60 protein-coding genes (2 of these 60 running past the window's edge) are annotated in these 56,526 nt (G+C 45.6%); 44 read left to right on the top strand and 16 right to left on the bottom strand.

Going from position 1 to position 56,526, the window contains the following annotated elements; translation table 11 throughout:
- Positions 1-114, top strand: the end of a protein-coding gene (metF, locus tag D1Z90_RS11680) for a methylenetetrahydrofolate reductase (RefSeq protein WP_119910944.1). It extends 771 nt beyond the left edge of the window; the window shows 114 of its 885 coding nt (coding positions 772-885); its start codon lies beyond the left edge, outside the window; it ends in the stop codon at positions 112-114.
- A gap of 69 nt (positions 115-183) precedes the next feature.
- Here the strand turns inward: metF and D1Z90_RS11685 are convergent, their stop codons facing one another.
- Complete coding sequence (locus D1Z90_RS11685; protein WP_119910945.1) at positions 184-723, bottom strand: PEP-CTERM sorting domain-containing protein; 540 nt, start codon at positions 721-723, stop codon at positions 184-186.
- A 206-nt stretch (positions 724-929) separates the two neighbouring features.
- On the opposite strand from D1Z90_RS11685, the gene D1Z90_RS11690 reads away from it, so the two are divergent.
- Positions 930-1,397: a CYTH domain-containing protein gene (locus tag D1Z90_RS11690; protein WP_119910946.1), complete on the top strand. Its 468-nt coding sequence runs from the start codon at positions 930-932 to the stop codon at positions 1,395-1,397.
- Between the two features lie 77 nt (positions 1,398-1,474).
- Here D1Z90_RS11690 and ppc read toward each other — a convergent pair whose 3' ends face one another.
- Together ppc and argE are read right to left on the bottom strand one after the other, a co-directional pair.
- Entirely contained in the window at positions 1,475-4,108 is a 2,634-nt protein-coding gene (gene ppc, locus D1Z90_RS11695) for a phosphoenolpyruvate carboxylase (protein ID WP_119910947.1), read from the bottom strand.
- 263 nt (positions 4,109-4,371) lie between these two features.
- On the bottom strand, positions 4,372-5,532 hold the full coding sequence (argE, locus tag D1Z90_RS11700; RefSeq protein WP_119910948.1) for an acetylornithine deacetylase: 1,161 nt from the start codon (positions 5,530-5,532) through the stop codon (positions 4,372-4,374).
- Between the two features lie 272 nt (positions 5,533-5,804).
- On the opposite strand from argE, the gene argC reads away from it, so the two are divergent.
- The 7 genes from argC (at position 5,805) to D1Z90_RS11735 (ending at position 14,709) form a co-directional block, all read left to right on the top strand.
- Positions 5,805-6,815: an N-acetyl-gamma-glutamyl-phosphate reductase gene (gene argC, locus D1Z90_RS11705; protein ID WP_119910949.1), complete on the top strand. Its 1,011-nt coding sequence runs from the start codon at positions 5,805-5,807 to the stop codon at positions 6,813-6,815.
- A gap of 48 nt (positions 6,816-6,863) precedes the next feature.
- Complete coding sequence (argB, locus tag D1Z90_RS11710; RefSeq protein WP_119910950.1) at positions 6,864-7,637, top strand: acetylglutamate kinase; 774 nt, start codon at positions 6,864-6,866, stop codon at positions 7,635-7,637.
- A gap of 99 nt (positions 7,638-7,736) precedes the next feature.
- Entirely contained in the window at positions 7,737-8,654 is a 918-nt protein-coding gene (locus D1Z90_RS11715) for an ornithine carbamoyltransferase (protein ID WP_119910951.1), read from the top strand.
- Positions 8,654-9,862 carry an argininosuccinate synthase gene (locus D1Z90_RS11720; RefSeq protein WP_119910952.1) on the top strand — a complete coding sequence of 403 codons (1,209 nt, stop codon included), beginning with the start codon at positions 8,654-8,656 and terminating at the stop codon, positions 9,860-9,862. The genes D1Z90_RS11715 and D1Z90_RS11720 overlap by 1 nt, the downstream gene beginning before the upstream one ends.
- A gap of 121 nt (positions 9,863-9,983) precedes the next feature.
- On the top strand, positions 9,984-11,843 hold the full coding sequence (gene argH / locus D1Z90_RS11725) for an argininosuccinate lyase (RefSeq protein WP_119910953.1): 1,860 nt from the start codon (positions 9,984-9,986) through the stop codon (positions 11,841-11,843).
- Positions 11,844-11,951: 108 nt separating this feature from the next.
- Positions 11,952-12,413: a GNAT family N-acetyltransferase gene (locus D1Z90_RS11730; protein WP_119910954.1), complete on the top strand. Its 462-nt coding sequence runs from the start codon at positions 11,952-11,954 to the stop codon at positions 12,411-12,413.
- A 337-nt stretch (positions 12,414-12,750) separates the two neighbouring features.
- Positions 12,751-14,709 (top strand): BCCT family transporter, encoded by a 1,959-nt coding sequence (locus D1Z90_RS11735; RefSeq protein ID WP_119911008.1) that lies wholly within the window; start codon positions 12,751-12,753, stop codon positions 14,707-14,709.
- A gap of 71 nt (positions 14,710-14,780) precedes the next feature.
- Here D1Z90_RS11735 and D1Z90_RS11740 read toward each other — a convergent pair whose 3' ends face one another.
- Positions 14,781-15,074, bottom strand: a complete 294-nt coding sequence (locus D1Z90_RS11740; protein WP_119910955.1) for a DUF1330 domain-containing protein — start codon at positions 15,072-15,074, stop codon at positions 14,781-14,783.
- A gap of 87 nt (positions 15,075-15,161) precedes the next feature.
- On the opposite strand from D1Z90_RS11740, the gene D1Z90_RS11745 reads away from it, so the two are divergent.
- Positions 15,162-16,109, top strand: coding sequence for a LysR family transcriptional regulator (locus D1Z90_RS11745; RefSeq protein ID WP_119910956.1), 948 nt, complete (start codon positions 15,162-15,164; stop codon positions 16,107-16,109).
- Between the two features lie 106 nt (positions 16,110-16,215).
- Positions 16,216-16,998, top strand: a complete 783-nt coding sequence (locus tag D1Z90_RS11750) for a heme ABC transporter ATP-binding protein (RefSeq protein WP_119910957.1) — start codon at positions 16,216-16,218, stop codon at positions 16,996-16,998.
- Positions 16,999-17,011: 13 nt separating this feature from the next.
- On the opposite strand, the gene D1Z90_RS11755 is transcribed toward D1Z90_RS11750, so the two are convergent.
- The 10 genes from D1Z90_RS11755 to D1Z90_RS11800 are packed head-to-tail and all read right to left on the bottom strand — an operon-like array spanning position 17,012 to position 23,852.
- Positions 17,012-17,632 carry an HrpE/YscL family type III secretion apparatus protein gene (locus D1Z90_RS11755; protein WP_119910958.1) on the bottom strand — a complete coding sequence of 207 codons (621 nt, stop codon included), beginning with the start codon at positions 17,630-17,632 and terminating at the stop codon, positions 17,012-17,014.
- On the bottom strand, positions 17,611-18,234 hold the full coding sequence (locus D1Z90_RS11760; RefSeq protein WP_147378759.1) for a SctK family type III secretion system sorting platform protein: 624 nt from the start codon (positions 18,232-18,234) through the stop codon (positions 17,611-17,613). The genes D1Z90_RS11755 and D1Z90_RS11760 overlap by 22 nt, the downstream gene beginning before the upstream one ends.
- Before the next feature lie 46 nt (positions 18,235-18,280).
- Positions 18,281-19,048, bottom strand: a complete 768-nt coding sequence (gene sctJ, locus D1Z90_RS11765; protein WP_232525250.1) for a type III secretion system inner membrane ring lipoprotein SctJ — start codon at positions 19,046-19,048, stop codon at positions 18,281-18,283.
- Between the two features lie 2 nt (positions 19,049-19,050).
- On the bottom strand, positions 19,051-19,374 hold the full coding sequence (locus tag D1Z90_RS11770; protein ID WP_119910960.1) for an EscF/YscF/HrpA family type III secretion system needle major subunit: 324 nt from the start codon (positions 19,372-19,374) through the stop codon (positions 19,051-19,053).
- Entirely contained in the window at positions 19,374-19,745 is a 372-nt protein-coding gene (locus D1Z90_RS11775; RefSeq protein WP_158587114.1) for a YscG family type III secretion protein, read from the bottom strand. The genes D1Z90_RS11770 and D1Z90_RS11775 overlap by 1 nt, the downstream gene beginning before the upstream one ends.
- Positions 19,746-19,747: 2 nt before the next feature.
- Positions 19,748-20,014 carry a type III secretion system needle filament subunit SctF gene (gene sctF / locus D1Z90_RS11780; RefSeq protein ID WP_119910962.1) on the bottom strand — a complete coding sequence of 89 codons (267 nt, stop codon included), beginning with the start codon at positions 20,012-20,014 and terminating at the stop codon, positions 19,748-19,750.
- 56 nt (positions 20,015-20,070) lie between these two features.
- Positions 20,071-20,289: an EscE/YscE/SsaE family type III secretion system needle protein co-chaperone gene (locus tag D1Z90_RS11785; RefSeq protein ID WP_119910963.1), complete on the bottom strand. Its 219-nt coding sequence runs from the start codon at positions 20,287-20,289 to the stop codon at positions 20,071-20,073.
- A gap of 8 nt (positions 20,290-20,297) precedes the next feature.
- Positions 20,298-21,596 (bottom strand): type III secretion system inner membrane ring subunit SctD, encoded by a 1,299-nt coding sequence (gene sctD, locus D1Z90_RS11790; protein ID WP_119910964.1) that lies wholly within the window; start codon positions 21,594-21,596, stop codon positions 20,298-20,300.
- Positions 21,593-23,458 (bottom strand): type III secretion system outer membrane ring subunit SctC, encoded by a 1,866-nt coding sequence (sctC, locus tag D1Z90_RS11795; RefSeq protein WP_158587115.1) that lies wholly within the window; start codon positions 23,456-23,458, stop codon positions 21,593-21,595. Before sctC ends, sctD begins: the two co-directional genes overlap by 4 nt.
- Positions 23,439-23,852, bottom strand: a complete 414-nt coding sequence (locus D1Z90_RS11800; RefSeq protein WP_119910966.1) for a CesT family type III secretion system chaperone — start codon at positions 23,850-23,852, stop codon at positions 23,439-23,441. Before D1Z90_RS11800 ends, sctC begins: the two co-directional genes overlap by 20 nt.
- A 416-nt stretch (positions 23,853-24,268) precedes the next feature.
- Between D1Z90_RS11800 and D1Z90_RS11805 the strand changes: the two genes are divergently transcribed.
- The 30 genes from D1Z90_RS11805 to sctU all read left to right on the top strand — a co-directional run bounded on the left by D1Z90_RS11805 (position 24,269) and on the right by sctU (position 50,466).
- A complete protein-coding gene (locus tag D1Z90_RS11805; protein WP_119910967.1) occupies positions 24,269-24,538 on the top strand; it encodes a hypothetical protein in 270 nt (89 codons plus the stop codon).
- Between the two features lie 16 nt (positions 24,539-24,554).
- Complete coding sequence (locus tag D1Z90_RS11810) at positions 24,555-25,493, top strand: hypothetical protein (RefSeq protein WP_119910968.1); 939 nt, start codon at positions 24,555-24,557, stop codon at positions 25,491-25,493.
- A gap of 12 nt (positions 25,494-25,505) precedes the next feature.
- Positions 25,506-26,012, top strand: a complete 507-nt coding sequence (locus tag D1Z90_RS11815; RefSeq protein WP_119910969.1) for a SycD/LcrH family type III secretion system chaperone — start codon at positions 25,506-25,508, stop codon at positions 26,010-26,012.
- Entirely contained in the window at positions 25,999-27,132 is a 1,134-nt protein-coding gene (sctE, locus tag D1Z90_RS11820) for a type III secretion system translocon subunit SseC family protein (protein WP_119910970.1), read from the top strand. Before D1Z90_RS11815 ends, sctE begins: the two co-directional genes overlap by 14 nt.
- Positions 27,133-27,142: 10 nt before the next feature.
- A complete protein-coding gene (locus tag D1Z90_RS11825; RefSeq protein WP_119910971.1) occupies positions 27,143-27,901 on the top strand; it encodes a hypothetical protein in 759 nt (252 codons plus the stop codon).
- Between the two features lie 106 nt (positions 27,902-28,007).
- Positions 28,008-28,886, top strand: a complete 879-nt coding sequence (locus tag D1Z90_RS11830; RefSeq protein ID WP_119910972.1) for a helix-turn-helix transcriptional regulator — start codon at positions 28,008-28,010, stop codon at positions 28,884-28,886.
- Positions 28,883-29,572: a transporter substrate-binding domain-containing protein gene (locus tag D1Z90_RS11835; protein WP_119910973.1), complete on the top strand. Its 690-nt coding sequence runs from the start codon at positions 28,883-28,885 to the stop codon at positions 29,570-29,572. The genes D1Z90_RS11830 and D1Z90_RS11835 overlap by 4 nt, the downstream gene beginning before the upstream one ends.
- Before the next feature lie 31 nt (positions 29,573-29,603).
- Entirely contained in the window at positions 29,604-30,125 is a 522-nt protein-coding gene (locus tag D1Z90_RS11840; protein ID WP_119910974.1) for a hypothetical protein, read from the top strand.
- A gap of 37 nt (positions 30,126-30,162) precedes the next feature.
- Positions 30,163-30,981 carry a hypothetical protein gene (locus tag D1Z90_RS11845; protein WP_119910975.1) on the top strand — a complete coding sequence of 273 codons (819 nt, stop codon included), beginning with the start codon at positions 30,163-30,165 and terminating at the stop codon, positions 30,979-30,981.
- Between the two features lie 82 nt (positions 30,982-31,063).
- The gene (locus D1Z90_RS11850) at positions 31,064-31,528 is read left to right on the top strand and encodes a type III secretion system chaperone (protein WP_119910976.1); all 465 of its coding nucleotides are present in this window, start codon (positions 31,064-31,066) and stop codon (positions 31,526-31,528) included.
- 12 nt (positions 31,529-31,540) lie between these two features.
- Complete coding sequence (locus tag D1Z90_RS11855) at positions 31,541-32,443, top strand: regulator of G-protein signaling domain-containing protein (RefSeq protein WP_119910977.1); 903 nt, start codon at positions 31,541-31,543, stop codon at positions 32,441-32,443.
- A gap of 255 nt (positions 32,444-32,698) precedes the next feature.
- Positions 32,699-34,888, top strand: a complete 2,190-nt coding sequence (locus tag D1Z90_RS11860) for an ATP-binding protein (RefSeq protein ID WP_158587116.1) — start codon at positions 32,699-32,701, stop codon at positions 34,886-34,888.
- On the top strand, positions 34,889-36,223 hold the full coding sequence (locus D1Z90_RS11865; RefSeq protein WP_119910979.1) for a sensor histidine kinase: 1,335 nt from the start codon (positions 34,889-34,891) through the stop codon (positions 36,221-36,223).
- Entirely contained in the window at positions 36,216-36,911 is a 696-nt protein-coding gene (locus D1Z90_RS11870) for a response regulator (RefSeq protein ID WP_119910980.1), read from the top strand. Before D1Z90_RS11865 ends, D1Z90_RS11870 begins: the two co-directional genes overlap by 8 nt.
- Positions 36,904-37,623: a response regulator transcription factor gene (locus D1Z90_RS11875; RefSeq protein ID WP_119910981.1), complete on the top strand. Its 720-nt coding sequence runs from the start codon at positions 36,904-36,906 to the stop codon at positions 37,621-37,623. Before D1Z90_RS11870 ends, D1Z90_RS11875 begins: the two co-directional genes overlap by 8 nt.
- A gap of 172 nt (positions 37,624-37,795) precedes the next feature.
- Positions 37,796-38,107: a carboxymuconolactone decarboxylase family protein gene (locus D1Z90_RS11880; RefSeq protein ID WP_119910982.1), complete on the top strand. Its 312-nt coding sequence runs from the start codon at positions 37,796-37,798 to the stop codon at positions 38,105-38,107.
- A gap of 141 nt (positions 38,108-38,248) precedes the next feature.
- On the top strand, positions 38,249-39,376 hold the full coding sequence (sctW, locus tag D1Z90_RS11885; RefSeq protein WP_158587117.1) for a type III secretion system gatekeeper subunit SctW: 1,128 nt from the start codon (positions 38,249-38,251) through the stop codon (positions 39,374-39,376).
- Positions 39,366-39,749, top strand: a complete 384-nt coding sequence (locus D1Z90_RS11890; protein WP_119910984.1) for a type III secretion system chaperone family protein — start codon at positions 39,366-39,368, stop codon at positions 39,747-39,749. Before sctW ends, D1Z90_RS11890 begins: the two co-directional genes overlap by 11 nt.
- Positions 39,749-40,135 (top strand): type III secretion apparatus assembly protein SctX, encoded by a 387-nt coding sequence (gene sctX, locus D1Z90_RS11895; RefSeq protein ID WP_119910985.1) that lies wholly within the window; start codon positions 39,749-39,751, stop codon positions 40,133-40,135. Before D1Z90_RS11890 ends, sctX begins: the two co-directional genes overlap by 1 nt.
- Positions 40,132-40,536 (top strand): hypothetical protein, encoded by a 405-nt coding sequence (locus D1Z90_RS11900; RefSeq protein WP_119910986.1) that lies wholly within the window; start codon positions 40,132-40,134, stop codon positions 40,534-40,536. The genes sctX and D1Z90_RS11900 overlap by 4 nt, the downstream gene beginning before the upstream one ends.
- Complete coding sequence (gene sctV / locus D1Z90_RS11905; RefSeq protein WP_119910987.1) at positions 40,517-42,631, top strand: type III secretion system export apparatus subunit SctV; 2,115 nt, start codon at positions 40,517-40,519, stop codon at positions 42,629-42,631. The genes D1Z90_RS11900 and sctV overlap by 20 nt, the downstream gene beginning before the upstream one ends.
- A gap of 8 nt (positions 42,632-42,639) precedes the next feature.
- A complete protein-coding gene (locus tag D1Z90_RS11910; protein WP_119910988.1) occupies positions 42,640-43,092 on the top strand; it encodes a hypothetical protein in 453 nt (150 codons plus the stop codon).
- A gap of 79 nt (positions 43,093-43,171) precedes the next feature.
- Positions 43,172-44,557: a type III secretion system ATPase SctN gene (gene sctN, locus D1Z90_RS11915; RefSeq protein ID WP_119910989.1), complete on the top strand. Its 1,386-nt coding sequence runs from the start codon at positions 43,172-43,174 to the stop codon at positions 44,555-44,557.
- The gene (sctO, locus tag D1Z90_RS11920) at positions 44,554-45,030 is read left to right on the top strand and encodes a type III secretion system stalk subunit SctO (RefSeq protein ID WP_119910990.1); all 477 of its coding nucleotides are present in this window, start codon (positions 44,554-44,556) and stop codon (positions 45,028-45,030) included. The genes sctN and sctO overlap by 4 nt, the downstream gene beginning before the upstream one ends.
- The gene (locus D1Z90_RS11925; protein WP_119910991.1) at positions 45,027-46,667 is read left to right on the top strand and encodes a hypothetical protein; all 1,641 of its coding nucleotides are present in this window, start codon (positions 45,027-45,029) and stop codon (positions 46,665-46,667) included. The genes sctO and D1Z90_RS11925 overlap by 4 nt, the downstream gene beginning before the upstream one ends.
- Positions 46,664-47,668 carry a type III secretion system cytoplasmic ring protein SctQ gene (sctQ, locus tag D1Z90_RS11930; protein WP_119910992.1) on the top strand — a complete coding sequence of 335 codons (1,005 nt, stop codon included), beginning with the start codon at positions 46,664-46,666 and terminating at the stop codon, positions 47,666-47,668. The genes D1Z90_RS11925 and sctQ overlap by 4 nt, the downstream gene beginning before the upstream one ends.
- A 4-nt stretch (positions 47,669-47,672) precedes the next feature.
- Positions 47,673-48,323 (top strand): type III secretion system export apparatus subunit SctR, encoded by a 651-nt coding sequence (gene sctR / locus D1Z90_RS11935; protein ID WP_119910993.1) that lies wholly within the window; start codon positions 47,673-47,675, stop codon positions 48,321-48,323.
- An 11-nt stretch (positions 48,324-48,334) separates the two neighbouring features.
- Positions 48,335-48,598 (top strand): type III secretion system export apparatus subunit SctS, encoded by a 264-nt coding sequence (gene sctS, locus D1Z90_RS11940; RefSeq protein ID WP_119910994.1) that lies wholly within the window; start codon positions 48,335-48,337, stop codon positions 48,596-48,598.
- Positions 48,595-49,395 carry a type III secretion system export apparatus subunit SctT gene (gene sctT, locus D1Z90_RS11945; RefSeq protein ID WP_119910995.1) on the top strand — a complete coding sequence of 267 codons (801 nt, stop codon included), beginning with the start codon at positions 48,595-48,597 and terminating at the stop codon, positions 49,393-49,395. The genes sctS and sctT overlap by 4 nt, the downstream gene beginning before the upstream one ends.
- Positions 49,396-49,404: 9 nt before the next feature.
- Positions 49,405-50,466 carry a type III secretion system export apparatus subunit SctU gene (gene sctU, locus D1Z90_RS11950; protein ID WP_119910996.1) on the top strand — a complete coding sequence of 354 codons (1,062 nt, stop codon included), beginning with the start codon at positions 49,405-49,407 and terminating at the stop codon, positions 50,464-50,466.
- A 76-nt stretch (positions 50,467-50,542) separates the two neighbouring features.
- Here the strand turns inward: sctU and D1Z90_RS11955 are convergent, their stop codons facing one another.
- Positions 50,543-52,381, bottom strand: coding sequence for a hypothetical protein (locus tag D1Z90_RS11955; RefSeq protein ID WP_119910997.1), 1,839 nt, complete (start codon positions 52,379-52,381; stop codon positions 50,543-50,545).
- 198 nt (positions 52,382-52,579) lie between these two features.
- A complete protein-coding gene (locus tag D1Z90_RS21300; RefSeq protein ID WP_158587118.1) occupies positions 52,580-52,747 on the bottom strand; it encodes a hypothetical protein in 168 nt (55 codons plus the stop codon).
- Positions 52,748-52,960: 213 nt separating this feature from the next.
- On the opposite strand from D1Z90_RS21300, the gene D1Z90_RS11965 reads away from it, so the two are divergent.
- The 3 genes from D1Z90_RS11965 to D1Z90_RS11975 form a co-directional block, all read left to right on the top strand.
- Positions 52,961-54,661, top strand: a complete 1,701-nt coding sequence (locus D1Z90_RS11965; protein ID WP_119910999.1) for an Hsp70 family protein — start codon at positions 52,961-52,963, stop codon at positions 54,659-54,661.
- 132 nt (positions 54,662-54,793) lie between these two features.
- Complete coding sequence (locus tag D1Z90_RS11970) at positions 54,794-56,113, top strand: RDD family protein (RefSeq protein WP_119911000.1); 1,320 nt, start codon at positions 54,794-54,796, stop codon at positions 56,111-56,113.
- Positions 56,114-56,192: 79 nt separating this feature from the next.
- On the top strand, positions 56,193-56,526 hold the 5' portion of the coding sequence (locus tag D1Z90_RS11975; RefSeq protein WP_119911010.1) for an AraC family transcriptional regulator. The gene runs 578 nt beyond the window's last position; only the first 334 of its 912 coding nucleotides appear in the window; the start codon lies at positions 56,193-56,195; its stop codon lies beyond the right edge, outside the window.

A 56,526-nucleotide genomic window follows, 5' to 3' on the forward strand; every position in this document is an offset into this window, starting at 1 on the left:
ATGGACATGGTGAAAGTACTGGGTGAAGAGGGGGTGAAAGATTTTCATTTTTACACTTTGAATCGCTCTGAACTGTCTTACGCTATCTGTCATACGTTGGGCATTCGCCCTTAGTCGCAAACTGCCATTATGTTGCAAAAGGCAATGCATGATGCATTGCCTTTTGCATTTTCAGGGAGGGGTTTAGACCGAACGGGGGCGGCGAAACCATAGCAAAGCGCTTACGCCAAGCAAAATTAACAGCATGCTATTGGGTTCAGGTATTTGTGCAAGCACTTGATATGAATCTAATTGTGAGCCTTCTAGGCGAATAAACGCAAAGTCATTGAAAGGGGCGTAGTCATCGGTAATAAAACGCCAATTAAAGCCAAAGCTATCGCCAATCATAGCGTTGAGATCCAGCTGTAACCAGTCGCCCGTTGAACCCAGTTGGCCAAACTCATTGCTGTAAAGGTTACTACTTTGAGTAGCGCTAACCAAAGCTATATCTCCCTGGCTATCCAGCAACCCATTGAAGCTACTAAGGCTTAGCTCAGGCGTCATCATGCTGTCAGCGACATTGCTCATGCCGATGGTTAACTTGCCATCAAAAGCTTGTTCGAAAATATATTGGTAGTTTTGTAGGCCGCTATCATCGCCGTTGCTGTTTAGAAAGAGTGCAGCATGGGCGTACCCGCTTAAAAATATGCCGATGAGGCCGCACAATGGTAATAAATTTTTCATGATTTACGCTCCTTATAAAATCGAATCTATTGCTTAATAGAAAGAGCATAAATAGTGCCAACATATATACTTGATGATTTACAGTTGCTTGGGCTGACAATATTATTTTTAATTGCCGTGGCTGTAAAAAAAATATGACAGATAATCAATAAGATAGAATGTGTTATGGTTAAAGTATGGCCATAATCAAGGATGAGAAGTAGCCCATGCAACAAGAAATCGAACGCAAATTTTTAGTGGCAGGAGAGTTTAAGTCGCACGCGACGAGCCAAGTCAGGATCACTCAAGGGTATTTGAATTCAAACCCTGATCGCTGTGTGCGCGTAAGGATCAAAGGCCACCAAGGCTTTTTAACTGTTAAAGGTCGCAGCAACGCATTAGGTACGTCGCGCTTAGAGTGGGAACAAGAAATACCATTGGCAGAAGCGCAGCAACTGCTTAATCTTTGTGAATCAGGCATTATCGATAAAACCCGATATTTAGTGCCCGTAGCGCAGCACTTATTTGAGGTGGATGAATTTTACGGCGATAACCAAGGGTTGATTGTGGCTGAGTTAGAGCTTAGCTCAGAGCAAGAGCCTTATTTGACTCCTGAGTGGTTAGGAGAGGAGGTCACCGGTGACATCCGGTATTACAACTCACAATTGATGAAAATCCCTTATTTGCAATGGTAAACCCAGACGGGCTGCATAAATAAAAAAAGCCGCCTAAGCACAAGCGTAGGCGGCTTTTTCAATCACTCCAACAAGTGTTAACCTGTGTTGCGTAAGCCTGCCGCAATACCTGCGATTGTTACCATGAGAGCTTGGTCAATCACGGGGCACACTTCATCACCGTTGGCGCGTGAGCGGCCCAGTAACTCTGCTTGTAGCATGTTAAGTGGGTCAATATACGGGTTACGTAAGTTAATCGACTCTTTAATCCAAGGCTGGTCTTCCATCAGCTTGTGCTCTGGAATGGTTTCAAGCACTTGCTCACGAGTTTTACTTAACTTAGCCCGTAGCTGTTTACCTAATGGCTTGTACTCGTCAGGTACTAGGCGACTTTCGTATAGCTTGGTCAGCTCTTCATCTGCTTTCATAAAGACCATTTCAAACATTTCCAAGCGGGTGTGGAAAAATGGCCAGTTTTGGTACATTTCTGTTAGCAGCTCTTGTTTTCCTTGGGCCAACACATTGCCAATGGCATCACCTGCGCCTAACCATGCAGGTAGCATAAAGCGGTTTTGCGACCATGAGAAGATCCAAGGGATGGCGCGTAAGCTTTCAACCCCGCCATTTGGTTTACGTTTTGCTGGGCGACTGCCCAGTGGCAGTTTGCCGAGCTCAAGCTCTGGCGTTACGCTGCGAAAGTACGGGACAAAATCAGGCTCTTGTTGTACCACTTGGCGATATTCTTCGCATGAATCAGCCGACAACTGGTCCATTAAGTCACGCCATTCTTGTTTCGGCGCTGGTGGCGGCAACAAGTTCGCTTCTAAAATGGCCGCGGTGTATAGGTTTAACGATTGCTGGGCAACGTTAGATAAACCAAACTTAAAGCGGATCATTTCGCCTTGCTCAGTCACGCGCAGGCCACCTTTCAATGAACCCGGCGGTTGTGACAACAGCGCTGCGTGTGCTGGTGCACCGCCGCGACCAATCGTGCCACCACGACCGTGGAACAAAGTGAGACAAATATTGTTTTTCTCACACAAGTTCACTAAACCTTCTTGTGCACGATACTGGGCCCAGCTTGCGGCGATAACACCGGCGTCTTTGGCTGAGTCTGAGTAGCCTATCATCACGTGTTGTTGGCCGTTGATGTAACCACGGTACCAATCAACCGCAAACAAGCGTTCGATCACTTCTTCTGCGTTGTTCAGGTCATCAAGGGTTTCAAATAGTGGCGCCACAGGAATACGGAACTGACAACCAGACTCTTTCAGTAATAGTTGTACCGCTAGGACGTCAGAGGCTTGGCGCGCCATAGAAATAATATAAATGCCTAAGGCTTGTGGGTCTGTTTTCGCCACAACACGACAGGTGTCTAATACTTCTTGGTTGTCTGAGCTCGGTTGCCAGTCTTGTGGGATCAATGGGCGCTTGCTGTTTAACTCTTGCAGTAAGAAGGTTTGTTTTTCTTCTTCGTTCCAGCTAGCGTAATCGCCAATGCCTAAGTAACGTGTAAGCTCGGCAATCACATCACCATGACGCTCGCCATCTTGACGAATGTCCAGTTTGACCAAGTTAATGCCAAAACACGCGGCGCGGCGCAATACGTCAAGTAATAGGCCGTCGGCAATGTTACCCATGCCACGTTCGTGCAGCGACTCATAACAAAGTTTTAAGGGGGTTGACAGCTGCTCGGTGCGGCGAATAATGTCGTTTGATTTTGTTGCTTGGCCCTGTAATGTGGCGGTCAGGTACTCTAACGTCTCAGTGAGGTCTGCGCGCAATTGCTTCATGACTTTTCGATAAGGTTCATGTACGTCACCCGCTAACTCGCGCAGGGCATTGTTGCAATCCATCATCGACAGTTCACTGCTCAGTTGAGTGATGTCTTGCAAAAACAAGCTCACACCTACCCAACGGCTAGAAAGTAATACTTCTTCGGTGACTTTTGACGTCACAAAGGGGTTGCCGTCACGGTCGCCGCCCATCCAAGAGGTAAAGGTCACTGGCGCCGCATCAATTGGCAGGGCAAAACCAAAGCTGTTTTGAATGCGTTCATCCAGGTTACGAATGTACTCGGGAACCGCCTGCCACAGGCTGTTTTCTACTACCGCAAAACCCCACTTGGCTTCGTCGACGGGGGTTGGTCGCTGCTTACGGATCTCATCGGTGTGCCAAGCTTGCGTAATTAGCTCTTCAATGCGTTTAATCAGTTTGTTCTTTTCACGTTCATTGAGGTCTGACAGTTCCAGCGCTGACAGGCATTCATTAATCGCGACGTGTTTATGAATAAGGGTGCGGCGGGTGATTTCTGTTGGGTGAGCGGTCAGTACCAGCTCCATGTGTAATGCTTCAACCGCTTGCTTAATGGTCTCTGGACCCAATTCAGATTGCCCGAGTTTGGCAAACAGAGCATCCATTGGATCTGGTGCGCACACTTGCTCTTCACAATGGCGAGACGTGGTATGGAATTGCTCTGCAATATTGGCCAAATTCAAAAAGTGGGTAAATGAACGAGCGACGGGTAATAACTCATCGTCAGATAGGTTGCTAAGGATGGTGGCAAGTTTTTCACCGTCCTCGCTGCTGCCACTGCGTGCAGACTTAGACAGTTGTCTGATGTTTTCTATTTTTTCAAGAAACTCTTCACCCAGGTGGTTAGAAATAGACTGACCTAAAAGCTGTCCCAGCATGCTTACGTTACTGCGTAAAGCTGCGTACTTATCGTTCATAGCTTGTCCTTAATTTATGTAGTGTTATTACAACTTATTGGCTGATTGTGCACGAAATGAACACGCAATTTGGTTGCAATAATGACACTTACCTTATCATTATTGTCCCATAATCTATCCGCAAACTGGTCTCTAGGTCAACTAGCAAAGGGCATCGCTCTGTTTGGAACGATATAAAAAAAGAGTTTGCTTGATTGTAATTTTATTACAGAGTTGAGCGTGTCACGGCTGCCACACTGAGCTGCGGCAGCGATATAGCAAGTTTAGTTTGCTTGGGCAGAATTACAAAAGCGTTGAATGAGATTTTTCAGCAGCTCAGTTGTCGGTGTAACAAAAGAAAGGTCAAGGTATTCATCAGGTTGATGCGCTTGCGCAATATGACCCGGGCCCATCACTATGGTGTCACACCCTAGTTGTTGGATAAAGGGAGCCTCGGTGCAGTAGTTTACCGCTTCTGCTTGGTGGCCGCTTAATGCCTCTGCCACTTTTACCAGCTCTGAAGTCGCGCAACACTCGTAGGCAGGGATGGGTTCGTGGAGGTGGAAAATATCAATGGCGCCCGGGTAAGCTTTATCAATTTCAGCCAGCGCGGTTTTTAAAGTAATAAAGAGTTCGTCGGTGCTTACCCCTGGAATGGGCCGCATATCGATATGTAACTCACAGCAACCGCAAATACGGTTAGGGCTGTCGCCACCGTGAATATGACCAAAGTTAAGGGTAGGGGCGGGCACTTCAAAGTGAGGGCTGTTGTATTTATCTTTAAAGATTTGTTGCACCTTTAACAGCTCTGCCAGCACCTTATGCATTATTTCAATGGCATTGAGCCCATTCTTTGGGTCTGAGCTATGGCCACTGCGGCCGGTAATACGAATCCCTTCTGACATATGCCCTTTGTGCATAAATACGGGCACTAAACCGGTCGGTTCACCAATCACCGCATATTCAGGTTTAATGCTCTGACGCGCGGCGATGTCTCTGGCTCCTGCCATGGTGGTTTCTTCGTCGGCTGTGGCTAAAATCCGCAATGGCTTATCCAGCTTACTGATATCCATTTGTTTCAGTGCTTCTAATATGAAAGCAAAGAAACCTTTCATATCTATACTACCCAACCCGTATAGCTTGTTACCTTCTTCAGTCAGCTTGAAAGGGTCTTTACTCCATTGCCCCTCATCGTATGGTACGGTGTCGGTGTGGCCTGCTAGCAGTAAGCCGCCTTCGCCTTGGCCTAAAGTGGCCACCAAATTATATTTACCCGGCACATCGGGCACTTCAGTCACTGCCACCTTAAAGCCCAGGCTTTCAAACCAGGTTGCCAAATTATTGATAACGTCTTGGTTGCTTTGATCCCATGAAGTATCGGTCGAGCTAATGGAGGGCGTCGCGATCAGTGTTTTATAAGTGTCGATAAAACCAGGTAAAGACATAATAATCTCAAAATAAATTAAATATTAATGCATAAATATTGCATAAAAAATTAGTTTGGGCTAGCATTCTAAGCTGCTAATTGATAATAAATGATACCAATAAATGCAGACTAACTTTTCCCACAATTCGCGACGACGATCCCACTGAACAGGTACGGCTTTATTACCCCTGTAGAGTTAGTTAAAATGCACGCTTTGTCGCCAATGTACGGTTTGAATTATTGCTCAGTAGCGACCCTTTGTAACGTTACCATCACATGGAATATAAAAAGATGTTAAAAACCATTATTGTGGGAGCCAGTGGTTATACTGGCGCTGAATTAGCCAATTTTATTACTAAGCATCCTGAGCTTGAGCTGGCAGGCTTGTACGTGTCAGAGAACAGCGCAGACAAAGGCAAACCTTTTTCTTCTTTGTATGGCAAGTTACTGGGCATTGTCGATATGCCTATTCAACCGTTAGCGGTGGCCGACATTCCTCGCGCATGTGAAGGTATCGACATTGTATTACTGGCGACAGCCCATGAAGTAAGCCATAACCTCGCACCTGATTTCCTTGCCCAAGGGGTTGACGTATTTGACCTTTCTGGCGCTTTCCGGGTGAACGATTTGTCATTCTATGAAAAATACTACGGTTTCACCCACCAGTACCCTGAGTTATTAGAAAAAGCCGTGTACGGCTTGGCTGAGTGGAATGCCGAAGAGGTGAAAGAGACGAACCTGATTGCAGTGCCAGGTTGTTACACCACAACGTCTTTGTTGGCGCTGAAACCTTTACAGCAAGCCGGTTTGCTTAAGCCGGGCACTAAGCCAACGATTAATGCCACCAGTGGCGTGAGCGGTGCAGGTCGCAAAGCGTCAACGGTATCGAGCTTTTGTGAAGTTAGCTTGCAACCATATGGGGTATTTACCCACCGTCATAAGCCAGAAATTGACGAACACTTGGGTTGCCCTGTGGTCTTTACTCCTCACCTTGGTAGCTACAAACGCGGCATATTAGCAAGCATTAATGCAGTACTTAACGAAGGCGTTACACCAGAGCAAGTGGCGAAAGCCTACGCCGATGCTTACCAAGATGAGCCGATTGTACGCCTCCTAGAAGGTAGCTATCCGGCGCTTAAAAACGTTGAAGGTACACCGTTTTGCGATATCGCCTATGCCGTCGATGGCGAAGATATTGTACTATTTAGCGCCACAGACAACTTATTAAAAGGGGCATCTTCCCAAGCGATTCAGTGTATCAACATTAAATACGGCTTTGAGATGACCACCTCATTGCTTTAACAAGGTCGACCCCTTTGTTAAGTAGTGAATAAAAAGAGAATAAAAACAATGAGTAAACCTCTGCTAATTAAACTCGGCGGTGCCGTGTTAGAAAACGATACCGCGCTAGCGAACTTATTTGACGCCATTACCCGCTATTTAGAGGCGCAGCAGCGCCCGTTGATTCTGGTGCACGGTGGCGGCATTGTAGTGGAAGACCTGCTGGGCAAAATGAACATTAAGAGTGAAAAGAAAAACGGTTTACGCATTACCCCGTTTGATCAAATCCCTTATGTTGCAGGCGCGTTAGCGGGCACGTCAAACAAACTATTGATGGCCAAAGCCTTGCAGGCGGGATTAAGTGCGGTAGGTTTATCATTAGCAGACGGCTTTAGTACAAAAGTGACTCAGCTAGATCCAGACTTAGGGGCGGTGGGCGTATGTACACCAAATAACCCGCAGTTAATTAACACCTTGTTGCAAGCTCAGCAATTGCCGGTAATCTCATCTATCGGCATTGGCGAAGACGGTAATTTGTATAACGTGAATGCCGACCAAGCTGCCATTGCCATTTGTGAGCTGGTGGACGCTGAGTTGGTCTTTTTGTCTGACGTAGATGGCGTACTTGACGCGGACATGCAACTGGTACCTGAGCTTAATACAGAGCTGGCCGATAAAATGATCGCCGACGGCGTGATCCGCGACGGCATGACGGTGAAAGTAAAAGCGGCATTAGATGCTGCAAATACGCTGGGTCATGTTATGTTAGCAAGCTGGAAAAAACCGGAAAACCTGGTGGCGCTTTTAAACGGCCAACACTTAGGGACTAAGGTCATAAAATAATTCTGATAATAACGCCGTTACCAAGATGATGGCGTGAACTAATCGTTTGTTACTGCAGGCCTCCGACAACCTAGCTGTGACGATATGGGAGTGAGTTAGATGGAACATCTATTAACGGGTACTGAAACCTCGAAAGAGCAAATTTTAGCGCTGATTGACTTAGGCAAAGACCTGAAAGCCAATCCTGCCAAGTATGCGGATGCGTTAAAAGGCAAAAGCATCGTTACTATTTTTGAAAAGCAATCACTGCGTACTCGCGTAACCTTTGATATCGGCATTAACAAGCTAGGCGGTCATGCGGTTTACCTTGATTCGCAAAACGGTGCCATTGGCGAACGTGAAACGGTGAAAGACTTCGCCGCCAACATTTCTCGCTGGGCGGATTGTATTGTTGCTCGGGTGATGTCTCATAACACCATCACTGAGTTGGCCAAGTACTCAAGCGTGCCAGTGATCAACTCTTTATGTGACCTGTACCACCCGTGCCAAGGCTTGGCAGACTTTCTGACTGTGGCGCAGCATTACGATGATGTAAGCAAAGTGAAGTTGGCTTATGTGGGTGACGGTAACAACGTAACGCACTCATTGTTTATTGTCGGCGCTATTTTAGGCGCAGAAGTGACCGCAGTGTGCCCATTAGGTTCAAGCCCAGACGCACAACTGTTGAAACAAGCAGAAGAATTAGCACAAAAGTCCGGCGGTAAAGTGCGCGTGACTAACAATATCGACGACATTAAAGGTTACGACATTGTGTACGGTGATACTTGGGTATCCATGGGTGACGAAACCCCTTTACAAGCCGTAAAAGACAGATTTATGCCTTATCAAATTAACCGTGAGTTACTTGATAAAACCGGTATTAAGCATGTATTACACTGCCAACCGGCCCATCGTGAACTGGATATTACATCCGAAATTGTAGATGACGAGAAAGTTTCCTTGATCTTTGATCAAGCAGAAAACAGAATGCACATCCAAAACGCCATCATGTTGACATTGATGAAAGGAGATTTTTAATGAGCAAGGTAAATAAAGTAGTACTGGCGTACTCTGGTGGTTTAGATACTTCAGCAATCATTCCATGGTTAAAAGAAACTTATGATAACTGTGAAATCGTAGCGTTTTGTGCCGATGTTGGCCAAGGCGAAGAAGAGCTAGTTGGCCTAGAAGAAAAGGCGCTGGCGTCGGGTGCTTCTGAGTGTCACATTGTTGACCTAAAAGATGAGTTCGTAAAAGACTACATTTACCCTACCATTGCAACGGGTGCTGTTTACGAAGGTACTTACCTGTTGGGCACATCAATGGCTCGTCCTATTATTGCTAAAGCCCAAGTTGAAGTTGCGCTGAAAGTAGGTGCTGACGCAGTTTGTCACGGTTGTACTGGTAAAGGTAACGACCAAATCCGTTTTGAAAGCTGTTTTGCCGCGCTAGCGCCAGGCCTTAAAGTGATTGCACCTTGGCGTGAGTGGGACATGGTTTCTCGTGAAGACCTGCTTGACTACCTTGCAGAGCGCAACATTGCGACTACTGCAAGTGCCACTAAGATTTACAGCCGTGATGCTAACGCATGGCACATTTCACACGAAGGTGGTGAGCTAGAAGACCCGTACAACGAGCCAAGCAAAGGCGTGTGGACGATGACCGTTGATCCGCTAGACGCGCCAAACGAGCCTGAGTACGTAACGCTAACCGTTGAAAATGCACGTGTGACTGCGGTAGATGGCGTAGCGCTTTCACCTTACGACGCACTGATGTTACTGAATGAAAAAGCAGCCAAGCATGGCGTAGGCCGTGTTGATATTACCGAGAACCGTACCGTAGGTATGAAGTCTCGCGGTTGTTATGAAACGCCGGGTGGTACCGTTATGGTAACCGCACTGCGTGGCATTGATGAGCTAGTACACGATAAGCCATCACGTCGCTGGCGTGACCAAGTGGGCCAAGAGTTTGCTCACCTAGTGTACGACGGTCGCTGGTTCACACCTTTATGTGAGTCACTGCTGTCTGCTTCAGAAGCCCTAGCAAAAGACGCGAACGGTGAAGTGGTAGTACGCCTTTACAAAGGCCAAGCGGTGGCAGTGAAGAAAAAATCACCAAACAGCCTATACTCTGAAGAATTTGCCACATTTGGTGAAGACGAAGTATACGACCAAAAACATGCAGAAGGCTTTATCCGTCTGTACTCTTTAGCAAGCCGTATTCGCTCGCTAAATGCTAAAAAGTAATCATTACTTGAAGTTAGCATAGCCACAAAATAGCTGCTCTTTGAGCGGCTATTTTGTCATTTATAAGGACACGCCAGCGACGTACTGGCACCATAGAATAAGACACAGGAGAGGTGAGCGCATGGCACTTTGGGGCGGGCGTTTTAGTCAAGCGGCAGACGCAAAATTTAAACAGTTTAATGATTCTCTGAGGTTCGACTACCGTCTTGCTAAACAAGACATAGTGGGCTCAATTGCATGGTCAAAAGCGCTGCAAAAAGTGGATGTTTTAACCGTAGAAGAACAGCAACAACTAGAAGCTGCGCTGAATGAGTTAAAGCAATCTGTGATTGAAAACCCAGAGCAAATTCTGGCAGCTGACTCAGAAGACATCCATTCGTGGGTAGAAGGCCAACTGATCCAAAAAGTGGGTGATTTAGGTAAAAAGTTACACACAGGTCGTAGCCGTAACGACCAAGTCGCCACTGACCTGAAACTTTGGTGTAAAGAGCGCGCCCAAGAGCTGGTGGTTTTACTCGACAAATTGCAGCAAAAGCTGGTTGAGTTAGGCCGTGTTCATCAAGATACGGTATTACCGGGTTACACCCACTTACAACGTGCGCAGCCGGTGACGTTTTCTCACTGGTGCCTTGCTTACGTTGAAATGTTTGAGCGTGATTACAGCCGCTTAAAAGATTGTTTACACCGTTTAGACACTTGTCCACTAGGCAGTGGTGCATTGGCCGGTACCGGTTACCCCATGGAGCGTACTGAGCTGGCTCATAGCTTAGGTTTTCGCCGTGCCACTCGTAACAGTTTAGACAGCGTATCAGATCGCGACCACGTGATTGAGCTGATGAGCACAGCTTCTCTTTCTATGGTTCACCTTTCTCGTATGGCAGAAGATCTTATCTTCTACAATTCGGGCGAATCGGGTTTCTTAGAAATGTCTGATCAAGTGACATCCGGTTCATCTTTGATGCCACAAAAGAAAAATCCAGACGCGATGGAGTTGATTCGTGGTAAAGCGGGCCGTGTTTATGGCTCACTGTCTGGAATGATGATGACGTTGAAAGCGCTGCCTCTGGCTTACAACAAAGACATGCAAGAAGACAAAGAAGGCCTGTTTGACGCGTTAGATACTTGGGGTGACTGTTTAGAAATGGCTGAGATGGCCTTAACAGACCTGAAAGTCAATGAAGAGCGAACGAAAGAAGCTGCGCAAGGCGGTTACGCAAACGCAACTGAATTAGCCGACTACTTGGTGGCGAAAGGTATTCCATTTCGCGAAGCGCACCACATTGTGGGTGCAGCTGTGGTGGGGGCGATTGCCAAAGGCGTACCACTGGAAGATTTGTCGGTAGCAGAGTTTAAAGAATTCTCAGACGTGATAGAAGATGACGTTTACCCAGTGTTGACTCTTGAGGCGACTTTGGCTGCTCGTCAGGCGCAAGGCGGTGTATCGCCTACGCAAATAGAGTTTGCACTTTCTGCTGCGGAAAAGCGCTTAGGCGAACGTGACACCTCAGGTGTGTATGCACGTGCGGCTCGCCTAACGGATCTAGACGAAATTGAGCGTATCGTAAACTATTGGTCTAATGCGGGTGAAAATTTACCACGATCTCGCCCTGAGTTAGTCTCTGCGGTAGGCGAATTCGCAGTAACTGAAATCAACGGTAAGGTTACAGGTTGTGCTTCTTTGTACGTGTATGACACTGGCTTAGCCGAAGTTCGCTCTCTGGGTGTAGACGAAGAGCATCAAGATCAAGGCCAAGGCGAAGCCTTGGTAGAGTTCTTAATCAAGAAAGCAGAGAAAATGGCCATCCAGCGCTTGTTTGTCTTAACGCGCGCGCCAGAGTTCTTTATGAAGTTAGGCTTTAGCCCAACCAGTAAAGCCATGCTGCCAGAGAAAGTACTGAAAGACTGTGATGACTGTTTCCGTCAACATTCGTGTGATGAAGTAGCGTTAGAATTACTGTTTAATTCACGCGCCGTGAAATAACGGTTTTATCTAAGCATGATGAAAGGGAGCGTTTGCTCCCTTTTTTTATGCCTGCTTTTATATCAATATATGTTATGCCTCAAATGCCAGTGAAGGAGCTTCTACGTGATGATAGAGCCGATTATTGCCAGCTTAACTCTGGCTGATAAACCTGCCGTTTTTAGCATGTTACAAGACCCTGAGGTGATGCGGTTTTTAGGGCCGCAGCGCGCTTTAACTGACGCTGAAGCCGAAGTGTGGTTTAACGAGCACCTGTTAACGCCAAGTCGCTTGGTATTTAAAGACAAGCATACCCATGCCTTAATTGGCTTTTGTGGCGTTAAGCAAATAGCGGGGCAGGACGACTTTGGTTATTTTTTGCTGAGGCAATTCTGGGGTCAAGGCTTAGCGCTTAAAATAATTCAAATGGCTTTGATTGAAATAGCCAAAAGCCAAACCTTGGAACAATGCCAGGTATTCATCGATAAAGACAATGGCGCAAGCTTGGCGTTGGCCAATAAGTTGGGGTGGCAGCGCGCTGGTGAACAAACTGAGGCAACTTCTGGTAAATGGCGTTACTTTTTAGCCTAAAATCAGGCTCTCTTGATTCAGGTTGAATTGGTAAACGCGGCTGTTTTAATGGTTATGTTATTAAGCATTTTTATCTCGACGATAAAGCTTACTAAAACTACCAAATATCTTTCATACAGAGCATATTTTTGTCGACAAAATGACCGCTTAGGATTATTTTGAAGTGGGCCCTTGTAACCTCTACGTGGGCAATTTTCTGGTGATACGCCGCGACAAATACGCTCGACACTTAAACCTACCTTGAGTTAACACTATTCACTCATCAGCCTCGCTGTATGAGGGCTTTGTGGGTGCCGAGTTTTTAATTTACCTGATGTTGTTGTATTGGAAATTGAAAATGAACAAACCTTTTGAGCTAATCGACAAGCCAACTTTTTTTGGCGCATTAGCCTTACTTTTTGCCGTTGTTATTCCTTTGTTGGTGTTCCCAACAGAAGGCGCGCAATGGATCGCTGTTGCGAAAACCTTCATGACCGACAAATTAGGCTTTGCCTATTTGGGGTTAGGTTTAGCTGCATTTGTCTTTATGATTTATATCGTATTTTCAGACATCGGCCAGATCAAACTGGGCGATCCTGACGAGAAGCCCGAATTTGCGCTCGGATCTTGGGCCGCCATGTTATTTTGTGGGGGGATTGGCGCCAGTATTTTGTATTGGGGCACCATAGAGTGGGCTTATTATTACCAAAGTCCGCCATTCCAACTGGCGCCAGGCAGCGAAGAAGCCGTGCGCTGGGCTGCCACTTACGGTTTGTTTCACTGGGGGCCGATAGCTTGGTGCATTTACATGATCCCTGCCATTCCGATTGCATACTTTTATTACGTGCGTAAACAACCGGTACTGAAAGTGTCTGCTGCGCTAATGCCCGTGATTGGTGAAGCTAATAGCTTTGGTAAGCTTGGAAAGTTTATCGATATCCTATTCATCTTTGGCTTGCTTGGTGGCGCTGCTACTACGTTAGGTTTAGCCGCCCCCTTGATTAACGAAGGCATCAGCTACCTGTTCGACATTCCTACTTCTACTGGCAGCCAAATCAGCGTGCTGATGTTGTGTACCGCTATTTTTGCTTACTCTGCGTACATGGGAATGGACAAAGGCATTAAGATTTTAAGCAACATTAATTTCTGGGGCGCGCTTGGGCTACTGGCGTTTGTGCTGATCTGTGGTCCTACCATTTTCATGCTAGAAACAGGCTTAGACTCCATCGGCCGCATGTTATCTAATTTCTTTGTGATGGCGACCTGGGCTGAGCCTTTTGGTGGACTTGGCAGCTTTGCTGATACGCATTTTCCGCAAGACTGGACCATCTTTTATTGGGCATGGTGGCTCGTGTTTGCACCCAGTATGGGACTCTTTGTCGCGCGTATTTCTCGCGGTCGCACCATCAAGCAGATGATTTCCGGAGCCGTGTTCTTTGGCTCATTAGGCTGCTCGATGTACTTTGTTATTTTAGGCAATTACGGCTTATCTTTGCAGTTATCGGGTGAGCTTGACGTAGTCGCAATATTAAATAATGAAGGCGCGACCCGCGCAATATTTGCTACCTTAGAGCAATTGCCATTTAGCACGCTAGTGATAGCGCTGTTTACCCTGTTGTGCATCATTTTTACCGCCACCACGTTTGATTCTATTTCATACATTTTAGCGTCAGTGGTGCAAAGCAATGTGACAGAAGATCCCATGCGTTGGAACCGTTTGTTTTGGGCTTTTACCTTGTCTTTAATGCCCTCTGCGTTAATGTTCATGGGCGGGTTAGCAACCTTACAAACCGCAGCCATTGTCGGTGGTTTGCCTTTATTGGTTATTGCGGTCTTGCTAATGATCTCGGGGGTGAAAGCGGCGGCATTAGACTTAACTCATCAAGATGACTACGTTGATCCTGTGATCAATATTTCAGATTTACCGGAAGTCGACCCTTGGAGCAAGGAAGGGCAAGCATTAGCAAAATTTGAAAGCTTGCGAGACGATGCCATAGAGGCCGCAAACGCCGAGCGTGAAGCGAATGACGCGATTTGGACGTTGAAAAAGCAACTGCGCAAAGAAGCGCTAGCCAAAGGAGAGTCGAGCACTGACCTTGGCAATGCGCCAGAAGCTTTTACCATTGAGTTACACAAGCTCACTGAGAAAGCCATGCAAGCCAAGCAAGCTAAGTTGGCCGCTTCTGAAATGGCGCAGCAGGCGAGGGTTGCGTTTGACGCGCTGATGCGTAGTAAAGAGTCTGAACTTGCCTTTATCGAGCAAGAGAGCATAAAGCAAGCCATTCAATCGCGGTTAAATGCGAACAAATCGGCTTAACGTTAATTAGCCATTGAGTAACCCAAAAGCCGCTTAATTAGCGGCTTTTTTATACCTGATTGATTACCAGGTCAGAGCGCATTTGGAGTCGTTATCATTTGAAATTGACTACTTAATGCTTGCTCCCTTAACGGCACTAAGGCTTGGTATGCATCACTGTGATACCAGTCTAAGGCACGCTGTTCATTATCAAATTCAATAATGGCTCTATGGCTAAATGCGCTTTGGCCGTGTAACGAGCTGGCAGGGCCTTTAGCGATAAAGCGGCCGCCATAGTGGGCTAGCGTGATGGCGGCTTGTTGGCCATATTCGGCCAGTTTATCTGCATTTATAATGTTGCTTTCGACCAGGATGTAAGTGTTCATAGTGACTCCTTTTTGTTTAAGTAGAGCCAGCTTAACGCTTGTGGTATTTTAAACAATAACCTAAAAATTAACTCACTGTTTAAAATAATGAACACAGTAAAGCTGGCTCCTTTATTACTGATTTTTGCGGACGTTGCAAAGCTTCGCTCGTTTACGGCAGCCGCAAAAAAATTGGGAATGAGTAAATCTGCAGTGAGCCAGCAAATTAAACGCTTGGAGCAAGCGGTAGATCTGCAATTATTGGCCCGCCATACTCGAGGAGTTGTATTAACCAGCGCCGGCGAAGCATTATTGTCACGCAGCGAGTTGCTGAGTGAACAGTTACGCCAGGTAGTGTTGGATGTGCAAGAAGTTAAGCAGCAACCAAGTGGCCGCTTTAAAGTGTCAGCGCCGCCTTTTTTTGAGCGTAATATTATTGTGCCCGCGCTGCGTCAGTTATGCTTTGAAAACCCTAAGTTAACTCCTGAACTAGCTATTAACGGTCGATGGCAAGACCTGGTGGATCATGATTTAGACGTCGCCATTTTCGGTGGCCACTTACAAGACAGTAATTATAAGGCTCGCTTAATTGGTCAGGTTCAAGACGTGTTTTGCGCCTCACAAGGGTATTTGCAGCAAGCTGGTCAAATCGGTGAAATTAATGATTTATCGCAACACAGGTTTATTGCCACTCCTTGGCAAAATGGCAAGCTTCAACTTCTTGATGAGCATAGTCAGCAGGAGGTGAGTTTCATGGCCACGGCTTACGCGCAAACGAATAACTTAAATACTCTCATTGATATGGTGAAACAGGGGATGGGGGTCGGTTTGCTGCCTGAGTTTGTGGCTAAGCAAAGGGGTGATTATGGCGCGATGGGGTTGGCTTCGAATGAAGACATAACCCAGGTATTACCGAATTTAATGGGCCAACCTTGGCACTTTTATTTTTTACATCAGTATCAACATGAAAAGCCTAGTCATATTGACCGATTTTATCAGCTGGTGTGTTATTACTTTAATAAGCTCAATCCCTCTCGTGTCCGTTTGCCAAATTGACTTGTTCGATTGTAAAAATGAGCGATCTAAGAGAAAGCCCATGACGGCGTTCACTGAAGGTGTACAAGGCTGTTATGATGGGTAAAACGTCTTATATGGATAACTTATGCTCACCGCCTCGCGCTTAAGCCTTACGCTCAATCATAAGGTGATTTTAAATGACATTGATTTTTGCCTGAATAGCGGGGAGCTGGTCGCGTTAGTTGGGCCAAATGGAGCAGGTAAGTCGAGCTTATTTAAAGCCTTAAGCGGCGAATATAGTGAGTTATTTGATAAGGTAGTTCTTGCAGGTAAGCCGTTAAGCGAATGGCCACTCACCGATAAAGCCCAGTGTTTTGCTATTTTGGCGCAGCAATCCTTGTTAAGCTTTCCCTTTAAGGTCGCTGAAGTCGTCAGCATTGGCCGTACCGCTAAATCTTGTAGCGCAGAGCGGAATAATGAGGTGGTTAAGCAAGCGATGGCAGAGGTGGATATATTGCATCTCGCTGACGCTTTATATCCGCATTTATCAGGAGGCGAAAAGCAACGTGTTCATTTGGCTCGTATTTTCGCTCAGATCTGGGAGCAACAAAATCAGCAACGTTATTTATTGCTGGATGAGCCAACGGCGGCATTGGATTTAGCTCATCAGCAACAAATTTTACAGCTAGCAAAAGCATGGAGCCAACAAGGTGTGGCGGTAATGGCTGTATTACACGACTTGAACCTTGCCGCACGTTTTGCCGATCGTATCGTGATGCTAAAACAGGGGAGCATTTTTGCCCAAGGCAATCCTACTGAAGTACTGACCACCGAGCACGTGAAACAAGTGTTTGAGGTAGATATGCAAGTGCTGCCACACCCCACAGCCGGTTATCCAATTCTAATTCCAGATGAGCGGCTGCCTTAAGATTAATCCGTGGTTATTCGTCTCTAAGCTGTTTATGGATGGCTTCTTCGATCACGCAGAGCTGGTTTTCTAGGGTGCCATCAATGACGCCTACTTTAGTTTCAAGCAAACAGCCGCCAATCTCTACGCGATCATCTGGGGTGACTTCAGCGTAACTGATTTCAGGGAACTGTTTCATTACTTGGCCAAGGTGCTGTTTAACTTCATCGACTTGACTTGGGGCCACGTGCAAGGTCACTTGTCTTTGGTTACTGATGGATTGCATGGCTTGGCGTGTCATTTTCAGCGCGAGGGCGAGGTCGTCAAACTCACCAATCAATTGCCGCACTGCTTGGCAAACTAACTGCGCCAGCTCTTGCTCTGAATCTTTGTAGTACTGGCGGCTTTTATCCAAAATATCCAACATGATTTTACTTTGCAGTTGTTGGGCTTGCTTTAAACCTTCTTGGTAACCTAGGGCTTGTTGCTCTTGGTAGGTTTGCTCTGCTTTAGCAATAATGTCGGCCGCTTTTTTCTCTGCTGCATCCACCAGCTCTTGGGCTTGCAAGTAACGATTATATTCCGCCGCCTTTAGCACTTTTACATGGCTAGAAAGCTGCAACTTGTCGGTATTTATTTCAGTAAAGTCGTACATTGCGGGTCAATTTCCACGGCTATTTTTTGAATCAACAATCGCAAACGAGATTGTTCGGTTTGATTGAGCGCAGCAGGGCGAAATTCGGGCAAAGTATCGCATTTTGGCAGCTTCATGCTCAGCAGTTTAAGCCAATCTTGTTGTGAGTGTTCAATGGCTAAACTCAGCAGTTGAAAGCCGTAAGCATGAAATTGCGCCAGCTGTTTGCTTTTTCGATCATATAAAGGTGCTTGAGTGACCAAACTGTCAGGGTATTTACTGACAAGCAGTGGCAGCTTTTTTTGAATAAGCGTTAACCCTTGCGGCGTAACTAGATCGCAGATTTGCTGTTTTATCTCTTTTTCTATTAATAACTTCACCTGCTTTTGAAAGCAGCTAAGCCCAATTAAGTTAACCAGTTGTAGCAAGGTGTCTTGAGGTAGAAAAATTAAACGCTTAATGGGGTCGCTAAACTGACTGTCAGAGACATTATTCAACTTGAGTTGTTGACGCACGTGTTGTTGTATTGCCGGGCTATTAAAGGTTTGGCATTGTTGTAAAAATGGAACGTCTTCAAGCCACTCAGAATGAACCCAGTCAAGGGGCTGGAAGTTCAGCGTCATAATGTGGCCATAAAAAGGACTATCAAGTAGCCCTTTGAATTGGCTTCTACTCTCTTGTTGCACGTTTGCGCTCGTATAGTTCTTTGGCTGAACCGCTCAACTTATCAAACTTTAACCCTACAATCAGAAGTACCACTGCAAAGATAATCCACGGACCTAAGTCCTTAAATTGTTTGATAATGTTAAGGTTCACGTCAGTACTGGTTTTAGCGATTGGGTTAAAAGTTGCCACGCTAGGAAATAAGACCACGGCGATGTTTTCATACTTCAAACCTTCAACGGAATTCGCCACCATCTGTTTTATCTGTGGTATGTAGGAGTCAAGGCTTATATTGCTGCTGTGCTTGATAAAAATAGACGCTTTCGATATCTGCTTTTCGGCATTGCGACCTTTCTTACCTTGCTCATCGTTTGGTAGCACCAAATGCACTCGGGCTGTTAACACGCCGTCGATATTTGATACGGTTGCAGCTAAATCTTGCGACACCGCGTAGTTATAGCGCGCGGATTCTTCTGTGGGGGTTGAGATCAAACCGCCTTCAGGAAATACGTCACTTAAGGTCGCAAACTTATCTCGGGGATAAGAATTACGTGACAAAATTTCAATCGCATTCGATAGTTGGTTTTTATCCACCAACAGCTTTACCGTATCACCTTTATCAATGGCTTTTTCAGCATCAATACCTTCAACAAGTAGCAGAGCTAACATCTCGTTGCCTTGCTTTTCATCTAAACCTGAATACAGGTCGACCTTACATGCTGTTAGCAGTAGGCAAGCAGCAACAAGTAAATACGACTTTAATTTCATCAACATGCTTATTGTGCCTTCACTACCGTTTCAACGTTTTTGGTACACTGAGAAATGCCTTTGCTGAGCAGTTCTTGCTCTAAAGTCACTTCTGTCAATTTCACTTGCAGTTCAAATAATTTAGAAGGGTCTGTGGTGGCAGAATCAATCGAGGCAATGGTCTCGTTAATGCCTTCGACATTTTCACTTACGCCGACTTTTAAGTCAGACATTGCAGCGGCGAACTGATCGCTGAGCGTGTCTACTTCTCCAGCGGACATAGGAGTTGAGTAGTCGGTGGCATCAGAGATTGAATCAAGTGAGACGGACACTACTTGGTTGACGGCTTCCATTATATCGTCACTCCCATCTGTTGAAGTATTTGGCTAGCAAGTTCTTTAGCCGTTGGCTCTTGTGCTTCATCAATGACTTTGCGACATACGCGCTCGGCGTCGCTGTTTTTACCCCATTGCCAGAACACCATCGCCAATAAACCGTGCGCGACTCCAGCAGGTTGCTGGTCACACCATGGCATTAAAGTGTTTGCAGCAAGGTCAAATTTGCCTTGGTTAAACTCATTAAGCGCTTGTGTTGTAACCGCAATTTCATGGCCGTCATGGGTCAATTTAAGTGCGTCAATGATCACTTGAGCGGGTTTGGTTTGAGCGTTGTTAGAGCCGAGAATTGCGATCTCGGCTAACAGCTTTAAGACTGCTTTATCCATGATTACATTTTTTGCACAATCGAAGACATAGAATCTTTCATGGCTTTTTGAACCGTAGCAATTAGGTTCATTACTACTGACCATTCGTTCATTGCGGCTTGAAAGTTAGCCAGCTTAGCAGGGTTGTTCGGATCTGCTTTCAATTCACTTAGCGCGGTATTCATCGTAGTGTTTGATGTATTGGCGACTTCTGATAGGTGGCCCGATGCCGTATTTAGGTTAAACGTAGTATCGGTAATTGCCGTGTGTTGTATCGCGTTAAAAGCCATGACAGATCTCCTTTTGATTGGCTATTGTTAGCATACTTACTGACCACTAACTTGCTTTAGTCTGAAGTTGATAAAGTGTTAGTTTTAGTCTTTTTTATAATCTTGATGGCGGCATCAAAGGCTTTCACCAAGGCTTGGGTGGTTTTGTATTGCTCCGGCGGTAAACCTCGCATTAAATCCGCTTTGCTCGCTTGCTGATGCTGGCTGAGCTGTGCAATCAGCTCATCGGCATAATTCGCGTCTTCAGCCAGTTTTTGTTCGAGTTCTGCTGACATGATTACTCCTACAAGGTGCTGTCAAAATTGACTATGTATGTTTTTTGATCGTTTTGGAGGTAAACGCCGCCGCTACGGATGCTAGCAATGCGAGCTCCGTTGGGCAGGCGAGCGCCTTCAAAGTATTTCTGGCCATTGTCCAAAATTAAGTAAGGCACGGCGCCAATGCGCACCGCGCGAAAACGTAAGTTAATATCAGCGCTGTCGTCTTCTTTTAATTTAGGCGTCGTCAGTAATAAGTGCGGGTTAGAGCCAAAGCGCTTCATAAAGTCCTGCTTAAGACTCTTAAACTCTCTCAACTCTGAGCCACTCAAATTACCCACAAGTTCTATACGGTCGCCTTTGTCTTCAACGATAACTTTGTTGGCGAAGGTTGAAGCCGCGAGTAAGGTTTTTAACTGCTCAAGGGCAGGCTGCTCTTCAATAATGTCTAGTTGCCATGAGGTCAGGCCGGGAATGTCACGTTGCAAAATTTGCTCAACGCGTCCCCAGGCTGCCAGGCTGTTTGAATCGGTGACAAATACTAAGCTGCCTGCGGCTTCACCCGACTTGATATCAATGGCATCCAGTTCGAGGTTTTTAAGAATAAAGCGCGCCGCCGATTTGATTTCGTCCATGGTACGAATATCACTGGTATAGCGAATGTTGAGCGTTTCAACGCGATTTAACAGAGCTTTACGATCTGCAGTCGTTTCTACGTAACCCGACAAGCTGAGTTTATTGTTGATGTCATCCCATGCCAAAGACAAATGCGGGTGACTGTCTGTGCCGATAATTTGCTTAGTTTGTTGTACATCAACTTTAGGGGCGACGATTTTTGGTGCGGATTCTTTGATCTGAAAGTAAATCACCACGGCAAAGACCAAGGTTACCAAGGCTCCTAGTGACATAATAGTGGATGCGTGTTTGTAGCCCTTATGCTCTGATGCAGCAGGCTTTGCAGCGGTTGGCTGGGTATCGTTAACACTTTCAAGCTGGTCGAAATCTGGAATTTTGGCCGGCCAATCAATTCCTTCTTCTGCCAGCATGATAATTAGCTCACCTAAGCGCAGCGGTTGCAGCATTGGCAAAGCAAGGCTTTCATCCCAGCTTTGGCCGTCAACCTGGATCCGCACCGTATCGTCGAGAGGCTCAATCTTGACGCCTTCCTCCGTGGTGGTGATGCGCACATGTTCTTCATGAACCTTTGCATCATCAATAACTAAGTCTGCTTTGTGTTCATTGCGACCTAATATTTGGGTTTCGCTAAGATGGACCTCTGCGTCTTTGTATGAGGTGTTGAGGATCCTGAGTTTCCAGTGGCTCATAAACGACACTCCGGTTCATTGGCACCTAGCGGGCACTGTGACAATGCCACCCGATAACCGGGTACTCCGTCTAGATCGCGACACGTTTTCACCATGGTGGTGTAGCCTTTGTCCATGTAATTGTTTCTTCTATTACGGGCTTTCGATGAGGTTTCACATGGTTGTAAATTATCAATCGCAAAAATACGGCTATTACTGTTGCTCATATTAGCCATGTCTGTAATTTGATCAGAGAAAGAAAATGGCTGGTTAAGATCATCTTCAACCGTAGGCTTAATTTCATCGACTTTAAGAATTTTCGGACTGATCATAAACAGGCGCACCATTTGTTGCGTGGTGTCTTTATGGTGGGTAAATAACTCTCCTGCGTAAGGGATATCACCCAAGCCAGGTACGGAAGTATTGCCGTAAGTATTGGCTTCTCGGAAGTAACCACCGATCAATAAGCTGGCGCCTTCTGGTACGCTGGCTCGAGTGCTAATTTGCGTATTTTTAACCGTAGGCAGTGAGTCCACCGCGCCATCTTGTACCTGATTACCATCTTCAATGGTTAAGTCGAGGTAAATGCGCTTAATCGGTTGGCCGTCTTCCACGATACGTGGTGTCACTTGTAGCATGGTGCCGTAAGTAATCGCTTCTAATTCCGCTACACGCTCACCTTCTACTTTAACGTAGAAGGTTTCATTGTTATCTAAGATGGCTTGAATGCCATTTTCAGTGACCACCGCTGGGCGAGAGGTCACTCGGGCGCGCCCTTCTCCTTCCAACGCACTGACAGTGGCAAGAAAGTCAGCATTGGTTTGCACTATTTCATCGGCGATGGCATCACTTGCGCCAGGCAAAATAAGATCCACTAAGCCATCGCCCACTTTTAGTTGTTTAACTTGCCAGTCGACACCAATCTCTTGCAATGAATTGGTTGCTAAATCAATGATAACCAGGCTTATCTCTAACTGCTCTCGTGGTTGGTCTAATTGTTTGATTAAATTTTCGTACAAGCGTATCCGAGAGCGGTAATCTTGGACAATAACGGCATTTAAGCTAGGGTCGGCTTGTATTTGCACTAAAGAGTGAGCTTCGCCTTGAGCAGCACTGTTTTCTGCTGCCGCCGGCTCAGATTCAGTCTTGTTGATCTCCATGCCTTTTTGTTTGCCAACCGGGTTTTTCTTTAAAGAGACCGTGGTGCTTTTTCCTCGGTTATCCGACGCGCCAGCCATATTGGCCAGCATGGTTGCGACGCCAGGGATCACTATGTCATCACCGCGGGCGGTAAACTTTCTGTCAACCGCAGACGCGTGTTTGAGTTTGAAAATGCGCATTTCTAGCGGGTCAGAAAGGCTAGGATCTGAGTCTTGTTGTAACAGGTTGACGGTTTGATTAACCAGTTCAAGGTATCGAGGTGGACCTGACACCATCAAAATGCCGCTGTATTCAATTGCGCGCCAATCAAAACGGTTATCCCAAATTTTGAGTTGGACCATAGTGTCTTTTATCTGGCTGACAGAGACACCATTTAACCTGAAGATTTGGCTTTGAATTTCAGTGCTTTTATAAACGTATAAAGTAGAACCGTCGAAATACCAAATGAGATCATAAGCGCTAGCAAGGTAATCAAGGGCTTGTCGAGCACTGCGCTGTTGCAAGTGGCCATTAAAAGTATCATTGATAGATGAGCTAACATTGACGCTTAAGCCCGAGCTGGTGGCTAATGCGGTAAGCACCTCTCGCAAGGTCTCGCCTTCAGCATAATATTCAAAGGGCTGCTCAGCCAACTGAGGTTGTTTTCCTTGAGCCTGGCCACCGAATAATAAGGCTGCCATGAGGAGTGATAAGCAAAAAGTGCTAAGGCCTGATAAAGACATCTTGATATACCTGTTGGACGGCTTGTAATTCGAGTTGTTCGAGTTGTTCGACATATTGGCAGTGACTATTTAACAGCTCTTTTAATGCTTCAAAGTCTTGTTGTAAGCTGGCGCGAGTTTGCACTACTACGGTGTTTCCTTGTTGAGCTAAACACGTATTGCCTTGCCCCCAAGGTAATGACCACGCCATTGCTTGCTTTAATTGCTGTTCTTTTTGATAGTCATTGTCCGCAAGCTGGGACACAGGTGATAACAAGATCAATTCACCCCTAGCGGTTATTACGTCAACGGCTAGTGTGTCATCAAATAACAAGCTGTAACCTTGCTTGCGTGGTGAAAGTGATTGGATGTTGAGCGCTTGCTTCAATCCATCGATAAATTGCTCTAGTGTCATTAGCCCTCCTTGTCATGATTAACTGTGACACAAAGCAATGACAGAGAATTTCACTCAACGGCGGCAATTTTTATAAATTGGATTGATTTATCACTTTTGATCCCGCTTGCAACGTCACTGGCATTGATTTGGATCATTGTTTTTATCTAAATAGATAAAAAATCGATCATTTTTACCATTCAATTTGATGACATTTAACCCCGCTTTTATCAAATTACTGTCCGCTATCTCCCTTTTTCTATTGTGGTTAAATCGCGAAATTGAATTTAAGTGATTGTTTTTGATTGTCTATATGTGTTTTTTACGATCTAAATTCAATTGATTACATTTATTACCTTTTAATTACATTTGTGCGAATTAGTTGAAATGTTGCTGCCTAAACTGAGCATATTGAAAGCAGTAGCAAGGAATGTGAAATGCAAGACGAAATGCAACAGATTGCAACTCGGCAAAAGCAGATTAAGCAAGATATCCAGCAGCAGCTCAATCGTACCAATGCCCTAGAGCAGGACCTTGCCAATAAGCTGGGTATTTCTGTAGGTCAATTAAAGCGCCAGTTAGCCGATAAGAGCTACAGCGGTAAAACAACGCAAGACCAAGCACAAGCACAAGCACAAAAATGGCTGGCAACACAGCAGCCAAAAAAGGCCACAAGAAGGCCACCGCGTAATCGAGTGATGATTTAACAAGGGCAGGAAGACAATGTCAGTTTACGATAGTACAAATGGCACATGGGCATGGAACTTCGGTGTTTATTCAGAAACTTCTGTGACTGCAAACGTCATCGTTGATGGTGCAAACACCACGGTGACTAAAACCGCTGCGCAGCTAAAAGCCATCGATTTAGAAATGGACCCTCACGCAGTATTAGTGGCCCTTAACGCTTCAGGTGAAACCTTACGTTACCAATTTGGCGTAGAGAGTGATTTCTCAGGTGTGAATCCTTCATTGGCGACACTTAAAAGCTCTAACCAAGTCACCATCGGCTCGAACGGCGAAGTGGTATTTAACGACCCAAGTGATATGGAACAGTACCTAAAATACATCGAGCTTTCTGCGGGTGGGTCGCTAATCTTCAATGGCACCGAGCTTAGCAGTGACACAGTAGGTTATGAGCTACAAACTCTGGTTATCTCAGATATCCAAGAAGATATCAGCGCCTTAAACCAACTAGTGACCGACTTATCGTCTCTGGACACTTGGCTGCAAGACGAAGAGAAAATTGAGAAAAACGGCAAGATCACCATAGATTGTTATGACACCGATGGCAGTTACTACAAAGCCATGACTGAGCAGTTTCCAAGCTTGAGTGCTGCTGACCGTAAAAGCTTTTTGCACGATACCAACAACAGTTATGTTGAATGGATGGGGCTGTCAGTATCAACCAGTAATGATCCTGGTACAGACTATCGCTTTGGTACCCATAAATTAGAAATTCATGGCCGTAACATGGAAATCTACGCTAATGATTTCAGTAACGCCCAAGAAGAAATTCGTAACCTAGTAAAAGAAAAATCGACTCAGGCTGAGCAATTAAGCACTGACTTTCAAACGCGTAATTCCCGCTACAACAGCTTAGTTGAAGCCATGTCTAGTTACGCCAGCACTTACTTTGATGCCCTAAAAGGCTTAAACAGTTAAAGGATTAAACCCATGAGTGAACAACTAAACCCAGCATTAATCGACAACGAGCAAATGAAAGCGTTTATTGATAAAGGCGGGGTAATTCATGAGCTGTTGGATGTAACGGACGACGAGTTAGACAGTATTTACATGGTGGCTTATAACCTTTACCAAAGCTGCCGTTACGATGATGCAGAGAAATTGTTCCAATTATTGGTGACCTACAACCACTACAACATTTCTTACTACTTGGGCCTAGGCGGCTGTCGCCAAGCCAAAGAGAAATACCAAGAAGCCGCAGATACTTACAGTATTGCCGTACTTTTTGATGCTGACGATCCGAGACTGCCATTTCATGCCGGTGAGTGTCACCTGGCATTAAATGACCTAAAGAGTGCCGAAAGCGGTTTTTATGCAGCCGCTATGCGTGCCGGAGAGATTCCTGAATACCAGGAATTAAAAGCGAAAGCAGAAGGGCTACTAAAACTAGTCCAAACCAAACAAGCTGACCAGGAGGCCAGTAATGAGCATAAGTAATAACCTTGGCATGACGGGAAACATCATCGGCAACGTTATCTCAGACGTAAAAGGGATAATTCAAGAAGCCACAACCGGTGTTAACCCAGACGATGCCAAGATATCGGAAACGGTATCAAACTATACCAGTGGAGCGCCTGCTTTGGATACACCAAAGCAAAGCACTTACGCAGCGTTGTATTTGATTGCTGCGAAAATGAAAGACATTGTTGAATCTTCAAATGAGTTAACTAAAACTGAGCTTGAGACCAAACAAGCTGAGCAGAAAAAACTCATGCAAGAACGTATTGATCAAGCCAATGAGCAAGAAGAAAAACGTTTAGAGCAACTTGAAGAAGCAGCAAAACAGAAGAAAAAAGCAAAAAAAGCGGGCGTATTTGGCAAAGTATTTGGCTTTGTTACCGCTGTAGCCAGTCTAGTTGGCGGTGTTGCATCTCTTGCAGCGGGCGTTATCTCTGGTCAACCCTCTCTTATTGCTGGTGGCGCATTTTTATGTGCGGCTGGCTGTCTAGACCTTGCAGCACAAGTATGTAGCTTATGCGGGGAAGACAAAGCGGCGGAAATATTAGGTTATACCGCGCTTGCATGTACAGTTATTGGTATTGGTTGTTTAACTTTCGGTGCAGCAGCGGGGGCCGTCGCGGCCAAAACTGCCGCCAAGGAAACAGCTGAAGAAGTCACCAAAGAAGCCGTTGAGCAAGTTGCGAAAGAAGTAGCTGAAGAGATTGTTGAAGAAACCATTGAACAAGCTGCAAAAAACCTTTGTGAAACCCTAATTAAAAACCAAACCGATGATTTGATTAAGAGCATCTTAAGCAACATCAAAGTGGTTGGTGCGGTTGTTACGGCGGGTGGTTCTATTGCCTCTGGTGCGACTCAAATTCAGCAGGCTGAATACGAAGAGAAAGCGGCTGAACTGCAGTATGAAATTGAGCAGCTACAGGCACAAGTAATGGAAAACAAAGCGTTAATCGCTAGGTTAGAAGCCATTATGGAGCGCTTGTTAGAGTTCATGAATGAACAGGTGGGCTCTTTGACTCGTGCCTGTGCCATTGTTTCTGAAGTATCGCAAGACTTATCGAATACTTCGAACACCATTGTTGCACGCGGTGCTATCTAAGGAGTTAGGCATGCCAAACGGAATTACGAATAATGGACCTCAACCAGTTAACTTGAATCCACCGGTAACGGTGTCGGATATCAAGGTAACGGCCTCGAGCACTGGCGTTAATATCAATGACATTGATGATAACTACATTGCCGACGTCCTTAACGGCAGCAAAAGCTTAGAAACTGCGAGCTTTGATTTAGCAAACGCATTAGATAAATCTATCGACATCGCTAAATTGATGTTTATTTTGCAATCACTGTTTCGTGAGTCGCAATCGGTGGAAGCTAACTGTGTTATCAGTTCGATGGAAGCTAACGTGCAGTCGTTACTAACCCAAGCAGACATCATTATTGACAACGCAGAAGAAGCCAAAAAACAAGCCGACTCAGCGGCGAAGCTAAAGATGGTTGCAGGTGCGCTAACCATCGCAGCGGGTGTGTTTAGTCTGGCAACGCTTGGTGGCATGAAGTACGCAGGAACCAGTACTGAAGCAGCTACATCGGCAGCGCAGGGCGTATCGTCAGGCTTCTCAGGTTCAGGGCAGGTCACTAGTGCCAGCTCAGAGTTTGAGTCAAACAAAGCAGAAGAGACTCGTCAGCAGTCTACTGCTCAGCAAAAAGAAGCAGACGCAGTAGCGCAAGAAGCACAAGTTGATAAACAACGTGCGGAAATGTGGGAAAGTCACTTCAACCAGTTGGTGCAAGAGCTAATGCAAATAGCGAAATCATTGCTGGAAGAAGTGACCAATAGCATGCGAGCTGTTGGGCGCAATATCTAAGCCTCAATGAGGGGGGATTTCCCCCTCATATTTAAGAAATATAACGGATGCGTGAGCTGAGAAATTAGCTCAGGGGCATGTTTTGCCTAAATACTAGGAGCCTTGTATGGAAGTGGCCACTCAAATGAACAACATAGAACGACAGTCTCGCACGGAAGAGATTTCACAACAGACTGATTTGTTTGACTATTCTTTGTGGACGTTAGCCGCAGGAGAAAGTTTGAACTGTACCTTTACAGCCAGCTTTAATTTATTCCTAGTGATTAACGGCGAGGTGAACCTGACATCTCCGTACGGTGATGATGTGATTGCCGCCGGTACTTTAGTCACCTTAGACGGTGCCAATTTCACCGCCACTAACCTGACCCCTGCAACCGACAGTGTTGTACTGGCTTTGTCTTGCAATGACAAAATGCTACAACGCTTCAAAAACCGTTACGCTGACGCGTTAATTAATGCGCAGCAAAAAAGGCTAACAGAGACGTTACCTTTACCCCTTCGCTTTGAAGGCTGCGATTTAACTCGCATGGCGATGACTGGTTTTGCACAGCTATTACAAAACCAAACTGCTGAAAGCCTTATGGGCCTAAAACTGGAAGAATTATTACTGTTACAACTGACAGAGCAAGGTGGCAGTGAATTGGCCGATCAGTTGTTATCAGCGTGTGACCCTGCTACGGCACGTTTTCGCGAGTTTGTGGAAGCTAACTTTCTGAACGATTGGTCACTTGAGCTGTTTGCGAAAGAATACGCGGTCAGCCTTACCGCATTTAAGAGCTTGTTTAACCAGGTTTATAACCAATCCCCACGAGCTTGGATTAATGAGCGTCGATTACGTTACGCCGATGAATTGTTGCGCACCAACAGCATGCGTATCATAGATATCGCAGTCACTGCCGGTTTTTCAAGCCAGTCGTACTTTACTCAAGCGTACAAAGCACGTTTTGGTATTACGCCAACTAAAGTAAGGCAGGCAATGTCATGAGAGTATTAATTTCTGCTTTATGCATCAGCTTACTGGCTGCTTGTGCGGCGCCAAGACCGACCGAAAACAGCCTACTTTCGAGCATTAAGTTTGGGGTATTAAAAGATACCCGCTTAAATCAGTGGCACCGTGGCATGTCTGACCCAGCAGGCACGACATTAGACATACAGTATCTGGATGTGATTAACCTGCATCGTCAGTTAACCAATGGCAACATCGACGTCGCGGTAGGCATTCCCGTTACAGACAGCATTCTAGAACAGGGCTATTGGAGCAGTGAACCCCTTAGCGTGCGAACTTTTACCTTTTATGTTCGCTCTGATGACCCTCGTAAGTTACACAAATACAGCTTTTTTAATAGTTTTTCAAAAAAGTTGAAACGCATCGGTTACGTCTCCACGGGGGAGTCGGGCATTGTCAATGAAGCCATCAATACCCAAAGCAAAATGCAAGAAAAGCTCGTGGCCTGCGGTGCCATGGCGGAATGTTATCAAGCCCTGAGAAACAGAGAGATTGATAGCCTATTTGCTGATGAAGCCATGCTCAAAGCGTACATGGCGCAAAATGATTTAAATACCGGTGTGGTGGCTTCTTCGTTTAGCCATCAACAAGCGTTCACTTTATTGGTGAACCAACGCACCGTAAGTCGTGATGAATTTAATAAGTTAAACAAGATGTTGCGTTAAGTTTCAAGGATTGAAACTGCAGGATAAAGAGATGGATGAAAAATTACTGAAGCGTCGCAGAGTCACAGAGTTGCAATTCCCATCAAGCGCTTACGCTGACCAGAGCCATATAAAATCTCAGGTTTCAAGCATGGTAGGTAGGTTGCAGAGTAATGAATCGAAAGACTTGGCTCAAACGTTTGCTGCGTTAAACCAAGGGCCAGAGAAGGTTGAGTTTTTACGTCGTAATACCGGTTTGTTAGGGGAACTGTTACAACGCAACGAATTGCAGCAAGCGGCGAAGTTTATCACCGCGGTGTGTGACAGTAAGTTAACCAGTGAACAAGGCCGGTTTGGTTACCAAGGTAATAACCAAGATTTCTGTACTTTAGCGCAGCAGCTGAACCAATTGTTTGCGCAATTAACGCAAGTGAAAGGCTTCGGTCGCCATCAGCATTTATCGATTGAGTTATCTGGCGCGCTGAGTGCGCTAGCAGAAGAATTAGAAGACCAAACAGCCAAGAAAGCGGTGCTCGATATTTTGGCTGTGATGGTATTAAGGATTATCAAGTAACGAAATGATTCGTACTTGAAAACAAGGGAGAAAGACTATGCCTGTAGGTGGTTTAGTGACCGGTCATAGCATGGGCTACCAAACTCAAGAGTCGCAATTACAGACGCAAAAGCAGTCGGTAAGTAGCTCTGAAGTCATGGGACAGCGCTCAGTTTCTGAAGCCAATGACGATACTGCAACGTCATCGCTGCGAGAGACTTTTAAACGTGCTTGTAGCACGATTAAGAGCAAACTGGAGAGCATGTGTCAGTCCATCAGCGAAGGTTTCTCAAACAAAGTGAGTAAACCTATCCAGCTTATGATGTCGGGTAAAGATATTACCAGTGAGCGTATCAGTAATGACTTTAAGCAAGAGCTTAAACAAGACTGTTTACAAAAGTTTAGAGCCGATATGGATACCGCCATTAGCAATCTAAACAGTGACACGAATAGTAGCCAAGTGTTGCAACAGTTTGCCAAAGATAATCAACAAACAGGAGTTATCGAGACGTTAACCGCCTATGGCCAACTGTTTCCCGAGGGAATGGATTTTAAGCAAGGTAGTCAAGGCAACTTGGTAACCCAACGTGAAAACCGCCAGCAAGGAATGACAACAGACACCACGCAATTACAACAGTTCTATCAAGAGCACGTTGCAGGTGACTCTGGCAGCTACCAACGCAGTGCGCAATTATTACTGCAACAGATTGAAACGTTAGATATGGTGATTAGTTCGACCCAATCTGACGAACAACGTGATGCAGCCCTGTATGACAAGCAACAAATCGTGAATGAGTTGAGTGATGTGTATGAAGCCGTTGCCACTGAGCAGTATTACCAGCTGGCCACGTTAGTCGACAAGTTCGTGCAACAGTAATCAATTCGACTACTGAACAATAATTTAGCCTGAGCAACAGGTTTACGTAGCAACTTGCTACAACTAAGCAAGCGGAGCATTTATGAGTGAAAGATTTAAGCTAATAGCCGAAGAATGTGGACGAGTTATCGGTTTTGAAAAGCCTAACGTACCAGACGATTATTACGCCTTACAAATTGGTGAGATCTTAGTGGTATTAGAACCAACGGAAGTAGACACCGAGGGCGAAGGAATCTTAGCCATGGCTGAAGTGGGTGAATTAGCCTCTGACGTGCCAGAGAAAGTGCTGCGCATGTTACTTGGCGCGAATATTGGCTTTGAGTTTACACGTGGTGCTTCGTTAGGGCTTTCGCCGGACGATAATAAACTGTTGCTCTCAAAAATATATTCTCCAGCCGTAGACAGCGGCGAAAAGCTAGCAAACCAGCTAAATCTTTTTGTAGATGTGGCTGAATATTGGCAAAGCGTGGTAGTCGACTTGCAGCAGCAACCGCAACAAAGTGAGTCAGAAGTGCTACAGCCAAACATCAATATGCTACAAGTTTAAGGAAGACAAATCATGCCAATTGGTTCAAATCCAAGCCCGGTACAGGGTAATTCACCGTTATCGCCAACTTCAACTGTTTCGGTATCGGTTAATACTGACGAAACAAATTCGGTTTCTAACTCGCAAGTGATGGGTGGCCGTGACGTTAGCGAAGCGAATAATACCGAAGCTACCAAAACGTTTCGTGAAAAATTCAGTGAGTGCTGTAATAAAGTGAAAGACTTTTTTGCTCCTCTAGGGCAAAAGCAAACTTGGATTGATTTAGGTCAATCGATTAAATCTGGCGCGCATAGCATCGGTCACGCTATCTCTGATGGTACACAGCGAGGCTGGGATAACGCGATTGACGGCCTAAAAGGCATCACGCCGGGTTTTGAGAGTCAAAAGCAACGCAATGAACGTATTGAAGGTGAAGTTCAGCAAGTTCTCAGTACCATGGACACTATGATGGAAACGTTCGGTATTGATGACTTATCTGACTTAGAAGGCTCCATTGAAATGTTCTACAATCACACGAAAAAAGAGTTTTCTCCTGAAAATGTCTTATGTTTCCAAGCGGCTGGACAAGATATTTACCCAAATGGGCGTGACTCTGACAGCCCAGAAGATCGCCTTGCAGCGATGACAGACGATCCTCAAAAGCTGGTCGACTTCTATAACGACTTTGTTGCTTCTGGGGCTGAGTTCCAGTTGAATATATCATTTTCTGCTAATCAAAAGTTCACAGCTGCATTAGAAGCTTTTGTTGCAACTCCTACCACGCCTGATACTGTGAATGGTCAAACTCAACAAGAGTTAGAACAGCTGACTTCACAGCGTAAACAAGATGTGAGTGATACTTTAGAGGTATGTTTAAAAGAAATTCACTACTTACTAGGTGATACACGCACACGTTTTAATCAATTAGATCACTAAACCAATTGTTACAGGTCTCTTAAGTTGAGGCCTGTAACATCTTACTTACAAAAAAATCACTAATTAATCATTTTTTTTACTTAGCGATCTCGCCGCTTGCTTAATTGCATAAACTTTAGTCTTATACGGTTTATATGTAGTAGGCCTTAAGGATGAAGGTCGAGGGCTTTATGCCAGTAAAGCCTGGGTTCAAAGGATGGATTTATTCAGATGAATGCTTGGTGCAAGCGACTCTCATGTGCATTATTGATAGTTGTGAGCCTATTTCCGTTTAGCATTAGCGCTAAACACATCAATAACATTGAGCACCCGAATAGTGACTCAAGTATTGGTCTATTGTCACTGGCTTCATTTTCTTATCTGCCTCGGGTTGGCAAGCCTACCCAGCAAACGTTAAGCATTCCAGAGTTGGAACACCTCAGCGTCAAAATAAATATCGCTTTCCAGCTCAATGAGACAGAAGAAGGCATTTTATTGGCTACTGAAATGTTGGCGTTAGCTAATAAAACCGGAGACCTTTTAGCTGTAGCCCAAGGCCAGAGTTTACTTGCTCATGGACTTAACTTAATTGGTCAATACCACTCGTCATTGCAAGTCTTTAACCAAGCGGCAGAAAAGTATCGCCAGCTTGCTTTGCCTGAGCACTTACTGGTCACACAAGTGCAATTGGCTTCGGTATACCAAGCCCTTGATAAAAGTCATTTGGCACAACAAGCCATGCAACAAGCATATGGATTACTGGCTGAACTGACCGATGAAGCCAGCTTACATCGCGTGATTGCATTTTTGACATCAATGTACCAACAGCGGGGCGATCTGGATACCGCACTTGAATACGCGGTCGAGTTATTGGCCTATTATCGACAACATAATGAAGATTTGATCGCCGGCTCCTTAGCGCAAATTGGTATTTTGTATTTTCAATCTATGCAGCCAGAAAAAGCCCTTTTTTATCTACTGGAAGCCACCTCGAGTCAATACGAATTGGCAGATAACCTGAAAGTGAGTGTTTACTTATTTCTGGCTAAAAGCTATTTGGAATTAAACCAACTCAGCTCAGCGAAGCACTATGCACGCTTGAGTGAACACCTTTTACAACAACAGGACTTTCCTGAGTTATTAGCCTTAAGCCAGTTGGTTTATGGCAATATAGCGAATCGCGAAGGCGACTTTGTGTTGGCGTTAAGTTATTTCGAACAAGCGCAAGCCATGCTGGAGCGCATTGCAGCCAAAGGCCACTTAGCGCAAGTGAAGCTGGGTATTGCAACCACTTATTACGGACAAAAAAATTTCTCTAAAGCCATTAGCATGGCGCAAGATATTTTACAGCTGGATTTAACCCACAGTAATCATGAAAGGGTCAAGCTCAACGCTTATCAATTGTTGAGTGACGTTTATGCGCAGCAAAAGGATTTTGAACAAAGCTTGGTCAACTACCGCATTTTCCACTATTTGGCGAATGCTCAGCATTATGCTCACGCCCCTGCCACGCGCACTATTGCACAGGTTCAAGCCGATGTGATTAGCAACGAATTTAAGTTAGCTTTGCTAACCAAAAAGCATGAGCTGAGGCAAACCATTCATGCCAATTTTCAGTGGCAGCGTAACTTGGTGCTTATCTCCTTATTGATTTTAGCGATTGCGGGAATTGTCGCCTTCTTTTCCCATACTAAACGCAAGCAATTAGCGGACCTTGAAAACCGGCTACTGGCAGACACCTTAGCGCGTAAAAAAGCCCTAATGGCAGAAGTGTTTCATGACCTACGCACTCCTTTGTCGGTGCTCAAGCTTAAGCTGGAATGTTTAGAAGACGACGTAGAAGAAAACAAAGAGCAAGCATATGAATTGCTGCACAATCGGGTGGCTTATATTAATGAGTTATTGGCGGATTTATATCAGCTTGCCCAGGTCAATACCGACGTTGCTTCCATTAATAAGCGAACTTTCCTATTATTGCCGATGTTTAATGATTTAAATCAGCAATTCAAGGCGTTAGCTATAGCAAAAGGGCTGAGCTTTGAGCCGAATCTGCACCTGGCTGCCGGGGCAAGCATGTATGGCGATGCGCTGAGGTTAGAGCAGGTATTAAGCAATTTATTGCAAAATAGTATTCATTATACTGATGCGCCCGGTTTGGTAGCGTTTAACGTTACTGTGCGCAGTAGTCGCTGTAATATCGTCATTCGAGATTCTTCTCCTGGCGTATCGGCGGATGATCTCGGTCAGTTATTTGACCGTGCCTATCGCGGCGATTCGGGTAAATCACGGCAACAAACTGGCTCAGGCCTAGGCTTAGCCATTTGTAAAAAGTACGTCGAAATGCACCAAGGAACTATGCAAGCGCAACATTGTGAGTTAGGAGGACTACAGATTAATATTGAATTACCATTAAAGCCGTTAACGGGCGCACGCATTGCTGCAGAGTTGATGGGCGAGGCCAGCTAGTTGAATACTTACTCTAAAGTTAAAACTGCTGTGTTACAGTTTTTGACAACCGGTGTACCCACCCAAGGCGACGCATTTTTGATGCGCCAATTGGTATTGGTGAAATCTTTTTGCGCCGTGTGTTTGGTGATGTTAGCGCTGTTTATTGGCGTTAATTTTATGGCTGGCAACATGCTGATGGTGCTAATGGAAATTGCTACGTTTGTGGTTATTTCTTCTGCATTGTGGATCATGAGTCTCAAGCGTAACCTCAATATTCCAATCAATATTATCGTGTTTGTGCTGTTTTCTTTTTTGGTGGCCTTGCCTCTGATTCAGCAAAACACGAGCTACGCCTTGATCTGGACGTTTTTCTTCCCGGTATTTGTGGTATTACTCAAAGGGCCCAAGCATGGCTTTATTTTGGTCTGCCTGTATTACGCTTGCCTGCTACCCATTGTCTACTCTGGGGTAGATGTTTGGCTTGATGGTCAGTGGGATCAGCAAAGCTTTATCCGTTATTGCGCCGCTTCTGTTGTCATGGTGTATTGTTCTTTTTTCAATGAAATATCCCTCAAGAAGTCGTACCTCGCGCTATTGAAAGCCCAAGAAAATGAAAAACGAATAGCCCGAGAACATGCCAATACCATGATCCAGATTTTGGATAAACGTAATGAAATGTTGACCGATATCTCTCACGAGCTTCGTACTCCTTTAAGCGTTATTAAATTGCACTTAGAAATGATAGAAGATGGCGTTGCCAGCAATGACAGCTACCAACTGTTGCACGGTAAGCTAGCCGAGATAGATAGATTGATCAGTGGTTTACACGAGATAACGTTGGCAGATATGGGTGATTTATACATCAAAAAGCACCCGGTTTATATTTACAGCACAATAAAACAAAGTTTAGATGCCTACGCCGCGTTGATTCAAAATCATAATTTGCAGCTCAATAGCGTGATACATTTTTCGCCACAACTGCAGATAGATGTTGATGAAGAACGCATTATGCAGGTATTGGCGAATATTTTTCAAAATGCTATCCGTTATACTGACCCCGGCGGTCAAGTGGTGTTCAGTGCTATCGAAACCAACGATGCGGTCATCATCAGCGTAGCCGACTCTGCGCCCGGAGTGCCGGATCAAGCTCTGAGTCAGCTTTGCGACAGGTTATACCGGGTCGATGCCTCTCGCAGCAAAGAAACCGGAGGTGTGGGCATAGGTTTATCTATTTGCCGCAGTATAGTGAGCGCCCATAAAGGATATATGTCAGTGCAGCATTCGGCATTGGGCGGAATTGAAGTCACAGTAAGCTTGCCTAAATCGTGCGAGCTGGGAGAACAAGATGACTAAGCACGTATTATTAGTAGAAGATGAGCAAGACATCGCGTCTGTGGTGAAAAAATACTTGGAAATGTCACAGTTTCAAGTCACCCATTTAAACCATGGCGCTGAAGCGGTGGCATGGGTGAAGCAAAATCAACCCGATTTAATTTTATTAGATCTTATGTTACCCGGTGTCGATGGCCTGACCATTTGCAAAGAGGTTCGCACCTTCAGCCAGGTGCCTATCATTATGGTCACCGCGAAGGTGGAAGAAGTCGATCGCTTGATTGGCCTAGAAATTGGTGCTGACGACTACGTATGTAAGCCTTTTAGCGTGAAAGAGCTGGTGGCGAGGGTGAAAGTTATTTTTCGTCGTTTACAGCAGCCTGAAGTCAGCCACAGCGAATTAACCCTAGATGAGGGCCGTCTCTCAGTATTGGCTAATGGCCAGCAAGTAGAGTTAACAGCCTTAGAGTTTAATATGTTTAAGCTGTTATATGACCGTCCAGGTTGCGTATTTTCGCGCCATCAAATTATGGATGCCATGTACGCAGATTTTCGTATTAACTCTGATCGCACCGTAGACAGCCATATCAGAAACCTTAGGAAGAAGATCAACTCGCTGTCCTTACTTGAAAACCCAATTCGATCGATTTATGGCGTCGGCTATAAATATGAACTCGGTGTAGAGAAGTCTGAGGCCGTCAGTGCTTAAGGACCAGCCCAGAGTCTTATTGATTGAGCCTGACATTGCTCAAGCCGATTCGTTTGGGCGCTTTTTTACGCCTCGAGGCTGGCGTGTGGAGCACATAGTTAACACTGAATCCGTGCTTAACCAAGTCGACGAAGAGTCTTATCACTTGGTGTTTTTATCCTTGAGCTTGCAAGACGATCAAGGTTTAAACCTGTGCCAGCAAATACGTTATATGTGCAGCGCGGGAATCGTTATTTTACATGAATTAGATGACCCCGCTGAAAGGGTATTAGCTTATGAGCAAGGGGCGGATGCGTATTTTGTTAAACCTATCGCTTACCGGGAAATGCTGTCTTATTGCAAAAACCTTATTCAACGGGTGGAGACCGCGTTTGAAGCTGAGTCAGCCAAAGGTTTAACTGAAGAGTGGAGCTTCTCGTTTGAACATAAAATATTAACGACCCTTAGCGGTGATGTATTAAGCCTGTCGCATAATGAAAGCTTGGTATTGCAAATGCTAATGAATAACGTCAATGAGCCGCTTTCTCGTGAGCGTTTATTGACGGCTTTAGGCCGGCGTAACAGCCGCCCCGGCGATCGTTCTTTGGATATGCTGGTGAGTAAACTGCGCACTAAACTGAAGCAGGCCAGTGGCGAAGACAATATGATAATGTCGCAATATGGCCACGGTTATATCTTCAAGAAAAAGACCAAAACCCCCGCTTTTTATTAATCTGACCTATTTCGTTTTATCCGTTGTTTTGATGTCGATCAGTCCCTTTCTAGCAAGAGCTGATAAGTTAGATGGTGCTTAGCTTTTGTAACGACCGAATGATTTGCCGTGTAAAGTTCTTTACGGGTCAATGCTGAAGACGATTTGTAACGTTAACAATAATGGATATAACATGCTTGGAAAGCACCAAAAGGCATACGATGCCTTTTATCAATCAACCCATGAAAATGCATTTTTAGACAGAAAAACAGAAGTCTTGGTAGGGCTGGCCGCTGCGATGGCGGTGAACTGTGCGCCTTGTACGCGTTACTACCTGCTCGAAGCTAAAAATGCCGGTATCAGCAAAGGCGAAATTGGCGACGTCACCGCAAAAGTCATGGCCGTTTCGGCCGGGCAGAACAAGTTACAAATGCAAGAGGTGCTCAGTAAGTATCGCATCGACCTGAATGATGATGAGTGTTCCCCTCTGACTGAAGCAAATTAAAGCCTTTTCAGTCTGCCTTACCCTCTGACCATTTCTATGGTCACTTTTGACGCCTAATTTCTGCAAAATCACACCTAATTTTAGAAAACTGCCTTGGCGCAGGTTGATATGCTTAATAACCTAACAGGAGTATGTCAATTTATGATCCAAGGTATTGATAACAATAAGGTACAACAGTTTAACGACCCTAAATCTGTTAGTACCAGCAGCACTCAGCAAGGCCAATATCAAGGCGTTAGCGTATCGTTGGCTCCGAGTACGACTTCTTTGGTGCAAGATGCGCTGGAAGAATTGACCAGCAGCCTTTCTGAAAAAGCAGAAAAAGACCTCTCTAAGCGCAAAATCAAAGACGCCATGGGTGATACCCAAATGCAGGTAGATAAGATCCAAGAGCTGATGAAGGCGGCGTTTAAAATTGAACAACGTGCGCAAATTGACGAGATGGTGAATGACCTGCTGAGCGGCAAGCAAGGCGGCGGTAATGCGCTTCGTGATAGGCTCCGTGAATTCAGCGACGACTCCAGTGAACAATACCTTGCATTGATTGAAATACGCCGTCAGTTAATGCAAACCGAAGGCAACGAAGCCTTGTTACAGATGGTCAATCAGCAGATTGCCCAGTTAGAATCTACCGATGGCTCACGTATTGCGGCGGGTCTGAACAGTTTTATTTCTGCCAGTGAATTTGCCGAGCAGGGATTAGGCGATGCCAGCGATTTACGTAATTTCTATCAAGACTCAGTACTCGATTACCAAGGTCTGTCTGGGGCTTGGAATAAGCTGGTTGAGCAGTACGGCGAAAGCCGACTCGAATTGGCGGCAGGCTTTATGCTAAAAGCGCTGGCTGCTGATTATGAATCTGCAGGTTCGAGCATTGAGAAAAACCAACTTGTTAGCATTATGGCTGACATGAACACCATTAAAATGCTTGCCGCGGTACACGACTCCTGCATAGAAACCGCCAAAATTTTGAAAGATCCTCAACAACCTGAATCGAGCCCGACGGGTCGAGACGTCATGAAGTATTTATTGCATTTATATGATTTGGGGTGGGCGCAAGAAGATGATGTTAATGAGTTTCTCGATAACCTTAATGTCACTGACTTACAGCAAAAAATCGAAGTGCTCACCAGCATTAAGGGAGCCATTGGCTTGATCCCAAAAGAAGACAATAACAACCCCGAGCGCATGTCCCAAGCCCAGCAGTGTCTTACTGCAATCAGCAATGTGTTGGATACGTTAATTGAGGTAGAAGAGTATGGTGAATGATTGGCGCGTAGATTTGTTGAGCGAGTTCGTGGAAGGTTTTGGCCTCAATGGTCGTGAAGCGCTAGCCAGTGGTGAGCTGATGCTGAACTTTGCTGACGGTGACCAATTCCATATCAACTTAGTGGCAGAAGATGACGTGGATTTACTACTAAGCCATGAAGTGATGATGGCGGATCAAGGCGGTGTGATGCAACGTGCCTTAGCCCACAACCATTTCAGTAAAGTGCAATCTTACAAAGCGAATGCGCATTTCTACCAAGAGCAGTTAGTGCTCAAGCTAAGATTGTATCGTCATGATTTGTCGTTGGTGGCGCTAGAGCAAGCGCTGACCATGTTAAGGCAAACCAGTCAACAAATTAGGTTGCAAGCTTAATGAATAAAAACATTGATTTGCGCGTTGGCCTGACGGATATCAGTTATGTATCCGGACAAGATGAGGTTCAACCTAAACTGCCAGAAAAAGCTGCGATGCCCATTTTGGGTGAGGCTATTACTTCACACCTGGATGCGCTATGGCAGGTCAGCGTCGGCGAGTCTTTAGTGCAAAAAGAATGTGGTCTATCTGAAAAAGAGTTGGCCGAAGTTAACCAGCTGAATTTTTACAGTATTGCCAGCGACAGCTTGCAATGGTTATCGCACGTTTCGCAGCAACAAGATGTAGACCCTGAAGTGGTGAGTAAAGCACAGCAGGTATTGGAAGAGTTAGCTCGTTTAGAGGTTGAACTCAGCATTAACCGTAAACTATTGGTGCAGTCTTGAAGAAATTAGAACTCAATCGAGATGATCTAACTCGCCCTCATAAGGCTTACCGCAAGTGGTTGCTGATGCAAGCACAAATGCAGCAAGACTATGCGGATTCGGAAAAGGCCATTTCATTACTTAAGTTGGTTGAAGCCGTTTACGGCGCGGATTTAACCACAGGCTTAATGCTCTGCCGAGCATGGTCGGATTCAGGCATGCTTGAACCATTGGAAGAAAAGGTCAACATTCTACTGGCCCAGCATGAACTCAGCGGCGAACAACGCGCTGCCATTTATTATTGCTTGAGCGTGGCACGCTGGAATGCCGGCGATCGCATTGGGGCCCGAAAAGCCCACCGTTTATACGCCTCGTTAATGACGTCTAATTTGCAGGAAGCACATGAAAAATCTACTGATTAAGCTTAGTCAACGCTCTGACTTAGCGCTGGCGTTCTTACTCGTCGCCATCATTTTTATGATGATCTTACCACTGCCAACAGGCCTGGTAGATGGTTTGATTGCATTGAATTTATCGATAGCCGTTATCCTCTTAATGCTGTCGGTTTATATTTTGTCTCCACTCGAGTTCACCGCTTTCCCTGCGGTACTCTTGATTACTACCTTGTTCCGATTGGCGTTGTCTATCACGACCACGCGTTTGATTTTAATGGACGGCGATGCCGGCTCCATCATAACCACTTTTGGTAACTTTGTTGTGGGCGGTAACTTGGTGGTGGGTACGGTTATCTTCCTAATCATCACCATAGTGCAATTTATGGTTATCACTAAAGGTGCCGAACGTGTTGCTGAAGTAAGTGCTCGCTTCTCTTTAGATGCCATGCCAGGTAAGCAAATGAGTATAGACGGCGATATGCGCGCCGGGGTATTAGACATTGATGATGCTCGCAGCAAGCGTAACGCCTTAAATCGCGAAAGTCAGTTATTCGGCTCGATGGATGGGGCGATGAAATTCGTAAAAGGGGACGCGATTGCAGGGTTGATCATCATCTTTGTAAACATCCTTGGTGGGATTACCATAGGCATGATGCAGCGAGGTATGTCAGCAGGTGAAGCACTCGAAGTATATTCAATATTGACCATAGGTGACGGCCTTATTTCGCAAATCCCAGCACTGTTTATCTCGATTACTGCAGGTATTATTGTTACTCGCGTATCTTCCGGGGATGAAGACGAAGACCAGGCTAACTTAGGTAAAGATATTGGTGCTCAGCTTACTGCGCAGCCAAAAGCTTTGGTCATTGGTGCCGGCTTATTGGTGGGGTTTGCGTTAATTCCTGGCTTTCCAACGCTTATCTTCCTAGGGTTTGCAGCCTTGATTGGTGGTGGTGGTTACTGGCTGTCTCGGGCGGCGGGCAATCAACAAGAAGAGCCAGAAAGCTTACCTGAAGTCCTCTCTAATGGCAGCGGAGCTGCGGCGACCAGTACGCCAGAAAGTAAAAAGGCGGCGGCCAAAAACCGCGCCAGCGGGGCAGAAGAGTTTTCAATTACCGTGCCTCTGTTGGTAGACGTGTCAGCTAACTTAGAAGCGTCTTTGAACTCGGCCAACTTAAACGCCGAGCTAAGCCAAGTTCGTCGAGCATTGTACTTAGATATGGGAGTGCCTTTTCCTGGAGTACACTTGCGCTTTAACGCCAGCTTACCTGCTAACGAATACGCCATTTTGATGCAAGAAATTCCGGTTGCCCGAGGCAAGCTCAAAGAAGGGCATCTGATGGTAACCGAAACACAGCAGCAGTTGGATATGCTCGGCATTGCTTACCAAACTGAAGAGAAGTTTTTACCCGGCTTTGCAAGCTTCTGGGTAAGTGCTGAGCGCCGGGAAGACTTGACGGCAGGCTCATTGTCCTATTTTGACTTAGACAAGGTCATTACCTTTCATTTGTCTCATGTATTGCGTAAATACGCAGAAGATTTTATTGGTATACAAGAGTCCCGTTTCTTATTGGAAAAAATAGAACCCCATTACGGCGAGCTGGTAAAAGAAGTGCAACGAGTGGTGCCAATACAAAAAATCAGTGAGGTCATGCAACGTTTGGTGTCTGAAGATATCTCAATCCGTAACTTGCGGGTGATTTTAGAGTCTTTGGTAGAGTGGGGCCAAAAAGAAAAGGACGTAGTGCAGCTGACCGAATATATTCGCAGCAGCCAAAAGCGTTACATTTGTTACAAGTACGCTGCGGGTCAAAATGTCTTACCGGCCTATCTGCTTGATCAGGGCATTGAAGAGCAAATTCGCAGCTCTATTAGGCAAACGTCTGCTGGTTGTTACTTAGCGCTTGATCCTGGCGTCACGCAAAAATTTGTGGCCAATACGGTGAAGAGCATTGGCGATTTGAAAAAGCATCAGCGCAAACCTGTATTGCTGGTGGCGATGGACATTCGTCGTTACGTGCGCAAGTTAATCGAGAATGAGCTTTACGAATTACCGGTATTGTCTTTTCAAGAGTTGACCAAAGAGATCAATGTTCAGCCTATTGGCCGGATTAACGTATAAGGAAAGATATGCAAGATCCTGTGACCGACGCCTTGTTGCAACAGGGGTTGCAGCCCCAGCCTGAGACCTTAGGTCAATCTGATATCGTCTTGGGCATGGTGGTGGACTGGTACGGCAGTCGCATCACTTACAAGGTGGAGCAAAGTACTTTGATGATCATATGTTATGAACGCCTAAATCAAAAAAATAAAGGTTTAACAAATGGTTTCAGAGACTTAATGGGCCTGTTCCTATTTGTTAAAAGTGATGTGCCTGCCATTTCTCACCTGACGGGCAAGGTCGATGCTTTACCAGCCAGTGATAAAGCTGCGGGTTTAACTAATCAACAGCTACATCGCTTTTACCGCGATATATTGCAAGCTCCGTTAGCGCCAGACTTAGGACCCGATTGGTATCGTTGGCCGATTGCCTCGCTGATGACATTTCGTCAGCATTATCGCGCAATGAAAGCCAAAGCCTAAAAAAATACGCCTGTATCTAAAATTATTGTTGGTTGGCTTTTGCCATTATATAGATAAGCAATAATAGGGATATTTAGGCATGCAAGGCCTGTCAAAAGAAATAAACCAGACCCTTAACGGGATCACCCAAGACGCATTTGCGCAATACGACCAAATACAGCAACGTTTAGCCGATGCGATTTCGCAATGTCGGCCGTTGCGAGTTCGCGGTTGGGTCAGCCAAGTGTCGGGTACCATCATTCGAGCCATCGTCCCTGGCGTAAAAGTGGGAGAGCTGTGTCGTTTGGTTAACCCTGATGACGGTTCTTGCGTAATGGCTGAAGTGGTGGGTTTTGAAGAGCATGAGGCCTTGCTTACGCCGATGGGAGAAATGCTCGGCGTATCGAACAATACCGAAGTTATCCCTACCGGTAAACCTCATGAAGTAGAAGTGGGTGACCATTTGTTAGGCCAAGTATTAGATGGCCTTGGCGAACCCATGGATAAAACCGACTGGGACAGCGGCGCAAAAACCACGAGAGTGAGCGTTTATTCTGACGCTCCTAACGCCATGACCCGAAAACCTATCGACAAGCCCTTATCTCTGGGCGTTAAAGCCATTGATGGCATGCTAAGTTGTGGCGAAGGCCAGCGGTTGGGAATTTTTGCAGCTGCAGGCGGAGGTAAAAGTACCTTGCTTGCTATGCTGATCCGCAATGCCGACGTCGACGTGATTGTATTAGCCTTGATTGGTGAACGTGGCCGTGAGGTGCGAGAGTTTATCGAGCGTGACTTGGGTGAAGAAGGCCGTAAAAAAGCCGTGCTCGTGGTTGCGACATCTGACCGCCCAGCGATGGAGCGTGCCAAGTCCGCCTTGGTGGCCACTTCTATCGCGGAGTACTTTCGCGATCAGGGTAAAAAAGTGTTGCTGCTAATGGACTCGGTTACTCGTTATGCTAGGGCCTTGAGGGAAATAGGCTTGGCCGCAGGAGAGCCGCCGACTCGTCGCGGTTATCCGCCTTCGGTGTTTGCAGCGCTACCTCAGCTTATGGAGCGGGCCGGACAGTCTGACACCAGCTCGATCACTGCCTTATATACCGTATTGGTAGAAGGCGATGACATGACAGAGCCGGTAGCCGATGAAACCCGTTCTATTCTAGACGGCCACATTATCTTGTCTCGCGAACTTGCCGCAGGTGCCCATTACCCAGCCATTGATGTACTGCAAAGTGCCAGTCGTGTGATGAATGCATTTGTGTCTGATGGCCATCAAAAAGCAGCCATGCAATTGCGAGACAATTTGGCGAAATACAAAGAAGTTGAGTTACTTATCCGCATTGGTGAGTATCAAAAGGGCAATGATCCAGCCACCGATGCAGCGGTAGACAATATTGAACGCATTAATCAGTTTTTACGTCAGCATACTCACGATAGCGTGCCTTTTGAAGACAGCGCCCAGCAGCTACTTGCGATGTTCCCGTCATGATGTTGCAAAAACTCAAGGTCATTAAAGACCGCAAGCTCGAAAAAGCGCAACAAGAACTGCAGAGCGCTCAAGCTAAAATTTTAGCCAAGCGTGCTGCTGTAAAAGCAGCCAAAGCGGCTCTTGAACAGTACATAGTATGGCGTGAAAACAAAGAAGATGAGCTATATGCAAAGGCCTATGAAGAGTGCTTGTCTGCCAAAGGTATCGATGATTTACGTTATGAAATTGGCATGTTAAGAGGCAAAGACGCCACCTTAAATCGCAATATTTTAGACGCCGAACAACAAGTAGATTTGGCGATTGCAGCCAAGCAACAGTGTCAGCTTGCGGTTTCGCAAGCTCAAAAAGTACTCGAAAAATACATCACCCTTATTGAACAAGAACAGCAGAAACAAAAGCGCGAACAAGAGCGGGAAGAAGAACAAGCCCTTGACGAGCTCGTGACTGCTAACTTTGCTGGAGCCGCCCGATGAAGCAGCCTACTATAACCACTCATTTAGTGTCTGATCCCGCCCTTGCCGCCGCTGTTTCGAGTAAGTCTAATACTGCCGCACCCGCTAAAACGGGCCTCAACCAGGCGGCGTTATCGCAAGACATTCACGCTTTTCAGCAAACGTTATCTACTCCGTTGAACCCACAAGCACCGTCGATGGCAAAGCCGCAATACACGTCCCCGTTGCAAGCGCAAGATAAATCAAACCACGCCAACGAAATGATGGCAGGTCAGATGGCCGAGCCAATGTCTGCGCACAATGGGGGAAGAACGGCGGCTGAATGGATCGCGAACCAACCCAGTGCAGAGTTACTGGCGCCAGTATTAGCTAAAACGGGCTTAACCTTGCCGGATTCTCCTGCCCAGGTAACCGGTTTTATTAAACAACTGGATCAACTCAGTGCCAATCATCAAGTTAGCGGTAAAGACGTAGAACTATTATTGCAGCAAATGGGGTTAGTGATGGAAGTTGTCGCGCCAACCTCTTCGCCGTCAGCGCCATCATTACCGGCTTTTGAACCCATGGTGACTCAAGGTGCGGCTGTTACCCCGGAAGTTGTCAAAAACAGCACTGCTATGGGGCCTGTTTCTGCGACCGTCGACGCCATTAAGCAAGCCATGTTAGAGATGCCTCTGCCGCCTGAACTTAAAGCTGCGGTGGAGCAAATAAGCAATCATAGCCCTGTTCGCCCTGAACAATTGCAGCAGTTAACGCAAACAGTTCAACAGTTACCTGTTACCCCTGCGCAGCAGCATTTAGTGCAAAAATTGTTAAATGATTTTGTGCTGCCTTTGGCGCACATGCAATCGCCAGCGAGTCCTCAAGGTCAACCGCTAGCTAACGCGCAAGTTCCACTGCCAGCGAGTCCTCAAGATCAACCGCTAGCTAACGCGCAAGTTCCACTGCCAGCGAGTCCTCAAGGTCAACCGCTAGCTAACGCGCAAGTTCAATCGCCAATGAGTCCTCAAGGTCAACCGCTAGCTAACGCGCAAGTTCAATCGCCAGTGAGTCCTCAAGGTCAAGTCTCATTGCAACCAACGGCGGCGACCCCGACGGCTGAGATCGATATGGCCGTCAAAGCTCACCATAAACTAGAGCTTGGCAATGGCCCGACACCTGTCGCTGCTGCCTCGGCAAGCTTGCAAGAAAAGCCAGATTCACTAGAAGGGTTGTTATCTTCAAAGGCCATTTTACCGACGCCAGAAACCTTGCTTCAACAAGTGATGGCTCAGCCCAAAGCGCAAGGAGCAGGGCTACAACAGCTATCTGCAGAAATGATTGCCAACATTGATATTGCCAAAGCCAAAGCGGGCGAAGAAATGACAGTGAAGCTCGCGCACCCACAATTTGCGGGCTCAGAGGTGAACTTTAAGCTTGAGAATAACGTGTTTGTGCTGACTTTCACCGCCAAAGAGCCTGAACACGCCCAGCTAGCGCAATTAATACTGCCTGATCTTAAGCATTTACTGGAAGAAAAGTTTCCCCAATTTAAACACGACTTAACACTGCAGCAAGATGATGAACACGAGTCAGAGTGGGCGCAGCAGCAAGAGCAAGAGTCACAACAAGATGGCCAATCACCTGGGCCACAAGATAATGAGGATGAGTTAGCATGAGCCTAGCCCCAGCCGAATTTAATGAGTTAGAGCCAGCGCTAGCTAACTTTAATAATCAAGTCTTAACCCAAGATATCGCCTTGAGCTTAGCGGCTGAGATTGGCACCTTGAGTTTTTCCGGCTTAACCCAGCAAAGCCGTTTACCCAGCCAAGTGCTGGCGGTAAATTTAAACTTGGGTGAGCAAACGGGCCAGTGTTTTTTGGCGTTAGAAAATGCCAGCTTATTGCTGCAAGAGTATTTTGCTAACCTCGACCTCACCGCGCTGCCACATTTATTGATAGAAGCCGGTTTAGAAAAAGTCTTCGCGGGATTTCAGAGCGCAATAAAAGAGCAGTTTGGCCAATGGCTTGAATTGGTCAGCGCCGAAGTGGGCGCGGGTGAACAGTTTATAACCGCAAACCAGGCGTTGGTTAGCGTTAGCCTAAGCTTTGGCGAGTTAACCATGCCGCTGTGGCTGCAATTGGCCCCAGAACAAGTTGATGCGTTATTACGCAATTTTGGGCAAGTCAGCGCCAACAGTGACTTGGCCTTGAGCCTCAACACTGAACTGAGCTTTGGCCGCACACAGCTTAATCTAGCGGTTGTGCGTGAGCTAAGCCCTGGCGATGTCATCTTTTTTGACCAGTGTTACTACCAACAACAACAAGTGAAAATGAGCGTCGCCAAGCACCCAGCTTGGTTAGCCAAGCTTGAGCAACATCAAGTCACCATCATGCAACCTTGGAGTCAGGGAATGGACCAAATCAACGAGCAAGCAGAGCAACAAGAGCCACAGTTAGACTTAAATGAATTAGCGTTAGACATTGATTTCGCCATGGCACCGCAAAGCCTGCCTTTGTCAGAGGTGCAAGCGTTAGCGCCGGGTTACGTGTTTGACTTGCAGGCCGACCCAACGAACGCCATTCATATTAAAGTGAACGGCCGCACCTTAGGTTTAGGTGAGCTTGTCAGTATTGGCGGCAAGCTGGGCGTACGATTAACTTCACTGACTAAGGGTTAAGCCTGTGTTTGGTGCTGATTTAGATTACGTATCCCTGATCATCGCACTGGGCGCGTTAGCCTTGGTACCATTTGTGGCGGTGATGGCGACTTCGTTTATTAAAATTATTGTGGTGTTTTCACTGCTGCGAAATGCGCTCGGTATTCAGCAAATTCCTCCTAACATGGCGTTATATGGGGTTGCGTTGATCCTCACTTTTTACATCATGGCGCCGGTGGGTTATCAGGTGAAAGAGTTTGTTGACGCCAACCCGCAGATGATGGAGTCACCAGAACAATTTGGCGAGCTAATTGATGGCGGTTTAGCGCCGTATATTCAATTTTTGACCGACAATACTAAGCCCAGTGACCGTGATTTTTTTGTCGAGCAGGCACAATCTCTGTGGCCTGAGAAATACGCCAAGGAATTAAACGAAAGCAGCTTATTAGTATTGATGCCCGCGTTTACCGTGACCCAAATTACCGAAGCATTTGAAATTGGCTTTTTGATCTATTTGCCGTTTATCGTGATTGACCTCATCGTCTCCAATATATTGCTCGCTATGGGCATGATGATGGTATCGCCCATGACGATATCCTTGCCCTTTAAACTGCTACTGTTTGTATTATTAGACGGTTGGACCCGTCTAACTTACGGCTTGATTGCCAGTTACTAGAGGAGCTTACCATGTCTGATAATGAACTGATCCAACACGCTATCGACGCCATGATGCTGGTATTAGTGCTCTCTTTACCGCCCATTATTGCGGCTTCATTTGTAGGTACTTTGGTCAGCTTGATCCAAGCGTTAACCCAAGTACAAGAGCAAACCTTGTCGTTTGTGCTTAAGCTGGTGGCGGTCATCATCACGATTTTGATCACCACCCAATGGATGGGCACTGAGTTATTGCAGCTGGGTGACAACATCTTTAACGCTATTGCCCAACGATGAGCTTTCCGATTGAATTAGAAACCATAGAAAGCGTGGCACAAACCTACTCGCTAGGTCTGCCGCGCTTATTTGTGGTTTTTATGATCATGCCGGTTTTGAGCAAACGCTTTTTGGGTGGCGCGATGATCCGCAATTGTGCCTTAATGTCGATAGCGTTGTTTTTGTACCCTGTGACGGAAGGCTCTATTCCAAACGAACTGACTTTATCGAACTATTTCTCTATCTTTATTAAAGAAGTCGTACTCGGCGTGGTCATGGGTTACATCGCCACTGTGCCATTTTGGGTCGCCCAAGGCGTTGGCTTTTTTATTGATAACCAACGTGGCGCAGCCATGGCGAGTATGATGAACCCACTACTGGGTGAGCAAACGTCTCCTTTGGGTCTGTTTCTGTCGCAACTATTGGTCACTCTGTTTGTGATTAGCGGTGCGTTAATGGCGTTATTAGTGGTGCTGATTCAAAGCTACACTATTTGGCCCGTTGGCGTGTTATACCCTGAATTTATTGATGGCCTAGACACCTTTGCGCTGGCGCAGTTAGACCTCCTAATGGAGCTGATTGTGGTCTTGTCTGCGCCGGTTATTTTGGCCATGTTCTTGGCCGAATTTGCCCTTGCGTTGATCAGTCGCTTTGCGCCGCAGTTAAACGTATTTTTCTTAGCTATGCCGGTAAAAAGTGCCGTCGGCTTCTTTGTATTAGTGCTCTACATTCGTTATTTGGTTGACCACCTGAAGGATTTTATCGACAAGGTGCCAGAGCAAATCATCGACTTTATTCAAGCGCCACTGCTGTTCTAAGGTTGAGTCATGAGTGAAAAAACCGAAAAACCCACCCAGAAGAAACTGCGCGACGCCAAAGCCAAAGGCCAGGTTGCAAAAAGTAAAGAAATCGTGTCGTTAGCGACTTTGCTCGCGGTGTTTGCTTACTTTTGGTTATTTGGTCACGACATGCTTAAAGATGTCGCGGCTTTGTTTGACATTAGCACCTTGTATTACGAACGAGGCTTTGCCGAAGCGGCGAAAGAAATCATGATGGTCTTTGTCATTGCCATGATGGAGATGCTACTGCCGTTATTATTGTTAGTCTTTGTAGTCGCCATTGTCGCCAACCTGGCACAAAGTGGCCTTATCTTTAGTGCCGAGTCGATTAAGCCGGAGTTGAAAAAGATTAACCCTGCAGAAGGGGTTAAAAAGATATTTTCCATTAAGAACTTACTGGAATTTGTAAAGTCTGTTATCAAAATTGCCATGCTGGGCTACACCGCGTATTTCATCATAGAAAAAGAGCTTAACAATCTCATGTTCATTCCTTATTGCGGAGCAGGGTGTGCGTTAAGCATGTCGGCATCCATGGTGATGACCATGATCTTGTATTGCCTAGGGGTATTTGTATTTCTGGCCGCAGCCGATTACCTAATGGAAAAACACCAGCACATTAAGCAGCTCAAAATGAGCATGGACGAGATCAAGCGCGAATATAAAGAAACGGAAGGCAGCCCAGAGATTAAGGGTAAGCGGAAACAAATTCACCAAGAAATGATGAACGAGGAAATTGAAACCAACGTCAAAAATGCTGACGTCGTCGTCACCAACCCTACCCGTATCGCCGTGGCTATTCGTTATGACGGCACCGAAGCACCATTGCCTTGGGTGACCGCTAAGGGCGAGTTTATGATGGCGCAGAAAATTCGTAAATTGGCTGAAAAGCACAATGTGCCCATCGTGCGCCGCAAATACCTCGCTCGCGGCATGTTTGCCACGCTAGAGCCGGGGGAGTTTATTACCTCTGAGTTTATCGAGCCTGTAGCAGAAGTGCTGAAATGGCTGCGTGATGTAAATGAGCAGTATGACGATTTATATGATGATTAGCTTTAGGTTAAAGGGATGCGAGAGACTCTTTAGTTTATATGTACTAGCCCAGTCATATGACCGGGCTAAACCAGTTTTATATTGATTTAGATATTAAATCAGCTTTCAGTAGCCCACCTTTTGTTAATAATTTGGGTGAAAAATTCGGGTTTCTTCTTTGTTTGTAGGCAGCAAGTATTTTTTGCAGGCCGGAAGCTTCTAATAATGAAATATTAATTTCTGTATCCATATCTGCCGCATCGATAAAGTCATCAGAAAAGGCCGGTGCGACAATGAGTACTTGAGCTACTCTATGCCCATTCGCTTCACAACGTTTTACATAGGCTTTTACTTGTCGAGATGTAGAAGAGTATTTAGAAAACTCTCCGTTCTTAAAGGACTTAGCTTCACCAATGATTATGTCGTCATTCTCTAGAGAAATGATAATATCAGCCTTATCTTTAGCCGTGTTGATATCTTTCCTTAAATCTTCGTCGACAGTCATTTCGAGTTGCTCCAAGATGGAGCGCGTCGCTTCTTCAAATTTAACGCCGATATCTGCTTCCTTAATTTCTATACCTGCCGATTGAAGCCCTTGCAGATCCCTACAAGCTAGAAGATGATAATTTTCAATAAGCTTGTCATTAGCACTGGCAAAGCTATCTATAATTTGACTTCTGGGGTTCCCACGTCGTGGTAAGCTCATATCATTTCTTAAAGCTTTTATTTCGTCATTACTATATAGATATAAAATGTCTAAAGGGGTAATGCTGAGAGCTTTGAGCCTTTCCGGGTCTAATGTTTCTTTATTCTCAACTTCGAAGTCAGCACGAATTCTATCTTCTACTGACAGTGGAGGTGGTGATAAAGTTTCCAAGAGCTCTTTATAACCACTAACACTAAGTATATTAAACTCTTCTTCTTCTGAAGCTCTCAAGTGCTCAATCAAAACGTCAATACGATCTTGTAATCTAGTTCCAATTCTTGGTATTTCTAGATCCATATCTTCTATTAATTGTTTGATTCTATCTTTACGTTGGTTTTGTGTTGCATCCTCGGAGTGCAAATCTGTCATCAAAATGTTTCTTATCGATAAGCCTGAATGAGCAATAGTCGTTATTTTTTCTTGCCTTTCAATACCGCGGATTTTATAGCCATGATTTTTTAGAATATTTGAAAGATCTGCGTCTGAAAAGGACCGTAAAATGCGTAGCACATATTTATCGTGGAGCTCTTTTCCTAGTACATCGTGAAGCACTTCAATAACTTCATCTGCAATCATTACTTCAGAGCGCCTTCGGTTGATTAGTATTATGCCATTTTCTCTAAGGTATTCTAATGCGCTTTCAAGGCCTAACTCAGGGATTGGATCAACGGAATGCTCTAGTGCATATATTTCTTCTCTAGAAAGAGAGAGTCTTTCTGCTAAAACGTTCAAGATACTTCTTTCATCATCTGAAATTTTAGCTGTTCTATTTGCTTTTAAATCATTGTTAAAAGCAGTCGTCATACATTCAAGATAGATTTCTAGGCGGTTCAAACGTTCAAAGTCACTGGACTCATTCTGCCTAATATCTTCTATGAGGCCTAAACTAAGTTCGTTGATCTCTTTGTATTCTTTGGCATATAGGTTTTCTATCCAAGGGATAGTCGCTATACAGTTACCATCTCGAACAAGAATATTAACAAGTAAGGATGCTTGTGGGCCTCCTATTGCTAATTGCTCTTTAAGGTGCTGCTTAAAGAGAGGCTGAATAAGAGTAAAAAGTTGTGTTATTTCATTTCCTGACGCAGCTTTGAGTTGGCCATCTATCTTTTTGAGTTGTTTAGCTAAATCGGGATTGCCCTTAAGATCTTGGCACAACTTGTCTATGCAGTTAACAAATTTTGAGCGTTCGACTTGATTGGTGTGACTGAGAACCTGATTTAACTTCATAACAATAGCCTGCTGAAATATAGGGAACCTTAAGGAAATAGCTTCGTATATTCGGCTGGGGCGTTCATATTACCAGCTTTATTTTTGAAAACACGAAGCTACTAAGCGATTTAACACTCAATAAGTGATCATATTGTCATATATGAAGTCAGGATTCTGAGAGGATAAGCTGAAAATTTACTTTGATTAAAATGGATCCTACTTTTGTTGCACTAGCGCATCTGCTTGGGCTTTATCTAGGCCGTAGTTTTGCTCTAACCTTTGGTAGGCGAGGTTTTTGACCCTTTGATTAAAATCGTCATTGCGGATCAACTCAAGCATGTCTAAGACACCTTGCGGTGGTACGATAAATCGGGGTTCATTCATGGCGTTCTTCATAAGTTTTAGCTACATCTAAGCTGACTGATTTATCATATCCTGTTGTGGTCTAATCACCAAGTACTAGCGGCTGTATCGGTGTATTTCGAGCTGGCTAACACTCTTATGCCTCCGTCGACGTTTCTGCTTGCGTCTTGACAACCATTTGTTAAGTTTTGAATCACTTATACCCATGAGATTACCCACAAGGAAGCGACCGCCATGGCCATCATAGGCATTGACTTAGGTACCACGAACAGCGCCGCAGCAGTTTGGCAGCACGATAAATCCGTCTTAATTCCTAACCGCTATGGCGAATTTTTAACGCCTTCGGTCGTGGGCATTGACCAAGACGGTGAGTTGATAGTGGGCAAATATGCAAAGTCGCGTCAGCGACTCGACCCTGCCAGCTGCGCGTCTACTTTTAAGCGCTTTATCGCCAGCGATAACAAGGTCAAGCTGGGCCAATATAAATACAGCGCCATTGAGCTTTCCGCTATGGTGTTAAAAAGTATTAAGGAAGACGCCGAAAATTTCCTTGGTGAGCCAGTGAGTGAAGCCATCATTAGCGTGCCCGCGTACTTTAACGATATTCAGCGAAAAGCGACCAAAGCCGCCGCTGAAATGGTGGGGCTAAAGGTAGAACGTTTAATCAATGAGCCCACTGCAGCAGCATTAGCGTATGGTTTACACGAAAAACCGGAAGATGCGCAGTTTGTGATTTTAGATTTGGGTGGCGGCACCTTTGATGTGTCTTTGATGGAGTATTTCGACGGCGTATTAGAGGTGCACGCGTCTGCGGGGGATAACTACCTCGGCGGTGAGGATTTCTTGCAAACCATCGTCGACCTTTACCTCAGTTTACTTGGCACTCAAGAAGAGGCTCTGTCTCGACAACAAAAACGCACCTTATTAAATACGCTGGAAGCGGCTAAACATACTTTAAGTGAAGAACAAGCGGTGGAGATACCGGGGTTTTTGGCGGACGACGATCCTGCTATTACTATTACTCGTAAGCAGTTTGAGCAAGCTTGTCAGCCGCTGCTCAGTAAAGTGCAACACCCCATTGAGCGGGCGTTAAAAGACGCCGACATTATGCCCGACGACATTGACGATGTGATCTTAGTCGGCGGGGCAACACGCATGCAAATCCTGCGGTCTATGATTGCGCGTTTGTTCCAAAAAATGCCGGCCATGAACCTTGATCCTGATCTTACCATTGCGTTAGGCGCAGGCATTCAAGCAGGCCTTAAAGAAAAACACCAAGCCTTAGACGACGTGGTATTAACCGATGTGTGTCCTTATAGCTTAGGCACCAACATCATTAATCATCAAGATGAAAAAGGCGATATGGGCGATCTGTTTTCGCCAATCATTGAACGTAACTGCGTAGTGCCTATCAGTATGGAAAAGCGCTATCAAACTGCCAACAATAATCAAACCAAGGTGCAGATTGATATTTACCAAGGCGAAAGTCGGTTAGTAAAAAACAATATCAAGCTGGGGCAGGTAGAGGTTAAAGTGCCGAAAGGCCCGGCAGGCAAAGAAAGCGTAGATGTTCGTTTTAGCTACGACATGAATGGCTTATTGGAAGTGGATGTTACGGTGGCCAGTACCGAGCTAAAACAAAGTATTCAGGTGCAAAATGCCGAATTAGATCTGTCAGAGCAAGAGCTCAATGCCAGCAGTGAGCGTTTAGCTGCCCTGAAATTCCACCCTCGCGATCACGAAGTGAACAAAGAGCTTCTGGCTAAGGCTGAGCGTTTATATGAGTCAGCGTTAGAAGAAGAGCGTGATGAGTTAATGCGCTTAATGGGCTATTTTGAACAAGAGCTGGCGAGCCAATTGCCAAAACGAATAGAAAGGGCGCAGCAAGAGTTTTCTCGCCGATTGAGTGGCTTTGAGAAAAACAGCATTTTTTAGGGCGGCGCATTTGGGCTGAATGATGGAATTTTATTTAGCCAATCATTCAGTAAATACGACACGATAGCGCTAAGGCATGTCGTGGCTATTAGCAAATAGTATTCGAGCTCACAAGTAAGCAATGAGGGAAGCATGTCTGCTTGGCAAATTCTGGCCATAGAGCCAACCGATGATTTAAAAACGCTAAAAAAAACCTACGCAGTGGCATTGAAAAAGGCCAAGCCAGACGAAGACCCTGAGGGTTTTCAGGCAGTACATTCAGCTTATAAACAACTGTCTAAGCAATTAAAGCAACAGCGTAAAGCCAGTAAAGCTGCCTCACAACCGCAGCCCACTGATGCACCGCTTCATCCTCAAGAGTCAACAATCGGTCAAAGTCACGCTACTTCTCTCGGGCAGGTACTTGATGACGACGCCCAAGCGGAGTCTGAACGCTCGCTTCAGCCTCAGTCGCCAATAGAAATTGATATCGAAAAGTGTGACACGCAGCCTGACGAAGATATTAAGCCTGCGCAAGCTGTGATGATAGATATCGAAGCAGAGCCCGTAGCTGAAATGCCCGCCGAGCCAGAGCCTGTGAGGTTAGAGGTTACCCCTGAAGACGATATCGAGATTTATCAACCGACGGATCATGATGCCGGCGCTGAGCTACCCGATGTCGATGCATTAATCGCCCAAGCCCAAGCTGCGCTTGAACTCAACGACACGCAGCAAACTCGAGAAGTATTTGAGCAGATTTTTGAAATCAGTGGTTTATTAGGTTTTGGCGAAGGGCAAAAGTTAAGTCAGCAAGTCTTTGCCATTTGCTTGGCGCAATTGGCTGAGCACAAAGGCAAGGCGTATTGTTTACAAGGGCAGCTGGCAGGGCTGTTGTGCTACCACTTTAATTGGTTAAGTGAGCGACAAAGCTTAGAAACGCATTTTGAGTTGGCTGCCACCGACAAAATGCTGAGCGCATTTGATAAGCGTATTCGCGAAGCCGAGCAAGACGATAAATATTCAGCTATTGAACAGCGTTGGCAGCAACGGGCGCAGAAAAAAGCCGAGGAGGCGCAAGCAGCAGCTCAGCGCCGAGCGTCAGTATTTACCCGGTTGTTGGCGTTTATGATTGATATCACTCTGGTGGTTGTAGTGTGTATATTGCTTCACGCATTATTGGATTTGCTTGGCGTGAACTTTGGGATAGGTTATAGCTTGTCCGCTGCCTTAGGGTATTTTATTGGTTGCGAAATACAATGGGCACAAACTTTTGGCAAACGTTGGTTGAAAATGAAAGTGGTAGACGGCAACGGAAATCCGCCGAGTGCCCTGTTAGTGCTGTGGCGAACTGTGGCTTTATTCATTTCTTTTGGTTTGATTAAGTTGTTTTTCTTACATATGTATTTTTGGTTTAAGGGGCGCGCTTTGCATGACCCTATTAGCCGTACCGATGTGTGGAAAGAAACCCGTTAAATAGCAAGCTAGGGCACGCATTGCTTTTGCAAAAGCATTAAGCTGAGATTTGTTTCGCCTGTTTGACCCTGTAGACATTATGAAAACTGATTATCACCAGAAACTGATCCCTGTGATCCGCTACCTTGAGCAGCACGTTGAAGAAAATTTGAATTTGGCGGATGTCGCGCAAAAGGCGCACTTGTCTCCTTATCACTTTCATCGCATCTTTAAAGCCGTGACGGCAGAAACGCCGGCGGAGTTTTTACGCCGGCTCAAATTGGAACGGGCCGCCTCTCGGTTATTTCACGAAAAACAAGCCGTCACCAGCGTAGCGTTAGACTTTGGCTTTGCCAGTTCACAAAGTTTAGCCAAGGCATTTCGGCAATACTTCGGCGTGTCTCCCTCTGCGGTGCGTGATTGTCGAACGTTAT

The sequence above is a fragment of the Motilimonas pumila genome, from assembly GCF_003596335.1.
Classification (GTDB): Bacteria; Pseudomonadota; Gammaproteobacteria; order Enterobacterales; family CBDFNC01; genus Motilimonas; species Motilimonas pumila.

Excerpts from the sequence above, each read along its gene's own strand:
- D1Z90_RS11845 (WP_119910975.1), top strand. The coding sequence starts at position 30,163 with ATGCCTGTAGGTGGTTTAGTGACCGGTCATAGCATGGGCTACCAAACT.
- D1Z90_RS11825 (WP_119910971.1), top strand. The coding sequence starts at position 27,143 with ATGCCAAACGGAATTACGAATAATGGACCTCAACCAGTTAACTTGAAT.
- argB (WP_119910950.1), top strand. The coding sequence starts at position 6,864 with ATGAGTAAACCTCTGCTAATTAAACTCGGCGGTGCCGTGTTAGAAAAC.
- D1Z90_RS11685 (WP_119910945.1), bottom strand. The coding sequence starts at position 723 with ATGAAAAATTTATTACCATTGTGCGGCCTCATCGGCATATTTTTAAGC.
- D1Z90_RS11840 (WP_119910974.1), top strand. The coding sequence starts at position 29,604 with ATGGATGAAAAATTACTGAAGCGTCGCAGAGTCACAGAGTTGCAATTC.
- D1Z90_RS11715 (WP_119910951.1), top strand. The coding sequence starts at position 7,737 with ATGGAACATCTATTAACGGGTACTGAAACCTCGAAAGAGCAAATTTTA.
- D1Z90_RS11815 (WP_119910969.1), top strand. The coding sequence starts at position 25,506 with ATGAGTGAACAACTAAACCCAGCATTAATCGACAACGAGCAAATGAAA.
- sctJ (WP_232525250.1), bottom strand. The coding sequence starts at position 19,048 with ATGTTGATGAAATTAAAGTCGTATTTACTTGTTGCTGCTTGCCTACTG.
- sctF (WP_119910962.1), bottom strand. The coding sequence starts at position 20,014 with ATGGCTTTTAACGCGATACAACACACGGCAATTACCGATACTACGTTT.
- sctD (WP_119910964.1), bottom strand. The coding sequence starts at position 21,596 with ATGAGCCACTGGAAACTCAGGATCCTCAACACCTCATACAAAGACGCA.
- D1Z90_RS11745 (WP_119910956.1), top strand. The coding sequence starts at position 15,162 with ATGAACACAGTAAAGCTGGCTCCTTTATTACTGATTTTTGCGGACGTT.
- sctU (WP_119910996.1), top strand. The coding sequence starts at position 49,405 with ATGAGTGAAAAAACCGAAAAACCCACCCAGAAGAAACTGCGCGACGCC.
- sctW (WP_158587117.1), top strand. The coding sequence starts at position 38,249 with ATGATCCAAGGTATTGATAACAATAAGGTACAACAGTTTAACGACCCT.
- D1Z90_RS11805 (WP_119910967.1), top strand. The coding sequence starts at position 24,269 with ATGCAAGACGAAATGCAACAGATTGCAACTCGGCAAAAGCAGATTAAG.
- ppc (WP_119910947.1), bottom strand. The coding sequence starts at position 4,108 with ATGAACGATAAGTACGCAGCTTTACGCAGTAACGTAAGCATGCTGGGA.
- D1Z90_RS11925 (WP_119910991.1), top strand. The coding sequence starts at position 45,027 with ATGAAGCAGCCTACTATAACCACTCATTTAGTGTCTGATCCCGCCCTT.
- D1Z90_RS11730 (WP_119910954.1), top strand. The coding sequence starts at position 11,952 with ATGATAGAGCCGATTATTGCCAGCTTAACTCTGGCTGATAAACCTGCC.
- sctS (WP_119910994.1), top strand. The coding sequence starts at position 48,335 with ATGTCTGATAATGAACTGATCCAACACGCTATCGACGCCATGATGCTG.
- argH (WP_119910953.1), top strand. The coding sequence starts at position 9,984 with ATGGCACTTTGGGGCGGGCGTTTTAGTCAAGCGGCAGACGCAAAATTT.
- argC (WP_119910949.1), top strand. The coding sequence starts at position 5,805 with ATGTTAAAAACCATTATTGTGGGAGCCAGTGGTTATACTGGCGCTGAA.
- D1Z90_RS11850 (WP_119910976.1), top strand. The coding sequence starts at position 31,064 with ATGAGTGAAAGATTTAAGCTAATAGCCGAAGAATGTGGACGAGTTATC.
- D1Z90_RS11965 (WP_119910999.1), top strand. The coding sequence starts at position 52,961 with ATGGCCATCATAGGCATTGACTTAGGTACCACGAACAGCGCCGCAGCA.
- D1Z90_RS11880 (WP_119910982.1), top strand. The coding sequence starts at position 37,796 with ATGCTTGGAAAGCACCAAAAGGCATACGATGCCTTTTATCAATCAACC.
- D1Z90_RS11800 (WP_119910966.1), bottom strand. The coding sequence starts at position 23,852 with ATGACACTAGAGCAATTTATCGATGGATTGAAGCAAGCGCTCAACATC.
- D1Z90_RS11775 (WP_158587114.1), bottom strand. The coding sequence starts at position 19,745 with ATGGATAAAGCAGTCTTAAAGCTGTTAGCCGAGATCGCAATTCTCGGC.
- D1Z90_RS11955 (WP_119910997.1), bottom strand. The coding sequence starts at position 52,381 with ATGAAGTTAAATCAGGTTCTCAGTCACACCAATCAAGTCGAACGCTCA.
- D1Z90_RS11735 (WP_119911008.1), top strand. The coding sequence starts at position 12,751 with ATGAACAAACCTTTTGAGCTAATCGACAAGCCAACTTTTTTTGGCGCA.
- D1Z90_RS11810 (WP_119910968.1), top strand. The coding sequence starts at position 24,555 with ATGTCAGTTTACGATAGTACAAATGGCACATGGGCATGGAACTTCGGT.
- sctN (WP_119910989.1), top strand. The coding sequence starts at position 43,172 with ATGCAAGGCCTGTCAAAAGAAATAAACCAGACCCTTAACGGGATCACC.
- D1Z90_RS11785 (WP_119910963.1), bottom strand. The coding sequence starts at position 20,289 with ATGTCAGCAGAACTCGAACAAAAACTGGCTGAAGACGCGAATTATGCC.
- D1Z90_RS21300 (WP_158587118.1), bottom strand. The coding sequence starts at position 52,747 with ATGAATGAACCCCGATTTATCGTACCACCGCAAGGTGTCTTAGACATG.
- D1Z90_RS11855 (WP_119910977.1), top strand. The coding sequence starts at position 31,541 with ATGCCAATTGGTTCAAATCCAAGCCCGGTACAGGGTAATTCACCGTTA.
- sctQ (WP_119910992.1), top strand. The coding sequence starts at position 46,664 with ATGAGCCTAGCCCCAGCCGAATTTAATGAGTTAGAGCCAGCGCTAGCT.
- D1Z90_RS11755 (WP_119910958.1), bottom strand. The coding sequence starts at position 17,632 with ATGTACGACTTTACTGAAATAAATACCGACAAGTTGCAGCTTTCTAGC.
- sctO (WP_119910990.1), top strand. The coding sequence starts at position 44,554 with ATGATGTTGCAAAAACTCAAGGTCATTAAAGACCGCAAGCTCGAAAAA.
- sctT (WP_119910995.1), top strand. The coding sequence starts at position 48,595 with ATGAGCTTTCCGATTGAATTAGAAACCATAGAAAGCGTGGCACAAACC.
- D1Z90_RS11890 (WP_119910984.1), top strand. The coding sequence starts at position 39,366 with ATGGTGAATGATTGGCGCGTAGATTTGTTGAGCGAGTTCGTGGAAGGT.
- D1Z90_RS11690 (WP_119910946.1), top strand. The coding sequence starts at position 930 with ATGCAACAAGAAATCGAACGCAAATTTTTAGTGGCAGGAGAGTTTAAG.
- D1Z90_RS11830 (WP_119910972.1), top strand. The coding sequence starts at position 28,008 with ATGGAAGTGGCCACTCAAATGAACAACATAGAACGACAGTCTCGCACG.
- D1Z90_RS11770 (WP_119910960.1), bottom strand. The coding sequence starts at position 19,374 with ATGGAAGCCGTCAACCAAGTAGTGTCCGTCTCACTTGATTCAATCTCT.
- D1Z90_RS11835 (WP_119910973.1), top strand. The coding sequence starts at position 28,883 with ATGAGAGTATTAATTTCTGCTTTATGCATCAGCTTACTGGCTGCTTGT.
- D1Z90_RS11740 (WP_119910955.1), bottom strand. The coding sequence starts at position 15,074 with ATGAACACTTACATCCTGGTCGAAAGCAACATTATAAATGCAGATAAA.
- sctX (WP_119910985.1), top strand. The coding sequence starts at position 39,749 with ATGAATAAAAACATTGATTTGCGCGTTGGCCTGACGGATATCAGTTAT.
- D1Z90_RS11750 (WP_119910957.1), top strand. The coding sequence starts at position 16,216 with ATGCTCACCGCCTCGCGCTTAAGCCTTACGCTCAATCATAAGGTGATT.
- D1Z90_RS11870 (WP_119910980.1), top strand. The coding sequence starts at position 36,216 with ATGACTAAGCACGTATTATTAGTAGAAGATGAGCAAGACATCGCGTCT.
- D1Z90_RS11720 (WP_119910952.1), top strand. The coding sequence starts at position 8,654 with ATGAGCAAGGTAAATAAAGTAGTACTGGCGTACTCTGGTGGTTTAGAT.
- sctV (WP_119910987.1), top strand. The coding sequence starts at position 40,517 with ATGAAAAATCTACTGATTAAGCTTAGTCAACGCTCTGACTTAGCGCTG.
- D1Z90_RS11970 (WP_119911000.1), top strand. The coding sequence starts at position 54,794 with ATGTCTGCTTGGCAAATTCTGGCCATAGAGCCAACCGATGATTTAAAA.
- D1Z90_RS11760 (WP_147378759.1), bottom strand. The coding sequence starts at position 18,234 with ATGACGCTGAACTTCCAGCCCCTTGACTGGGTTCATTCTGAGTGGCTT.
- D1Z90_RS11910 (WP_119910988.1), top strand. The coding sequence starts at position 42,640 with ATGCAAGATCCTGTGACCGACGCCTTGTTGCAACAGGGGTTGCAGCCC.
- sctC (WP_158587115.1), bottom strand. The coding sequence starts at position 23,458 with ATGTCTTTATCAGGCCTTAGCACTTTTTGCTTATCACTCCTCATGGCA.
- sctE (WP_119910970.1), top strand. The coding sequence starts at position 25,999 with ATGAGCATAAGTAATAACCTTGGCATGACGGGAAACATCATCGGCAAC.
- argE (WP_119910948.1), bottom strand. The coding sequence starts at position 5,532 with ATGTCTTTACCTGGTTTTATCGACACTTATAAAACACTGATCGCGACG.